This is a genomic window from Paenibacillus sp. FSL H7-0357 (assembly GCF_000758525.1).
Taxonomy (GTDB): Bacteria; Bacillota; Bacilli; order Paenibacillales; family Paenibacillaceae; genus Paenibacillus_AQ.
The window spans coordinates 5,765,942-5,823,612 of the sequence record NZ_CP009241.1; the positions used below are offsets into that span (position 1 = coordinate 5,765,942).

The following is a 57,671-nucleotide window of genomic DNA, read 5'->3' on the forward strand; positions in this document are numbered from 1 at the left end:
CTTTACGCTCCGGCACCTTCAAATAACGCAGGGAGTCCTCAAGAATGTTCTGTACGATCGGAGCCGCCACCACGCCCCCAAACTGTATGCCCTGTGGATTATCCACCGCAGTGTACACAACAATCTGCGGGTCATCCGCAGGCGCAAAGCCTACAAAAGATACGATATGCTCTGTAGGAGAATATCGGCCATTGATTACTTTCTGTGCCGTCCCTGTCTTGCCCCCCACACGGTAGCCGTCAATAAATGCCGGCCGGCCGGTGCCTTTGGCAACTACGCTCTCAAGGGCAGCCCGCACCTTCTTCGAGGTTTCCTCGGAAATAACCTGCCGCACTTCCTGCGGCTTCACTTCCGATACCGTCTCACCGGTATCCGGATTAATCCATGCCTTGGCAACATGAGGCGTGTACAGCTTACCGCCGTTTATTGCCGCAGACACTGCCGCAATCTGCTGAATCGGTGTAACCGACACCCCTTGGCCAAAGGCTGTTGTAGCGAGTTCCACCGGCCCCACCTGCGAAGGCTTGAACAGGATGCCGCTTGCCTCCCCGTTCAAATCGATCCCCGTCTTCGTGCCAAAGCCGAAATCACGGATATATTTGAACAAGGTATCTTTGCCAAGACGCTGGCCCATCACGACAAAACCCGGGTTGCAGGAATTCTCCACCACTTCCAGAAAGGTTTGGCTGCCATGGCCGCCTTTTTTCCAGCAGCGCAGCTTCGCCCCGCCGACCTCAATAAAACCGGGGTCAAAAAAATGCTCATGCTGCAAATCCACCTTCCCCTCCTGCAGCGCCGCAGCCAGGGTAATAATCTTGAATGTCGAACCCGGTTCATACGTCATCCATATCGGCAGATTACGGTTATACACTGCCGCATCGTATTCCTTGTAAGCGCCCGGCTCATAACCCGGCCGGCTCGCCATTGCCAGAATCTCGCCATTCTTCGGATTCATGGCAATAGCCCAGCTGCCCTGAGCCTGATATTTCACCATTGCCTGATCCAGCTCACGTTCCATAATGGACTGGATCTGCTTATCAATGGTCAACTGCAGACTCAGTCCCTCCTGGGGTTCGAAATACTTCTCAGAGGAGCCAGGCATTAACCGGCCGCCTGCATCAGACAAATAGGATATTTTCCCGTCAATTCCCCGCAGCAGTTTATCGTAAATATTCTCAACGCCAGTGATGCCCTGATTATCAATTCCCGTGAACCCAAGAATATGGGCCGCCAAATCCCCGTAAGGATAATAACGTTTGTTGTCCTCAGCGACAACGATGCCCGGCAGCTGCAAATCACGGATGCTTGCGGCAAGCTCCATCGTAATTTTGCGGCCGCCGGGCTGTAACTTCACCGAAGACTTCCCTTTAGACAGCAGCGTCACTAGCTTCACCTCAGTCATGCCGAGTAGTGGAGCCAGCTGTTGTGCTGTTCCTTGCTTATCCTTCACCTGCACAGGAACCGCATAAATCGTAGGCGAGCTGACATTATAGGCCAGTGACGTCCCTTCACGGTCCAATATTTCACCGCGTTTTGCAGTAAAAGGTATGTCACGGCGCAGCAAATTTTCCGCCTTGGCGCTGAGTTCTTCACCTTTGGACAACTGCACATAGGCAAGACGCACGGCCAGAGAGCCGAACAATACGGCCAATCCCAGCAGCGTCCACAGCATTCTCTGCCGAGTTACGACTTTCGAAACCTTCATTCCGTTCTCCCCGCTTTCGCTCGTATAGACATGATCTCTTATCTCATGACTATTCGGGACAAACAGGGCTTAGAACAGCCTGTACGATTGCCGCTCATACGCTAATCAGGCTAACACGGTTTTACCGCTGCCGGAACGGCTTTGGTTCACTTCTTTAAATAGCCTGAGATCCCCGGCTACTCTTCCGCTGCATCCTCCACCGGCTCCGTAACCGGAATATCCTCACCGTATTCATTGATCGGATTGAGCTTCAGAGTAACCAGTGGCTTGCCATTTTTGATGCCTTCCGTTTGCTCGGAGACATACCCTTCGCCATCCACTGCAATGCCGATCTTCAGAAGATTGAGAATTTCCAGTGCATCCCGCAGGGATTGACCGCGCAAATCCGGAATGGTCTGTTTCTCCCCCTGCTGAGTTAACAGGTAAATGCGCTGTCCTGTTGCAAGCACAGTTCCTTTCTCTGGGTACTGGCTGACCACAGTAGCTCCTTGACCCACCGTTTCAAAATCATATCCCCCATTGATGAGCAGCTCTCTGGCTGCCTTCACGGTTTTGCTGGTCAGATCAGGTGCCTTGCGCTGTACAGAGGCTTGCGCCTTGACCGTTTTCTTGCCGCTGTCGGTATCGCTCGTGTCACCCATTTTGGGCACGCCCATATAGGGCAGCGCCTGGGATACGATCTCCTGGAACACCGGGCCCGCTGCGATACCGCCGCCGGCAGCGTCGGCAGGCTCGTCAATAATGACATAGACAGCGATCTTCGGATCATTGACCGGTGCGTATCCGAGAAAGGAAGAGCGCACCTTGTCCCGGTCATAACCACCCTTGCCGTCAGGCTTGATCGCCGTCCCGGTCTTGCCCGCCACACGATAGCCCTCAATGTAGGCGTGTCTCCCGGTCCCATGCTGCAAATCCGCAACAACCTGCTCCAGATAGCTTCCGGTCTCGCGTGCGCTTTCCTTCGAGATAACCTGACGCACAACCTCAGGCTGGGTGACCGTTGTCTTCCCGGTATTCGGATCGGTAATTTCCTTGACGACATGAGGTACCATCAGCTTGCCGCCGTTCGCAATCGCTGCCACCGCCGTAAGCTGTTGGATCGGAGTAACGAGCAATTTCCCGTGACCGTAAGAAAGTGTAGCATTTTCCGACACATTGTTCGGGTCTGGGTTAACGAGCCCGATGATTTCTCCCGGAAGGTCGATGCCTGTTTTATCTTTGAAACCAAAATCAGTGATATATTGCAACAGCCTTTCCTTTCCAAGCATTTCATAGCCTAGCTTGACAAAAGCTACGTTGCTGGAACGTTTAACCCCTTCAAGGTAAGTGATTTCACCCCATCCTACTCTGTTGATATCAGGAATAGGCTTGCGCAAACCCTTGAGTTTGATTTGGCCGGACTTAAAATAGGCATTCGGATCAAAGAGGTTTTCCTCCACCGCACCGGCCAGCGTTACAACCTTGAACGTCGAGCCCGGCTCAAATCTCGACATGATGGCGTGGTTATAGAAGTCCCCCGGTTTCGTTTCCGAATTCCAGAATTCATTGGGATTGAAGGTAGGCAAATTGGCCAGGCCCAGAATCTCCATCGTGTTCGGGTCGGCGGCAATCACACTTATGGACTTTGGTTTGTACAGCTCATAAGCCTTTTTCATCGCTTCTTCGATGTAATACTGAATTGTGCTGTCGATGGTCAGCTTGAAATCACTGCCGTTCACGACAGGCTGAAAAGTATCCTGTGAGTCAGGCAGCTTGAATCCTTTGCCGTCACTCTGGTAATAGAGCTTGCCGTCGACGCCTTTAAGCTGCTTGTCGAAATATTTCTCCAGCCCCGCTATGGCAATACCGTCTCTGTCGGTATAACCCAAAATATGCGCGGCAAGTGTTTTCTTGGGATAATAACGTCTCTGCTCCCTGACCGTGCCGACGCCGGTTTCGAGAATATCATGCTCCTTGCGGAGCTTTTCGATAAAAGCGTCCACCTTGTCCTTCATTTCCTGGTCGATTTTCCAGCCTTCGGTACGGACCTCGCGATTCTTGAGAAAATTGCCTTTATCATCCTTGGCCTCAACCAGTATCTTCAACTGATCCACCGGCTTGTTCAGCAGGTCATGCAGACCCTGAATAACTTCTTCCCCGATTTTCAGTTCAGCAATGACCGCGGGGTCCACCACAACGGTATACGCCGGGACATCACTAGCCAGAACAATGCCGTTACGGTCTTCAATCGTTCCCCGCACCGCTTTAATAACCGATTTATGGGCCCACTGCTCGGCCGCCTTTTCCTGCCAGGACTCGCTTTGCAGAACCTGTATCCAGAAGACCCGGGCGACTAAAACAAGAAAAAAGAGGGTAATACACCCTCCTATAAACAGCGTGCGAAGTTTTATTCTTTTTACCATAAGGAAACCTCACAAACTCTATTATTGCGACTTCTGCCAATCGCTATTGGTTGTCTCCGTCAGTTGAAGTACTACCCACCGGCACATAAATAGTGGTATCCTCAGGCGGCTGCACGTATCCCAGCTTTTTTGCCTTCTCGATTACCAGCTGCTCTAAATTCTGCTTCTCCATCTGATATGTGGCAATCTGCTTTTTGTTGTTTGCAATTTCGCTGTCCAGCTTCTGAGCCTGCAAGTTCAAATCATAAATGTGGACGTAACGCCAAATCAGGGCGACAGCCACCAGCACGAATGCTCCCAGTGTCAGCATATACATCAGCTTCTCCTGCAGTGGAATCACCATCCGCCTAGTGACAACTTTTGTCTTCTCGCGGTAAAGCGGGTTTACCTCTTCTTTTCTCTTGGGTTGAACTGCTAAATTGCCGCGGGTATAGGCCATCTCTGACTCTCCTTTATCGTCTTTTTACAATTTCTCTGCAATACGCAGTTTCGCTGAACGGGCGCGCGGGTTAAGCTCCAGCTCTTCCCCGGAAGGAACGAGCGGCTTGCGGTTAATTAACTTGAGAGTACCTTCAGCGCCGCATACGCAAAAAGGAAAGTCAGGCGGGCAAGTGCATCTGCTTAAATAGCTGCTGAAGATTTGCTTGCAAATCCGGTCCTCCAGAGAATGGAAGGTAATTACTGATACCCTTCCTCCGGGTGCCAGGCAGCGTACCGCTCCATGAAGTCCTTCCTCGAAAGCGCCAAGCTCGTCGTTCACGGCGATTCTCAGACCCTGAAAACTGCGTTTGGCGGGATGTCCACCCGTCCTGCGCGCAGCTGCAGGGATGCCTTCCTTAATCAGCTCAGCCAATTCGCCTGTACTTTCTACCGGCTGTTCCTCTCTTCGCTCCACAATTTTGCGGGCGATCCGCCGCGAGAACTTCTCTTCTCCGTATTGGAAAAGCACGCGGGCGATTTCCTGTTCGGTCCATGTATTGACGATTTCGGCTGCAGTCAGCTCTGCGGACTGGTCCATCCGCATATCAAGCGGAGCATCGTGATTATAGCTGAACCCCCGTTCCCCTTCATCGAACTGGGGTGAGGATACGCCAAGATCAAACAGGATTCCGTCGACCTGGGGAACGCCATCTTTTTGCGGCACAAAAGGAAGCTCCTTCAGCACCTGCTCAAGATCGCGAAAGTTGGTCTTAACCAGAACAACCTTCTCCCCGTATTCAGCCATCTTCTCCCTCGCATTGTTCAAAGCCCACTCATCCTGATCCAGACAGATCAGCCGGCCATCGCCGCTAAGCTTGGATGCGATAAGAGAACTGTGTCCGGCTCCTCCGAGCGTGCAGTCAACGTAAATCCCATCCTTCTTGATGTGCAGCCCTTCTGTCGCTTCTTCCTTAAGCACCGTGATGTGGTGAAACAAGCTGCATCCCTCCAGGGCAGTATTCGAATTGTGTTTGTGTATGTTATAGATCAAAATTGAAATCCACCAATTTTTCGGCAATCTCGTTGAACGATTCCTCTGACTGTTCGAAGTACTGCTCCCATAGCTCCTTGTTCCAGATCTCCACCCGGTTCGAAACGCCCAGAATAACACAGTCCTTGTCCAGCTTGGCATATTGCCGCAAATTCCCCGGCAGATTCACCCTGCCTTGCTTGTCCCATACACATTCTGTCGCTCCTGAGAAAAAAAAGCGGCTGAAGGCACGGGCATCCGATTTCATCAGTGAAAGGCTTTTGAGCTTTTGCTCCATGATTCCCCATTCTTCCATGGGATAAACAAACAGGCAGGAGTCGAGGCCGCGGGTCGCTACGAAAGAGGTTCCGAGCAATTCACGGAACTTGGCCGGAATAATGATGCGGCCCTTGTCGTCAATGCTATGCTGGAATTCCCCCATAAACATAGTTTTACCCACCCCTTGCTACCGATTCCCCACTTTACCCCACTTTACACCACCTAAGCATAATAGATTCGCCATTAAAAATCAAAAACCTTTTTCCGCAGCAAGGTAATTTTTTCTTGTTTGTCAAGTCATCTCCTCCACAGGCACCTGACTCTATGCATTCACCCATCCGGATCAAAAAAAGAAGCCCGCACCATATACATGGCAACGGGCCTATCGATAAGGATAAAATACCGCTTAGTCGTTCAAATTCCAGCTGTCCAGATATTCCACCTGCGCTGGAGTCAGGCTGTCGATAGCAATTCCCAGACTTTCGAGCTTGTAGCGTGCCACCTGCTCATCCAGATCATAAGGAACATTCTCCACTTTAGCACCGATGCTCTTGTAATTATCATTCACATATTTAAGCGACAACGCCTGCAAAGCGAAAGTCGTATCCATTATTTCCGCCGGATGCCCATCGGCCGCACCCAGATTGACCAGCCGGCCTTCAGCCAGCAGATACAGCTTGCGTCCGTCCTTCAACTGGTATTCCTCGATATTTTTACGCACAGTGCGCTGAGATACCGATCGTTCCGCAAGTTCCGGTTTATTCACTTCCACATCAAAATGTCCGGCATTGCACATAATTGCGCCGTCTTTCATAACATCATAATGCTCGCCGCGGATGACATACCGGTTGCCGGTAACCGTAACGAAGAAATCACCGCGTTTGGCCGCTTCCAGCATCGGCATCACATGGAATCCGTCCATATGCGCTTCCACTGCCTTGATTGCATCCACTTCAGTGACGATTACGTTAGCGCCCAAGCCTTTAGCCCTCATGGCTACCCCTTTGCCGCACCAGCCGTAACCGACTACAACCACGGTTTTGCCTGCTACAATCAGGTTGGTTGTACGGACGATCCCGTCCCATGCCGACTGGCCCGTACCATAACGGTTATCAAACAAATATTTGCAATACGCATCGTTGACGGCAACCATCGGGAACTTCAGGATGCCCTGCTTCTGCAGTGCCTTCAGCCGAATGATCCCTGTAGTGGTTTCTTCGGCACCGCCGCGGATATTCTCCATCAGGTCGGGACGTTCCGAATGCAGCAGGGTCGCAAAATCCCCCCCGTCATCGATGATCAGATCCGGCTTACTCTCCAAAGCCTTGATATTCAGTGCCTTAAACTCCTCCGGTGAGGGATTATATTTGGCGAACACTGTAATGCCGTCTTCGACAAGCGCCGCGCAGACATCGTCCTGGGTCGACAGCGGATTTGATCCGGTTATTGTAACTTCAGCACCGCCCGCCTTGACTACCTTCGCAAGATAAGCCGTCTTTGCTTCCAGATGCAGCGTAATCGACACCTTCAGCCCTTTGAAAGGCTGCTCAGCTTCGAACTGCTCGCGGATACGGTTCAGCACCGGCATATGCTGGCGGACCCAGTCGATTTTCAGATGCCCTTCATGAGCAAGCGACATGTCTGCGACAATACTATTTTCTTTCGACATTGAACTCATTTATGAAACCTCCTAAAAGTTTTGTAAACATAGACTTCCTTGAACTATATAAGTTGAACTTTAGATTTACTGATCCGGCATTAGAACGCAACTGCGGTGAATGTTTGGACTTCCGGCCGCTGTTGTCTACAGATTTCTTGATTAATACCGCTCTTAGCGGTAGAAATCCGTAGACAAAGGCGGTCGCTATCGCTCCTACAGTTCCAAACTTCCCCTCCGCTGTTTAGCCTCTAGCTAGTTCTTTAGTTCAACTTATATAGCTTCGAACAAAAATTCCTTCGTAAGCTTACTTCTTTTTCCCTACATATAAATAATACGGTGCGTTCCGCTGAAGTCAGCGGGTATGGTCATCAGTTCGTCCAGCCAAGCCGGGCCGTAGCGGTTCAAGTAATACATCATATTGTATACTCTTTCCTGCGGCTTTCCCAGCGGCATGAGTGACAGCTCAATCCGTTCCCATTGGCGGAGCGCAGCTTCATTTTGTTTCTCCATGGCATCCTGGGCTTTTCCCTGTAAAAATGCAATCTGATCCAGGATCTTCTCTTTATTGTTACTGCCTAATTTAAGCAGACCGGCCTGAATCGTTCCGAGCTGTTCGATCAGCGGCTCATACATGGCGGAGAAGGCTTCCTTCGTTTCCTCGAACCGGCGGCCAAGCTCCAGTTCATCCTGGGCGGTGATCCATTCTTTCCGTTTCTGTTCAAGCCCTTGTCTTACATCCTCGAAGGTGAGGCTGTATTTATTCATATGCTTATGCAGTGTTCCTTCTATGACTGTAAAAGACATGCGCGGAAGGATCAGCGGCATCTGTCCGCCGACAACTTCGAAGGCATCGCGTGGAATGGCCCAATAGGCCAGTTCCCCTTGTCCCAGTACTGTGGCCAGAACCGGCAGGACATAATCCTGCATAAGCGGGCGTGTCAGCACATTGTTGCTGAAGCGTTCAGGATGATCTTCAAGCACTGCCAGCAATTCCTCCGGTGAGAAGGAGACGACACCCTTGCGATCAGTATATCGCCCATCCGCCTTATGCAGCAGCAGCCGCGCACCTTCATGTATATAGAAAAGATTCGCATTGCCGGAGGTCACATCTGCCTGCAGCTCATATCCTCCGTCAACTATACGCATTGCCGATTGTTTGTAGGCTGCTTCCAGCTCATCATTGCGTTCAATCAGTTTGGCAAAAAACGGCTTCTCCAGCTTGCGCAGTTCCGGATCGGCAGAATCCAGCAGAATCAGGCCGAATTTGCCGAATAACGAACCGATCAGCTTGGCAAAAGCATCGCTCATGCTGCCCGCCATTCGTGACGATTCACGGATAAACTCCATGATTTGCGGTTTGAATTCACTTTCTTGAAGCAAGCCATCCAGCTCGGCAATGACCTGCTCCCATCCCGATTCTTCCACCTTAATATTACTGACAGAAGAACGGGGGCCTTCAGCTTTGTCCAGCTTGATTCTGGTGATCTCCCCGGTGCGGTTTAAGACAAATGTATGATTAACCTCGTCCCAGTCATGATCTTCACCGGCAATCCAGAAGAGCGGCACAACCGGCCGTCCAAGCTGGGCTGCAGCTTCTTTTGCCGCCTGAATGGTGGTGATTGCCTTATATACGACAAACAGCGGGCCTGTAAACAGGCCGCTTTGCTGCCCACCGGTCACCACCAGCGTCCCTGGCTGTTCCAGCAGCGCCAGAGCATTCCTTACCGCAGAATGGGGATTATGCTGTTCGTTATAAAGCCGTAAGGCTGAAGCAATCTTAGTACGGTCAGCACGCTGATGTTCATTTGCATCCAGCCACGCTGCCCGTTTCTCCCGGCTGTCTTCATTTCTGAAATCCCCGCCGTACAAATGCTCTACCGTTTCATAACGGTCTATATAGTCGCGTGCGAGCGCAGATCCGCCCGGGATCGGTTCCGGTACTACTTCCATGTACAAATGCCTCCTGTTCAGCTATGCCTGCTATATGTAATCACAAGTTCGTAAACTCTTTATGATTGTATCCAATGTAAGTGTTGGCGTCAAAAAATAACTTAAGATTCTTATTACAAACAAAATTCCCTATACAAAAGGGGGCCGTGCCATAAGCCATTGTATGACTTGTGCCACAACCCCCTCTGTTTCAGTTATAAAAGAGAGCTTTGCTTGCCTTAAGCGAATGCTTTAGCAACAAAATGCCCCTTGGATACTTCTACAAGCTCAAAATCGGCGTCATTGCTCTTCTCGTTAGCCGAGTAAATCGGGCTGCCAAGCTCATCATGCAGATGAATACGTTTCTTATTGACTTCAATTTCCGGATCGGGAACTGGAATCGCCGATAACAGCGATTTCGTGTACGGGTGAAGCGGGTTCGCATAAAGCTCTTCGCTTTCTGCAAGCTCAACCATTTTACCCAGGTACATTACCGCCACACGGTCACTGATGTGCTTAACCATGGACAAATCATGTGCGATAAAGAGATAAGTAAGTCCAAGACGCTCCTGCAGTTCTTTGAGCAGGTTAACAACCTGCGCCTGAATGGACACATCAAGTGCGGAAATCGGCTCATCGCAGACGATGAACTTAGGGTTTACCGCAAGCGACCGGGCAATCCCGATACGCTGGCGTTGGCCGCCGGAGAATTCATGCGGATAGCGTGTAGCATGGTCATGGTTAAGTCCAACCATATCCAGCAGCTCTTCAATCCGTTTCTTGCGTTCTGCACGGCTTCCGGCCATCCCATGGATGTCCAGTGCTTCCCCGATAATATCAGACACCGTTAGACGCGGGTTAAGTGAAGCATACGGATCCTGAAAAATCATCTGCATGTCACGGCGCAGCGCCTTCATTTTGCCCGCGGATAATTTATAAATATCAGTGCCGTTGTACTTTACGCTTCCTGCAGTCGGTTCATACAAACGAAGAACCGTACGGCCGGCAGTAGTCTTTCCGCATCCGGATTCCCCAACCATACCCAGGGTTTCACCTTCGCGGATTGAGAAATTAATATTATCAACAGCCTTAAGAACTTTACCTTTGCCTACATTAAAATATTTCTTAAGACCTTCAACTTCAATCAGGTTCTTACTCAAACGAACTGCACCTCCTTGGCCATCGAATGCAGATTCCAGCAACGCGCCATATGCGTTTCGCTGAACTCTGTTGCACCGGGATCGATTTGTTCGCAGACATGCATTGCTTCACTGCAACGCGCTGTGAACGGACAGCCGATCGGCGGCTTAATCAGATCCGGGGGAGTCCCGATGATCGGAATCAAAGGCTCACCCTTCTTTTGGTCCAGACGCGGCATCGACCGCAGCAACCCCCTGGTATACGGATGCTGCGGATTCTTAAAGATTTCCCATCTGGTACCTGTTTCCACCACTTCACCAGCATACATAACGATGACCCGGTCACACATGCCTGCAACTACGCCGAGATCATGAGTGATCAGGATGATGGAGGTCCCCAGTTTTTGCTGCATCTCTTTCATAACATCCATGATTTGCGCTTGAATCGTAACGTCAAGCGCCGTTGTCGGCTCATCTGCAATCAGCAGAGCCGGGCGGCAGGCCAGTGCAATGGCGATCATTACACGTTGGCGCATCCCGCCGGAGAATTCGTGGGGATATTGGTTAAAGCGAGCCTCCGCATTTTTGATGCCAACTAATTTCAGCATCTCAATACCTTGCTTTTTCGCTTCGGCCGCTGACATATTCTGATGTTTGATCAAAACTTCGGTTATCTGTTTGCCCACTTTGATAGTTGGGTTCAAAGAAGTCATCGGGTCTTGAAATATCATGCCAATATCTTTGCCGCGAATACTTTCCATTTGTTTCATGCTTTTGTTCAGCAGATTCTGTCCTTGAAAAATAATCTCGCCCTGTTTCACTTTGGAGGGCGGTGTAGGGATGAGCCGCATAATCGACTGCGCCGTAACGCTCTTACCACTGCCGGACTCACCGACAATGGCTACCGTTTCACCTTTGCCTACTTCAAAATTCATACCGCGGACAGCCTGTACTTCTCCACCTTTTACAAAAAAGGAAACATGCAGATCTTTGACTTGCAGAATGGGTTCCATCAATGTTCACCTCCTATTTCTTCAGCTTAGGATCCAGTGCATCACGGAGTCCGTCACCAAAAATATTAAAGGACAGCATGGTCAAGCTGATAACAAGCGCAGGGAAGATCATCCGCCAAGGATAGTACATCCAGCCTGTAAGGGAGTCATTGATCATGGAACCGAGTGAAGCTACCGGTGCCTGTACGCCAAGTCCGAGGAAGCTGAGGAACGCTTCGGAGAAGATTGCGCTTGGTACGGACAACGTTACGGTAACAATAATAGGCCCCATTGCATTTGGAAGCAAATGCTTGAACAGCAGGCGTTTCCAGTCAGCACCCATAGAGCGGGAGGCCAAGATGAATTCACGGTTTTTGAGCTGCATAATCTCGCCGCGCACAATCCAGGACATATTGATCCAGCCTGTGATGGTCAAGGCAAGTATAATCGTCCACAGACTCGGTTCAAATACTACAAGCAGCATGATTACTACGAGCAGATAAGGAATCGAATATAAAATTTCGGAGAACTTGTTCATTACTGTATCGATGCGTCCACCGAAGAATCCCATGATCCCACCGTAAATAACACCAAAGATTAAGTCGATCATCGCAGCGGCAAGGCCGACAATCAGCGAGATCCGGGCACCCATCCAGGTGCGGACAAATACATCGCGTCCAAAATCATCCGTTCCAAACAAGTGATCCAAGGATGGTTTCTTGTTCGTACTCATCAAATCATTCGAATCATAAGTATAAGGAACCAAATGCGGAGCAACAATGGCCATAATGACAATCAAGATCATAATAACCAGCGCAACCATAGCTAATTTGTTCTGGCGCAGACGCTGCCATGCATCCTGCCAAGCGGAAAGGCTTTCGCGCTGAATCACTTCCGCTTCCTTCTCATCAATGCCGATTTTACGGAAATCTTCTGGCTTCAGGTCCACATGTGGAGCAACAGTATTATTATTTGCAGCCAACGTTAATCCTCCTTTCCTCCAGCAAGTTTAATACGTGGGTCAACAGCAACATAAGCGACATCCGTAAGGAAACGTGCGACCATCAAAATTACACCATAGAATATGGTGATACCCATAATAATCGGATAGTCACGTGTGTTAATCGCTTGAACGAACTGTTTACCGATACCGCCGATACCGAAGATTTGTTCAATGACAACAGAACCGGTAATAATGTTCGCGGTCATCGGTCCCACATAAGTAATTACCGGCATAATACCGTTGCGCAACACGTGGCGGGATAAAATCGACATCCAGCTGAGGCCCTTCGCCTTTGCTGTCTTGATGTAATCGGCATGAAGCACTTCAAGCATGCTGGAACGGGTAAGACGTGCAATGACTGCAATCGGCGACGCCGTCAGTGCCATAACCGGGAGGAAATAATTCATCGGTCCTTTAAAGCCCATGACAGGGAAAATTTTCCAGTGATAGGCCAGCAAATATTGCAGCAATGAAGCCACAACAAAGCTCGGTACAGCAATACCGAGAACAGCCAATATCATTGCGACATTATCGATCAATTTCCGGTGATGCAGAGCTGCAAGCATCCCTAGCCCTACACCTATAATAATCGCTACAATAATAGCCACAACCCCAAGCTTCAGCGATGAAGAGAAGGTTTGTGAAATAATATCTGTTACTTCCTGGTTAAGCATTTTCATTGAGATGCCCAGGTCACCTTTAATAATATTCTTCAAATAAATTACGTACTGCTCAAAGACGGGCTTGTCCAAATTATACTGCGCGTATAGACGCTGCAAAATTTGTTCAGGAATTTTCTTTTCTGCTGTGAATGGATCTCCGGGAATCGCCTTCATTAGAAAAAAGGTCGCAGATATCAATACAAACAGGGAAATAATCATGTGGAGAAATCTGTTGAAAATATAACGAACCATGCCCGCCATCACCTCCTTCGACAATATTTTTACTTACCTATTCTAAGGAAAAAATACTCATTTGTCCATTTAATCAAATTGTTATTTTTTCCAAATAATCTCATTTAATATCCCATACAAAAAAAAGGGATATATATGGAGTTCCACATATATATCCCGAAGTAATATAAAAACCTTCAGATATTATATTACTGTATTTTGTTGCAAGCTTTACTCTTAGTGTTCGAGCAAGTAAGCGCGGCTCAGGTCGATTGCACCGCTGAAGTCAAGAGTTACACCTTTAAGGTACTCTTTAGTCAACGAGTTGTTTGTGTAGTAATAGATTGGAATCAAAATCATATCATCCATAATCATTTTTTCTGCAGCAGTAAACTTCTCTTGACGAACAGCATTGTCTGAAGATTTTTTAGCTTCGTCGATCAGTTTGTCATACGCTGGGTTGGAGTAACCAGTATCATTGTTACCGCCGCCAGTTACCCACATATCAAGGTAAGTCATTGGATCATTGAAGTCCGCGGACCAGCCGGCACGTGCTACTTGATAGTTCTTGTTCTGTTTGTCTTCGATGAAGACGCCCCACTCTTTGTTCTCGAGCTTAACTTCAACGCCGAGGTTCTTTTTCCACATATCAGCAATGGCTACAGCGATCTTTTGGTGGCCTTCACTTGTGTTATAAGTCAGAGAGAAGCTCAGTTTATCCAAGCCTTCTTCTTTCAGACCTTCGGCAAGCAATTTTTTAGCGCCTTCCACATCTTCACTGAAGTATTGGGAATCAGCTACTTGAGCACGGTATTCTTTTTCATTGCTTTGGATGCCCGGAGGAACAAAACCGAATGCCGGCAGTTGTCCGCCCAAAGTGATATTATCGATGATTGGCTGACGTTGGATAGCCATAGCCAAGGCTTTACGGATTTTAGCATTTGTAAAAGGTTTTTCAGTTACATTGAACTGGTAGTAGTAAACGCTGGAAATACCTTTTCTTGAAAATTCTTTAGGGAATTCTTTCTCAACGATTGGCAGTTGCTCGGTTGGAATTTCACCAATCGGACCGCCTGCACGGTCAAGTTCGCCGTTTTTGTAACTCAGCAGTTCAGTTGCACCACTGTTTACGATGGAGAAGTTGATGCCTGCTGCTTTAATTTGATCTGCAGCATAGTACGATGGGTTCTTAACTACGGCCAGAGATTGGCCAGTTGTCCACTCAGACAAAGTGAAAGGTCCGTTAGTAATTTGGGTTTCAACCTTAGTTGCCCATTTTGGATCATTTGCAACGGAACTATGCACTGGGTAGTACGTATAGAAAGACAGCAGACCCAAGAAATATGGTGTAGGGTTGGTCAGTGTCACTTCAAGTGTTTTATCGTCAACTACTTTAACGCCAACTTGGCTGAAATCAGTGATTTTGCCTTCGTTGAAGTCTTTAGCACCTTTGATGTAGAACAATTGGTAAGCGTAAGGAGCGGCTTGTTCCGCATTCGGATCAAGGACACGTTGCCAAGCAAAGGCGAAGTCTTTAGCTGTTACAGCGTCGCCGTTGCTCCATTTTGCATCACGAAGTTTGAAAGTATACACCAGGCCGTCAGGGGAGATTTCCCAGGACTCAGCAATACCTTCTTCAGCTTGCCCAGTTTCTGCATTTTGACGAGTAAGTCCTTCATACAACAATTTCAGGATAGCATTGGATGTGCTGTCTTGAGCTTGTTGCGGGTCAAATGTAGGAGGCTCGGAGCTCAGGTTGATCTTAAGCGTTTGGTCAGCAGCTAACTTCTCATCGCCAGTTGCGTTTCCTGTGTTCTTGTTACCTGCGTTGTCAGCCGGCGCATTGGTCGGGCTGGCATTTTTGCCATTGTTTGCATTGTTTCCGCCGCAGCCAGCAAGCACTGTGCCGATGACTAAAACTAATGCAATCATGAGCAATAGACTTTTACTCTTCTTCATCTAGCAGTTCCCCCTAAATAGAATGTGGTATATGGTTTATGATTATACAACCAGTGGTCAAAAAAATCTAGAGCAATATTTTCTGAAAACCGTTTTTTTTTTAAACTTAAAAGATTTGTGACATTGACGCTTCACCGAAGCAGTGGAACGTTACATCGCTTGTGATATGTATCGAATGAGGCCTACGAATAAAAACAGAATGTAACTAACGGTCATAAAAAAGAAAGTAAGCCGCCATACTGCCCGAAGTAACCGTTTTCCATCCACCTTTCCTTTCAAGCGATTTTGAGCCCCTCCAATCAATCCGGTGGATATTAATACAATAAGTAGTATAAGATAGAAGCCCCAACCCGAATCAAATATGATATTAAATAAGGCCGATACGGAAAGCAATAAAAATAATGTAGTCACGTCCATTGCCAGCAAAAAAGTGCTTTTCTTTTCTTTTTTGAGGCCTATTCCCGCAAAATAGACGATTAAAAAAGGAACAATCGGAATAACGCTTATAGTAATGAACGAATTCCGCAGAAATTCCAAACAGCCTCACCTCTCTCTCACAAGCATGCCTTCTACCATCCGGCAAATCCAGCGGTGTTGTGGAGCATCGATGCCGCTCCGCTCCGCCATATCCACAATGCTCCCATTAATCCAGCGTATTTCCGTTGCTCTTGAGGATAACACATCGGCAAGCATCGATGAAATATTGCCGGCTGTTACCCGGCAAACCTCCATTATGCCTTCCCAGGCGTTACTTTCAAGAGCAATACCGCAGGCTTCATAAACGGCAATCGCTTCCTCATACAGCTCCTTCATCAAATGTATGCGCTGCTCGGCAGCGAGCAATTCACCGTTCGGTACGCGCCAGATCGCTGTAAGAGGATTGATCACAGCATTGATTAAAAGCTTCCGGTAAATCATGGTATCCACTTCTTTCGACATAGAGGCGGAGAATCCTGCTGCTGTGAGCGTTTCAATGAAACTAATTAGCGAGGATGGACCATGAGTAGTATTGCTGTCGCCAACCTTCCCTATACATATTTCTCCTCTCCCTGCATGAACAACCTCGGTTAATGTTTTTCTTTTGGCTGCCTCAGTGGTTACCGCTGCCCAAACTGCTGCTTGTGGCAGCAGCTCCTGCAGCAGCTCCAAATGGCCATAGCCATTCTGAAAACACACCGCCTGAATCTTGCTCTGCTTAAGTGGAAGCAGTATCTGCGGGAATTCATTATGGAGTGCATTCTGTTTGACCATGATTGCCATCCAATCCCCCGGATCGTGCAGATAAACTTCGGCAAATGTGTTCACAGATGCTGACTTAAACTTGTCGGGCGGAAGAAAAACCGGGGGTTGGCCATCCTCATAGCTTATTGTAATACCGTTCTCCTCCAGCGCCCTGCTCTGTTCATCACTTCGGCACCAGAGTCTGACCTCGGCTCCGGCGCCGATAAGTTTTCCTGCCAGCAGCAAACCAAGTGATCCCGCGCCAATGATATCAATTTTCACGCCGCGCCTCCGCACCCTTCCAATAATTTCCCTCATTATATCCGCAGGCTCCCGCAAATGCAAAAAACAAAAAAACCGCAAACACTGTGCCCGAAGGCAGCTTTGTTTGCGGGTCATACCGTTGCTTAACCTTTATTCCATACGTTCGAGATTGCCGTTGGCATCCATTTTGAACCGAGTCTTCATTTCCTCTTCTTCTTCATTAAGGAAGGCAAGTCTGCGGGCACGGTCCATAATCTGAATCAGTGCCTTGTAATCATCGTTTACCACACGGTAATCACTTTGGGCGAGGTTAACTTCCTTCGATAACCGCTCATTTTCCACCCTGAGCTCGGATAATTCATCTTCCTTCTCCCGCAGATCTCTTTCCAGCATCTTCAGCTGGCGTCCCGCCTCCTGAAAGGTTCCTTTCCACTGTCTGAGGAAACGGATAACCGCATCAATGGATAACGAATTTTCGTTCAAACCTTCGCTTCGTCCATATTCTTCTTCAATGTCCCCGAGAATCAGTCCTGCTACCTGTGCTCCCCTGTTCATCGGCTGTTTTTTCAAATAGCTCCGCTTCTGGCGCTGGCCTTTAGCGATGCCAATTGCATCCTCATAGCTTTTGCGGACACAACTGTTCCAGCGAAATCCGCATGCCGCCGAGGTCCTGCCGATTTTTTCTCCCACCTCTTCAAAAGCAGCGAGTTGCGTACTGCCTTCCCGGATATGACGCAGCGTTATTTCTGCCAAAATCAAATCATCTTCAGCACTCCAAGCATCTTGTCTAACGGCTGTCATAAAGCCTAACCCTCCTAACAACATCATGAAATAGCCATCTTCATAACCGGCAGCTCCGCCGGGTAGTGAATAGGATAAAAGCTGCTTACTCCATTTCTATGCCTCTGATAGAGTTCATAGAATCTATTTGATACTAAATTGTATTTCCATTTTGCTTAAACATCATACGCACATTGCTATAATTTCTAATTTCTTTCGCTAAACACATATGTCAATGTCAAAAATCATATTAATTTAAAAAACAAAGGTTTTTTTCAATGAATTCGTTTACAGTCTTTTGTCCAGGAGGTATAATTAATCCAAAGAAGTCATATTCGGGAATCATTCTAAGAAGGGGGACACTCTCTTGGACCGCATGTTTCGCGTATTGGGGTTTTTCACGCTCGTAATCGGGCTGATGGCTTTTGCCGGGGATTTAACCGAGATGGCCTTACTCTTCTTCTTGCAAACCGCCTTTTTTGTAATACTTGGCTATCTGAAGTTTACAGAAAAGACCTACATCATGTTGTTCTGGGGATATATGATTGTTACATTTACCGGCTTCAGCTACTGGACGATCTTTCAGATGGGGTTGCCGCTATAATGGCTATTGGCCAATCAAACGGAAGTCAAATCCTTAGAAATAAGGACGACTTCCGTTTTTTGTTTGTCTTTTTGTAGGCCGGGAGGCGGAAAACAGGGTATGATATTTTAGCAGGACAAAACATATTAATAGTACATACCTATTCTATTTTGCCAAAGGTGGTGGTGTAGTGCTTTCCCGCAATATTTTAAGCCGAAGGTTCGCCTTCCTGCTCATTCTGCTTCTCTGCACGATGCTGCCGCTGACCTCTGCGGCCTCGCTTTCCATGGGCTCTAGTGCTGCCGCCGTCTCCTCTCCTCCTGATTTTCCCGATAACGAAGAGACCCGCAAGCTGCTGGAGCAGACGTTGTCCTCTGCTGAAATCGAACGTGAGATCCTTAGAATTACTGCGGAGCAAAAGGTTCTCGAGAAGAAGGTTTCACTCCTCAGCAAACAAGCAGCAGATAAAGAAGCAGCTATCACAGATCAACAAAAGCGTGCCGGGGCTGTCATTCGTTCTTATTATATGGGGGACAGAGATAGTCTGCTGGCTGCTCTGCTCTCCGCTAAAAGTATCAGCCGGATGCTTGCCCTGTACGATTATTACGAGATTATTATTGGGCAGGACCGCGACATCCTCAATCAGTATGAAGAGCAGTACAAAGATATGAAATCCACGATAAAGGCTTCGCTGCGCAGCAGCAAGGAGCTAGAGGAGCTTAAAACGGCTCTTACCGAACAAAAAACGCGGGTAGCCGCGTTAAATGAGGAGATTGAAGGAGGAATCAGTGCCAGCAGCGATCCGGAGAGCATGAGCGCGCTGCTGAACGAATTTACGAGGTATTGGGAGAACATTGGTATCCATGAAGTAAAAACCTATTTCAAGGCTTTGTCATCGGCTATGAATCATCTGCCGCAATTTGTCCAGAGCAAAAGCGGGATGCTGACCCGTAAAGGAATGACCTATACCCTTGCGCTGAAAGAAGAGGATCTTAATACCTTTCTGGTTTCACAAAATGAGCTGTTTAAGGATTTCGCTTTTCATTTCAACAAGGGTCAGGTGACTGCTTCGGGAACCAGCGGCGGTTTGACGCTTACCCTGACCGGTCATTACACGATTGAAAACGAGCCGGTTAACGGGCTCATGTTCCATGTCGACAATGTAGTATTTAACGGCCTGGAGCTGCCTGATTCCACCCGTCAGTCACTGGAGGAAGAATTCGATCTAGGGTTTTATCCGGAGAAAATCGTCTCACTTCTGCATGCGACTGAAGTAGAAAGCAAAGAAGGCGTGCTTTATGTAAAGCTCTCCATCTCATTTTGAGGGTGCTGCCAGCGCTTCCCGGTATCCTGCGGCATCCAGCTTACCGGTAAGCAGCATTGCCACCGCCGTGGAGAGCTCACTCCAGCCGCCAACCGGTCTTTCCCCGGTGATGGCTTCGTCTGTCAGCAGCACCCCGGAGTCAAAAGGAAGCCTGTCCATCTCTGGAAGTCCCGAACGGTAAAGCTCATCCAGCGCAGGCAGACGCCCCGTGTTCACCAGCCATTCGAGCTGCGCGGAGCTGGAGGTAATATAGGCGAGCCATTTCACCGCTGCCTCCGGGTTGCTCGACTCTGCGGGAAGAGCGAAGAAACGGCTGTACATTGCCTCATAGCCTTTACTGCTCCCGCCAGGCAGCGGCACTTCCACAGCCAGCGATGAATTCCCGTGCTTCTGGAATTCAGAGAGCGGAAGCGCAGCTACGGCGACCTTTCCCTCCTGTAGCATATTCCAGATTTCTTTATCGTACCGGCTGGTCAGATAGAAGGAGCTACGGGCGTTCTGGGTCCACTCCAGCATTGCCGCATTCTCTGAAGTCAGGCTGGCCCCCATACTTTCCAGGACCGCAGAGTAACCATAGGGATTGCGGGTATCCATAGCCAGGATATATTGTTCCTGATCCTGTTTTTCTTGAAGATGCTTCAGCAGACCGCTCCACTGCTCCAGACTTTTCGGCGCTTCCGAAAGGCCCAATTCGGCGAGGCGCGCCGGAGAATACACCAGTACGTAAGGATCAATATCGAGCGGAACTCCCCAATCATAACCATTCCACTGCATTTGCGGAATGAGCAGGGTCAGCGGGGCACTGCCGGGAACGCTCTGATAGACATCCACCGGAAGCAAATATCCCCGGGTGGCCAGATCGGAAATATTACGGCCATCGGTCATCACAATATCCGGACTGTCGCCTGTAGTCAGGTCCTGCTTCAGCGCTTCAGCCGATTCCTCGCTGTCCACATTGCTCAGCACAACTTCAATCCCGCTCGATAACGTATAGTTCCTGCTGATCCGTTCCAGCTCACGCAGCTCTTCGCTGCTCAGCGAAACGCGAATCCGCAGGCTTTGCACATTTCCCGTCTCTCCCGAATCCGGGCGCTCTGATTGATCGAGCGGCAACTTCTGCGGACGGGTGCGTTCGCTGGTGTCCAGCTCCATGCTGGGTGACAAGCTTGTCAGCGCAAGCAGCAGTATTGCAAACAGCAGCCAATAGTTTTTGCGTCTCAGCATTTCTTTTTCCCCTCCGGCCTAAACACTTGTCCCCCTATTTTACCAGATGATTCTTTGATTGTCTGTGTTAGCTGAAAACGTTCTCTTTCTATTATATAGGTGTGAACCGCGGAGGCCTCGAGACATTTGCGATATAATGTTGCATTACAAGAAAGATTTAGACTTCCGATCGCTGTTATCCTCAGATTTCCTGATTCTATATAAGTTGAACTTAAGATTTACCAATCCGGCATCGAACACAACTGCGGTGAATGTTTGGACTTCCGGCCGCTGTTGTCTACAGATTTCTTGATTTAACCCGCTATTTGCGGTTGAAATCCGTAGACAAAGGCGGTCGCTATCGCTCCTACAGTTCCAAACTTCCCCTCCGCTGCTTTTGCCTCTAGGTAGTTCTTTTGTTCAACTTATATAATTCCGCCTGCAGCGGAAGAAATCCGGGGATAAAGGCGAACGCTAGCGCTTCTCCAGTTCCAAAATTTCTCTCCATTCCATTATCGCGTGCGTATAAGCTCTGAAACCTCCGCCGTTCCGGGGAGGGGCAGACAAAAAGCCGGGAGACATTGATCTCCCGGCTTTTGCTGTGGTACTGATAATGAATCACTTCGCTGTGATTAGGTATGTTACGAACCCACTATATTGTGTGCAATACAACGAATCAAAGACCTCTGGCGATTACAGTAAATCGGCGGCCAGCTGGGCCAGGCGGGAACGCTCACCTTTTTCCAGTGTGATATGACCGCTGATCCCTTCCTGCTTAAACTTCTCGACAATATAACTGAGCCCGTTGCTCGCTGCGTCGAGATACGGATGGTCGATCTGCTCCGGGTCGCCCATAAGAATAACTTTGCTGCCTTCCCCGGCTCTGGAGACGATGGTCTTCACCTCGTGGCGGGAAAGGTTCTGGGCTTCATCAATAATGATGAACTGTGAAGGAATAGAACGTCCGCGGATGTAGGTTAGTGCCTCCACCTGGATGCTGCCGAGGCCCATGAGTATTTTATCAATATCCCCGGACTTCTTCGTATCAAACAGAAATTCCAAATTATCATAAATCGGCTGCATCCACGGACGCAGCTTCTCATCCTTCTCCCCGGGCAAATATCCGATATCTTTACCCATCGGCACAACCGGCCGGGCGATGAGCAGCTTCTTGTAGCGGTGCTCATCCTCCACCTTGAACAATCCGGCAGCAAGCGCCAGCAGCGTTTTGCCCGTTCCTGCCTTGCCGGTAATAGTTACCAGCGGGACGTCATCGTTCAACAGAAGCTCCAGCGCCATCCGCTGCTGGGCATTGCGGGCACTGATACCCCACACCGCATCATTGCCCAAATAGAGCGGTTCAAGGCGTGTGGCGTCGCTGTTCACTTTGAGCAGAGCAGATTTGCCGCTGCCGATCTCATCCTTCAGAATTACAAATTCATGCGGGTAGAGCGCATAGGACAGGGGCAGTTGTTTGACGGACAGGAAACGGTGGCTGTAATATTCATCAATCAGCGAAGGATGGACCATCAGTGACTGGTAGCCGGTATACAGCTCGTTCAGATCACCTGTACGGTCAGATAAATAATCCTCCGGTGTAATGCCAAGCACATCCGCTTTGATGCGGACAAGTACATCTTTACTTACGAGTACCACAGGACGTGGTTCAGCTTTCTCGTTCTCCTCATGAAGATAATTGAGCGCTACAGCCAATATCCGGTTGTCGTTGGATACCTCACCGAACATTTCCTGTACCTTTACGAAGCTGCGGTGGTTAAGCTCCACCTTCAGCATGCCTCCATGTTCCAGAACCACACCGCTATGCAGGTGGCCCAGTTCCCGGAGTCCGTCTAACAATCGTGACACGGTGCGGGCGTTGCGGCCGATTTCATCGGCATTACGCTTCTTGGAGTCGATCTCTTCCAGAACCACGGCCGGAATGACTACTTCATGCTCCTTGAAAGCAAAGATCGAATTGGGGTCGTGCAAAAGCACGTTGGTGTCTAGTACAAATATCTTTTTCATGCTATCCCCTCCACAGCGCCTGGTTTGATTGATCATACATAACTCTTTTCAGCAAGGGCAAGATAAAGTAAAGAACTGATTTCTGACTGAAAGGAGTAAGCACATATGAGAAAATCAATGTGTCTGTTGCTGGTACTGCTGCTGCTGACAAGCTGCGGTATCGCTAATAAAGAGACATCACCCTCTCCTCAGGATAAACAATCGGCCAAGGCTTTAAGCAGCCAGGGAAACCGCGAGGTGCGGTCATTGTCTAATGATGGTAATATGGCCCCTTACGCTGAAGCCGGACAAGCTTCTGACGGCAAGGGGGAAAGCGATGTTGCACTCAAGGATCATTTTGAACAGCTGGCCCAAAGAGTTCCAGGCGTCAACGGTGCCCACTGTGTCGTAATGAACAATGTCGCCGTGGTTGGCATTGATGTTGACGGGAAGCTGGAACGTTCGCGTGTCGGAAGCATCAAATATTCGGTGGCTGAAGCCATCCGTAAAGATCCGCGTGGCGTCAAGGCCTTCGTCACTGCCGATATGGATATCTCCAACAGACTGAACGAAATGGGCCGTCATATCTCTAAGGGAAATCCGGTGTCCGGCTTCGCTGCAGAAATGGCGGATATCATCGGCCGCATCATACCGCAGCTGCCAGAGGATACCAAGCCGAAAGGCAACAATCAATAACCTGATTCTTTGGACAAAAAAAGCCTAGTGAGATCCTCACTGGGCTTTTTGCATGGCGGCAAATACTTGGCCGTCCAGCTTCTCAGCCGCACGCGCATCGTATACCTTAGCATATTTTGGAGCGGACTCCAGCTGCGCGCCATAGAACAGCGCGTTGCGTACCGCTTCAATTTCAACATCAAAACAGCACATCTTGAAGGGAACATCCGGCAGCGGATCCTGCCTCACAACAGCACGCCCATTAATGGCATGAACGGTGCCCTCGCCAAAAACTGTTACGGTTACCATTGGATTCACCTTCATGTTGTTCACAAGTCTGGAGCGGTGGTCTACCGCCAGACGCACGATAGAAGGGCTCACTGCATAAATCCACGAAATTGCCGTAGACGTAGGGCCTCCGGATTCCGCATCAACAGTGTTAAGCAGGACAAACGTTTCCGACTGCAGCATCGATAGCAAGGTTTCATTGAGCTGAGCAACGGCTTCGGACATAAGTACAGGCCCCCTATGCGGCAAATGTGCGTTCACTTTATTATATTATAGCACACGCCCAAACTTGCATTCAATTTAGAGTTGCTTCCAGACCTTCTTTAAGGAGCAGTAGACTCTGAGGCAGCGGAGGAAACCCCGGCAATCCGGTCCTGCAGGCTTTTCTTTGCCGCTTCAAGCTCTTTATCGTTAATATATACATACGGGCTGCGCCAGGTTCCGGTCACCGGCACAAATTCAATATTCTCTTTAGATATTTTCCAATAAGTAGAAATCAAGCTTTTGATCTGTGCATTCTCAATATCACTTTGCATGTTGTCGCCCACGGCGTCAAAAACCTTGCCTATTTTGAGCACTCCTCCAAGGGACTGCATTTGTCCAACCAGTCCGTTCAATACCTCGTTCTGGCGTTTATTGCGGTCAAAGTCATCGGAAGCCTGGGTCCTTGGACTACAGTTGGACTTGCGGTAACGCACATAATCGAGCGCCTCATCCCCCTCCAGCTTGGCCGGGCCCTTCTTCAGATTAATATCTGTTCCGTCCACACTGTCCGTATAGCACATGTCGGCGCTGATGTTGACATCTACTCCATCAAATTCGTCCACAATATCACGGAAGCCTTGAAAATCGAGCACGGTGACATAATCGACATCGATGTCCAGATATTTGCTCATCATCGTCTTCATCTCATCCTCAGCTAGAATGCCTGAGGTTTTCTCCTTGCTCTTGAAGCGGGGGTAAAACGCATTGATCTTGGTCTTCTTATAACCGCTCAGCTCGACGTAAGTATCCCGCGGAAGCGAGACAATCGTCGCCGAATGCGTCTTAGGATTCAGTGCAGCAACCATAATAACATCCGTGAGATTGGACGGATGCTTCGGGCGGTTGTCGGTTCCCAGCAGCAGCATAGTCAGCGGCTTAGACGAAGCAAGCTGGCTGTCCTGGACGGGCTGGTCCACTCCAAATCCTCCCTGCTCGAACTTATAGTACAGAAACCCTACGTAACCCAGCACAGCCAGGATCGCAACCAGAAGGATAATTAATAGCATTTTTCCCAAACGGGCTGCAAATCCCCGTTTCTTTGCTTTTTTCTTGCCCTGTTTTCCAGGAGCAGCCTTAACCTGCTGCCCTCTGCCCGTTTGTTGGGGTCCAGCGGGTCTTCTTGGAGGTAAACTTCCCTTGCTTGTACTCATAATAGAATAAGGTCCTTTTCATTTCGCATAGATTAGGTTGATTTATACTTACTATAGACGATTTCAAACGGTAAAAGTTGCGGTTATTGTCTTTTGGCTGCTGCAGCAGCCTTGCGCTTCTGCCGGGCCTCTACAAAATAACGGACCCGCACCAGCAGCATAAGTCCTACAGCCACCAGCAGGCACTGAATGATCGGCAGTTTGTCATGCTGAAAAATCAGCAGCATGCCTGAGCCAAGTGCCATCATCAGATAGAGCACGATTTCTTTACCAATGGGGAGCTTCTGATTCACGCGGAATACACGGTTATACACATAAGTCAGCAATATAAAAATGACAATATAGGCCACAATAGGATGCTCCGCAAACCATCTCTGCACAGCTCACCACTCCTCCCAAGGTATGTATCGCTTACATTATATCATCCCCGGGAGCTTTAATCCGCAAATAATCCCTGCAATTTAAAAGATCGCCTCACAAGTGGAAACGGCTTCGCCGTCCTCAAAAGGACGGTATCCGTTTCAGCGAGAAATAGAAGGATAATTTATAGCGTGAAGCATATAAATTTTTATATTTAAACAAATACAAGCCGCCGGATTCAACATCCGGCGGCTTGTTCTATATCAGCTTAGGCCTGGCTGGCTTGTGCTGACTTACGCTGCTTTTCTACACGTTCACGCTCGCCCTTGTTCAGGATCTTCTTACGAAGACGAACGGATTTCGGGGTGATTTCACAATATTCGTCATCGTTCAGATACTCAAGCGCACCTTCCAGAGAGAACATCCGTGGGGTCTTCATTTTTACCGTTTCATCCTTTGTAGCGGAACGCACGTTGGTCAGTGCTTTTTCCTTACAGATGTTAACGATAATATCGTTATCACGGGTATGCTCACCGACGATCATACCTTCGTAGATTTCTGTTCCTGGCTCAAGGAATAGAATACCGCGGTCTTCTACGCCCATCATACCGTAGAACGTTGTACTTCCGGTCTCACTGGACACCAGCACGCCCTGATGACGTCCGCCAACCTGGCCGCCGATCAGTGGAGCATAGCTGTCAAAGGCATGGTTCATTACACCATAGCCGCGTGTCAGCGTCAGGAAGTGTGTATTGTAGCCAATCAGGCCGCGTGCAGGAATCAGGAATTCCAGACGAACTTGACCAGTGCCGTGGTTAATCATGTTGACCATTTCGGCTTTGCGGCTGCCCAGGCTCTCCATTACGGCGCCCATGCTTTCTTCAGGAACGTCAATCATCAGACGTTCAAGCGGCTCCATCTTGGCTCCGTCGATTTCTTTGACGATAACCTCAGGCTTGGAAACCTGCATTTCATAACCTTCACGGCGCATATTCTCGATCAGGATACCGAGGTGAAGCTCACCGCGTCCGGATACGATAAAGGCGTCAGGGGAATCTGTTTCATCCACACGCAAGCTGACATCTGTTTCGAGCTCTTTGAACAGACGCTCGCGCAGCTTACGGGAAGTTACCCATTTGCCTTCTTTACCGGCAAACGGACTGTTGTTCACGAGGAACGTCATTTGCATCGTAGGCTCATCGATCTTCAGGACCGGAAGGGCTTCAGGATGCTGCGGATCAGCAATCGTCTCACCGATGTTGATATCCTTGATGCCGGCGATAGCAACGATGTCGCCTGCGCCCGCTTCTTCGGTTTCTACGCGCTTGAGGCCTTGGAAGCCGAACAGCTTCTCGATCCGTGCCGTCTTGCTCTTACCGTCACGCATAATAACAGTTACGGATTGGCCTTGCTTGATAACACCGCGGTTTACACGTCCGATGGCAATACGGCCAAGGTATTCATTGTAATCCATCAGCGTAACAAGGAACTGCAGAGGTTCTTCAACTTTTTCAGTCGGAGCCGGGATATGCTCAACAATGGTTTCATACAAAGCAAGCATGTTGTCATCCTGTTTCTCAGTATCCATGCTCGATGTGCCGTTTAGTGCGGATGCATAAACTACCGGGAATTCCAGCTGATCGTCACTGGCTTCAAGCTCAATGAACAGATCCAGCACTTCATCAATAACTTCCTTCGGACGTGCAGCCGGACGGTCAATCTTGTTCACTACAACGATTGGTGTCAGGTGCTGTTCCAGCGCTTTGCGCAGAACGAACTTCGTTTGCGGCATGCAGCCTTCATAGGCGTCAACAACAAGCAGTACACCATCAACCATCTTCATGATCCGTTCCACTTCGCCGCCGAAGTCAGCATGGCCCGGGGTATCTACAATGTTGATCAAGAACTCTTTATAGGTAATTGCTGTATTTTTGGCTAGGATGGTGATTCCGCGTTCCCGCTCCAGGTCGTTCGAGTCCATGGCACGTTCTTGCAGGTGCTCATGCGCGCTAAAAATTCCTGATTGCTGCAAAAGCTGATCGACAAGTGTTGTTTTACCATGGTCAACGTGGGCAATGATCGCAATGTTGCGAATATCTTTTCTTGAATGCATGATTTGTATCCAAATCCTCTCATTTATCAAATTAAAAATGTTTAAATTTATAGCATGTCACGGCAGTCTCACAAAAGAAGCGCCTGGCAGAAAGCCGACGCTCCAACATTCCTTAATATTATAGTGAAAGCACTATGAAAAGCAAGTCTTTTTCTGAAAAAACGATTTCCAACTTCGTTTAATTTTTCTAATTTCGAGTCAGACCCTTTTTTCCTTGAGAAGATCCGCAAATTTCACAGCTGCCGGTTCACTCACCAGCCCCCGTTCCACTTCTTGCGGCTTCCCGGTTTTCCGCGCCCGGCCATCAGCCAAATCCCGGCAGCAATCAGTACCGCACCTAACAAATACAACGCTCCTGTGCCCAGCAGACTGAAGATAAACAGCACCAGACTCAGTGCTCCCAGTATGACAGACGTAGTCATCAGACCGCCGGTCCGCGCCGGAGAATACAGCGAATATTCATAAAGCCCGACAGCGATGCCGAACAGCAGCAGCGGCCACAGATGAGTCATAAGCCCCCAGCCCCAGGTATTGCATAACCCGAGGAGCAATCCATATACAGTCAATATTCCGGCCGGAATCAACACGGTTGCCGAAGCGCGGCGGCTGAAGAAAAGCACATGCAGGAACAGGCCTGGAACCAGTATCACGAGTGGCCATAAGGCCCGCCCGAGAAACCCGAACACCCCCAGCTTTCCGAATAGAATCACAATGCCGGCGGCGGCAATAAAAATACCCAGTTTCATGTCGTTTTTGGAAGACATCAATCACCCATCCCTTCAAATTCACGTCTATTCCTTACCTCGTCACTTCGAAAGTACATTCCTGCGACAGGATTCCCTTTATATTTTATCTGAAAAATAAATAAAACACCATCATTCTTCATATTTTAGAAGATGATGAAAAAGCTGCTCAGTCTAAAGAGGCTGCGCCCCAGCTTATCCAGCTTTTGGCACAGCCTCTAGTATTGCCGCTTCTTAACCTGCGGATACGGTCCTCCGCTTAATCATGCCGGACAGGACAACGATAACACCAAGTGCAAGCGGCAAAATGGAGTGTAAAGACGGCAGCATAAAGGAGAGCACCGCGCCAAACTTGGCATCCTGCAGCAGCATTTCTCCAGCTGTATGGGCGAGTATGTAGGCGCCGATGAAGACAAGTACAGGAAACCGGTGCAGCCAGCCAACGATAATACCGCTTCCCCAGACGACGATCGGAATACTTAAAGCGATCCCGATGACGATCAGGGCCAAATCACCCTTGGCTACTCCCGCAATCGCCAGCACATTGTCGAGACTCATGATGAAGTCAGCCAACAGAATGGTGCGGATGGACCTCCACACGGTAGAGCTTTCCTCCACCCTAACCTCCTCTTCTTCCTCCAGCAGCAGCTTGAAGGCAATCCATAGCAGCAGAATGCCTCCGCCTGCTTCAATATAAGGGATTTTCAGCAGCAGCACTGCCGCAAACGTCAGCACACACCGCAGAATGACAGCGCCCGCAGCCCCCCACCAGACAGCAGTTTTGCGGTTCTTCTCCGGGAGACTTTTGCTGGCCATCGCTATGACCATCGCGTTATCTCCGCTCAGCACAAGATTGATCATCAATATTTCCCCAAGCAGCAACAAGGAATCCATTAGCTTTTACCTCCCCGGACTACATGTAATTACATGTATGTGGAATGGCGACAAGCTATGCTTCCTGTCCAACTTTTTTCCCGGCTGATGCATGTCCGGCCCCTTTTTTGCGTATACAAAACTATACCTGTCTAATGCTCTGACCAACAAACTATGGGAGTGACCCGGCTTGAATACAACCGTTACCGATTTTATATTGCCCTTGCTGAATATCGTTTTTCTCGATTTGATTCTGGCGGGGGACAACGCTATTGTCATCGGGCTTGCTGCACGAAATTTACCGGCAGACACCCAGAAAAAGGCTATTCTGCTTGGAACGGGCGGAGCCGTTGTGCTGCGGATCATCGCTACCATACTGGTTGTCTGGCTGCTGAAAGTCCCTTGGCTGCTGCTGTTCGGTGGTCTGCTGCTGATTCTGATTGCATACAAGCTGCTCAGCGGGGAAAATAACGATGCGGATATCAAGGCCGGAGGCACACTGTGGGCGGCTGTGCGGACAATTATTGTTGCCGACGCGGCCATGGGTCTGGACAATGTCATCGCCATTGCCGGAGCAGCCAATCACAATATCACGCTGGTTGTGGTAGGACTGCTTATCAGTGTCCCCATTGTGGTCTGGGGCAGTACGCTTTTTATTAAGCTGATTAACCGGTATCCCTGGATTATTTACATCGGTTCCGCAGTGCTGGGGTACACCGCCTCCACCATGATTACCGGTGAACAGAAGCTCCAGCCTTTTTTTGAGCAGCACCCGCTGCTCCATGTTCTCTTCATCATCCTTGTGATTGCAGGCATACTCGCTACAGGGCACTGGAAACGGCGGCTGGAGCACAAAAAGATCCCGCATAGCGGGACCTCGGGCTAAGACATAACATTTCATCAACAAAAAAAAGGGGGGCCGAAATCCGTCAACGGTTTCGGGCCACCTGCTATTGCGTTAGAACCACTCTTCCTGCAGCCCGGCTTGCGCCGGAACTACATCGCTTGGTTTCTCATCCCCGTAAGGCGTAATGGAAATCGTCTCTGTCCCCGCGACAGCAGCATCCAGCCGTGCGGCATATCCGGGCAACGTCGCTTCAATCTTGTCTACGATCCGCTGATTCGGGTTGGTCGTAGGCGATTTTGGCACAAATAACGTGCAGCAATCCTCGTAAGGCAAGATAGATAAATCATAAGTGCCGATCATTTGGGAAAGCTCGACAATCTCGCTTTTGTCCATCATGACCAGCGGCCGCAGCAGCGGCAGCGTTGTAGCGCGTCCGATGACATTCATGCTGGACAACGTCTGGCTGGCCACCTGCCCCAGACTCTCCCCGGTAACAAGCGCAAGCGCCCCTTCCCGTTCAGCCAGCCGGGTGGTAATCTTCAGCATCGCCCGCCTCATCAGCGTAATAATCAGGTTATCCTGGCCAATCCCCGTAAAAGCGGTCTGCACCTCCGTAAACGGAACGAGATGCAGTTTAATCACCCCGGCATAACGCGACAGCACCCGGGCAAGATCCACGACCTTCTGGCGGGCAAGCTCGCTCGTATAAGGATAACTGTAGAAGTGGACACACTCCACTTCCAAACCGCGGCGCATCGAAGACCAGCCTGCCACAGGACTATCAATACCGCCGGACAGGAGGAGCATAGCCTTTCCGTTGGTTCCCAGCGGAAACCCTCCGACCCCGGGGATATTCTCACAGAAAATATAAGTATGCCCCTCGCGGATTTCGATCTTGAGCTCCATCTGCGGTGATTTCACATCCACGATCAGGCCGGGATAGCCTTGCAGCAGCGGAGTCGAGATCAGCTTATTCATCTCGATGGAGCCATGCGGGAACTCTTTCCATACCCGGCGCGCGTTGACCTTAAAGGTAGTACCCGGGGCTGGAACGATAATCTCCAGGAATGTCCGGCTGGCGGACAGGATATCGTCAAACTCCGATAAAGAGACCTTGACCGGACTAATAGAGGCGATGCCGAAGACATTCTTCAGCGACGCCGCCAACTCGCCGGCCGGCTCACCGTTCAACTGCACATAAATCCGTCCGAATTCCTTGCTCAGCACCACTTGGGGATATGGCTTGACCATCTCCTTCACATGGCGCAGCACCGTCTTCTCGAACCGGGCCCGGTTCTTGCCCTTCAGTGTAAATTCCCCGAACCTCAGTATAAGCATATCTGCATATTCAATACTGCTTCCGCCGCTTATGGCAGTTCCAGTTTCCTGCTCTTTCATCGGTTATCTCATGCCTCCTTCAACAATCTTCAAAGCCTGTACAGCCTTAAGCAGCGCCTGCTCCAGCAGGGCAATATCAGCTTCCGTATGGCTGTCGCCAAGGCTAATGCGGATTCCGCCAAGTGCCGTAGAAACATCCCTGCCCATGGACAGCAGAATCCGGCTCGGCTCGGCCAGCCGCGAAGAGCAGGCCGAACGGGTGGACACGACCATCCCCAGTTCCTCCAGCTTGCGGGCCAGCACCTCCCCCTTCATGCCGGGATAAGAGAAATGGACAATATGCGGAGCTCCGTCCTCCCTGCTGTTGACCTTCAATTCCGGGATGCCTGCCACAAACTTCAACAGCCGGTTGCGCAGCGGAATCATCACATGGTTAAACTGTTCCCTCCGCTCGCCGCTCATGCGGATGGCTTTGGCGGAAGCCACAACCGCCGGCACATTTTCCGTACCGGCGCGGAGTCCGTTCTCCTGGGAGCCGCCAGTCAGCAACGGAAATAGTGTAACCCCTTCTCTTACATACAGCAGCCCTACTCCGCGCGGGCCGCGGATTTTGTGGGGGGACAAGCTGTACAGGTCAGCCTGCCACTCACCCAGTCTTGGCTCAAACCCGCTGTAGCCCTGCACTCCGTCCACATGAAACAGCGTCCGGTGGTTGGCAGCCTTCACCAGCCGTCCGATCTCCAGCAGCGGCTGCACTGTTCCAACCTCATTATTGACATGCATCACGCTGACAAGTACAGTATCCCGGCGCACCGCAGCGGCAATACGGGAGGGCTCAACCATTCCTGAGCTATCCGGTGCTACAAAGGTGACCTCCCAGCCCATGTTTTGCAGCTGCAGGCAGCTCTCATAGACCGAAGGATGCTCTATTTCCGTAGTCACGATATGGCGTCCCCTGCTCTGATACTGCAGAGCTGCGCCTTTTACCGCGAGGTTGTTGCTTTCGGTAGCGCCAGAGGTGAACAGAATTTCCTGCGGCTTCACTCCGAGCGCGGCTGCGCAGACTTCCCTTGAACGTTTGATAAGCCGGTCCGCTTCCGTACCTGCACGGTGCAGCGACGAGGGATTGGCATAATGCTGCTTCATAATCTGCTCCATCGTCTGCACTACTTCTTCATAAGGGGGTGCGGCAGCGGCATAATCCCAGTACAGCATATATCGGATCTCTCCTTTGCTTCTGTGCTGATAAGCTCATGCGCGAGAATATAGAATAACTGATCCGGCTGAACTTATAAAGTCTAGGTGCCTGTACTTTCTTATATCCGGAAAAAAGGATCAAACGGGTCCCGCCACCAGAGTGGTCCAGACGACACCATTTGATCCTTTTTATTATACCCCGTACTCAGCTCGGGCGCGTTCTATTTTGAGAATATAGGCCTGGGTTTCCTCCGGAAGCTGGGTAAGCTTCTCCATCAGCTCCTGGTCACTGTTGACTCCGAGCTTATTAACCCGTCCCGGACCGGCATTATAAGCGGCCAGTGCCATCTTCTCCTGCCCGTCAAAACGCTTCAGCTGATACGATAAATAACGCACTCCGCCGTCAATGCTCTGAGCCGGATCGAAGGGATCGGAAACACCTAGGCCATTCGCCGTGCCATCCATCAGCTGCATCAATCCCTTCGCTCCCGCCGAAGAAACGACATTTGGGTTGAACGAGGATTCCGTATCGATTACTGCCTTGATCAAGTCGACCGGCACACCGTACTTCGTACTGGCCGTCTGAATCAGCTCTTCATAATCGGTAGGCCTGGTTTCCGTTATTTCCCCGGAAATTGCGTTATAAGAATCGCTTGTCCCTCCAAGCTGCTGCCACAGCAGACCGCTTAGAGAGGAGCTGTCGCCAAGGGAATTCAGTGCAGTTGCGCTGTCCTTATCCTCCGGCTGCAACGTCCGCTCCTGCAGCAAAGCGGAAAACTCCGCTGACGTTGAACCCGATACTTCACTGGAATTTTTCCCTGTTTCACTTTTGAGGCTTGAACTTCTTAAGTTCACCCATCTTAGTTGCCCAACTCCGCTCCCTGAAGCCGGATTGATCGCCATATTGCACTTTCCTTTCCTTCTGCTGATCCTCTATATAAAATTCCTAACCTTAAAGAAACTCAATTTAAATTTAAAATACGACTTTATTTTACAGTCGAATCATAATAATTGCTATATGCTGACATGAAAAAACAGACTTCAGACCCTCATAGTTAGGTCTAAAAGCCTGTTTTGAATCCATTGCTTCTGGTTTCTTCTTACGCTAGCGGGCAAATGGTATCATGACAAAATAGCTGAGTGTGGATACAATCCCCAGTCCCATTGCCCATGCGCCGGTAGTTTTTTGCCCTTTGGCGTAAGCATAGTACCCAAGTATGGCAGCTACGGGACCAAGAATGACCGACCAGATGAACAAGGAGGCAATCCCGAAGCCCAGCCCGACCCTCCCCATACTTTTACTGCCGGTCTCTGTTTCACTGTGCTCCTTGGTCTCGGCTGTTTTGCCGCCTGTGCTGTGAATATGTGCCGGAAGCGGGCTTACCTCCGCGGCATATTCTTCATTGTGAGTCCGGTCCCGCCGGGGAAAATCCACTCTACGCGGACGCAGGATGATTTTTTTCCTTTCGGACGGGTCAAGTTTGGATTTATCACTGTGTTTGTCCATTTTCAGGCCTCCTAGTTGTTAGGCTTGAAGGTCAGACAGCAGGTCGCGGACGAAGTTCCGGCATGATCATGATGATTGTTAGCCATCATCTCTTCGGCATATTCTTCCTTGAACCCGCTGCCTGCATGCTTGTCGATTTCAATAACGATCTCCTCGGCCCGGCATAAGTTCTGTTCACCCCAATAATGACAGTTGCTCACACTGCATCTTACAAGCGGTTTTGCGGTTGTCATGTGATCACCTCAGGAATCATTATGTCCGTGGAATTTCATCTCTATGCGGTAGACGAGGTGCCAGTCCCCTCCACAAAACCCACAAAAAACACTGTGTCCCAATGCTTTGCAGAAAGCTTAATCAATACAAAAAAGACCGTTCCGCCATGTGTATATGACAGAAACGATCCTTTGAATTTCGCGAAATATGACATAAGATGTTAAACCTGGTTTTGCATACGCTTTTCAGTTAAATAATCATTCTCATAATAATTGAGGTCATCGCGCAGCTCTTCATAGACTTTGGTAATCTCCATAATAATATCACGGGCCGGGCGAACAGGCTTTTTGCGGAAACGAATGGCATCCTGGCCTGTGTAAGCGTAACGGCCGTCCTCGGAGTAACTCTCATTCTTTGGATAAAAGAAATTGTTGACTCCATAATGATATACATTATATAGCGCTTTTTGCGCGAATGCTTCGTCAAATGTGGCGCGGCGCAGGGCAACTCCCAGCTTCTCATAAGACATTTCCGAGAATACCAGCAGGTGGCGGAGATCGGACAGGAAACCTTGATAAAAAGCTACCGTTTCTTCATCTTCTTCGGTTACTAGCTGAGGCAGGGCATGGTTGTTGAGGAATAATTCCATTTTACCGATCACGGATTTAAGTTTTTCTCTCGTCGTTTCACACAATTTCTGCACATTGGCTGCTGACATGGCGAGTGCTCCCCCTTATTAGTCCTTGCTTCTTGTAGTCATTTTCAACTTCTTGTAGTCATTCTACAATAGGTATTGCTTATTTCCCTGTAACTTAATTATTCCTATTACTCTTTTTGATATTAACATAAAACCTTGGGACGCGGTATCCTTTTCTGTGATGCATAAAACGGGCGCTCTCTTCTAAACCTATAGCTATTACGATGCCATGAAGGAGCGGAAAATATGTCCCGTAAAAATTTAACCGTCGCCGGTTTAGTCACCGCTGCGTTCACGGTAGTTCTACTGACGTTTGCGTTGCGGCCTGAAGGAGACGGGAAGCTGAAACAAGCAGCCGTGCCTAATCCCTCACAGGAAAAAACATTCAAGAAAACTTCCCTGGTTCAGGATGTTAAGGCTACAGACCGGCTGAACCGGACCGACGTCGGTAAACACCTAAGAACAATGCTTGCTGATACGCATGGTGCAGCACCCCGAGATATTTCAGCATATGCCAAACGTCTGCAGCAAGGACACGGGCATATCACCATGCTCATCTGGATCGATTTCGTTACCCAGCAAACACACACCTTCAAATCCTCACTGCCGGAGGGCAGCGATCAGGAGAACAAACAGCTGCTGAAGTACCTGAATACGGCAAAATCAGCGATCAGAGGTCATCAATCCTATGAATCCCCTTCCTTCATCATCGGTCAGAAGAAATATTATTTCATGGCTCAGCGTGATCAGGATAGAAAAATTGGTGTCATTGCCCTGATTAATCAGAAGATCCTTGACCGTGTCGCCGATCATCAGCTCAAAAATTTGCGGCTGATCCCTTATCCTAAGGAAGGTAAGTACCGGGTGGAATCGGTTCATGCTGATACGCTGAAGGATATCACAGTCAAGACCGGCCATGATAATGAGAACGCCAGCCATTTCTACGAGAATGAAATCGTCGTACGCTTTAAGAGCGGTCATCTCACTGCAGGACAGATCCAGACTATAACTGCGGACATCCGCTGCAAGGAGCCGCGCAAATTGGGATATGCCTATATTTTCCGTTCGGATAAAATGAACTATGCCGAGCTTAAAACCTACTTCACCTCTAAATGGCAGCCTGAATATACAGAGCCTCACTATATGTATTTAACCAATGAGACTGCAGTCGAAAATACAGGAGCCAGTGTAATTACACCTAATGATCTGCTGTTCTCTACCTACCAATGGAATTTGCCGGCTATTCAAACAGAGCAAGGCTGGAATTTGTCCAAGGGCAGCAAGGAAGTGGTTGTGGCTGTGGTCGATACCGGCGTACAGGCAAGCCATCCGGATCTGCAGGGCCAGCTTCTGGCGGGATATAACGCGGTCGCAAAAGGTTCGACACCGGATGACGATGTGGGGCATGGAACCCATGTAGCCGGCATTATCGGCGCAGTGATCAACAACGAGGAGGGAGTGGCCGGCATCAGCTGGTACAACAAAATCCTTCCAGTCAAAGCGCTGGACAACTCCGGCGCAGGCACCACGTATTCCGTCGCTGAGGGTATTATTTGGGCAGCCGACAACGGAGCCAAGGTGATCAATCTCAGCCTCGGCAACTATGCCGATTCGCAGTTTCTGCATGATGCGATTAAGTATGCCTATGACCGCGATGTCGTTATCGTTTCCGCAGCGGGCAACGATAACACTGAACGTCCGGGATTTCCCGCTGCTTATGAGGAGGTTCTGGCGGTTGCCGCGACTAACGCTAATGGAGAAAAAGCCTCTTTCTCCAATTATGGGGATTACATCGATGTCACCGCACCCGGGGAAAGCATCGCCAGCACCTACCCCGACAACCAGTATGCAGCATTGTCCGGCACCTCTATGGCCAGCCCCCATGTAGCTGCACTCGCGGGACTTGTACGTTCGCTCAACCCGGCGCTGACCAATAAGGAGGTCATGGAGCTGATGATCTCGAACGCCGTCGACCTCGGCGATACCGGCCATGATAAATATTATGGCTGGGGTCAGGTCGACATCTATAGAACACTCCGGGCAGCCGGAGGAAGTGTAGTTCCGCTGCAGCTATTCCCGCAGCATGTTGATCGTCAATTGAAATCCATGCAGCACAGTCTGGAGAACAGCAATTAACGGACAGAGCTGAGATGCTTGTCCAAGAGCTTCAGGAACAGCCGCAGCCCGCGTTCCATATCCGCTTCCTTCATCTGCGAATAACATAGCCGGATATGCCGGGAAGGGACCTCTCCGGAGTAGCAGACATCGCCCGGAAGGAAAGAGATGCCCTCCTGCTCTGCCAGCTCATGCAGCCTGCCGATGCCGCTGGCCGTAGGCAGCTGCAGCCACAGATTCAGCCCGCCCTCAGGCAGATTCCAGGACACTCCCTGAGGGGCATGCTGTTTCAGCAGCTTTGCCGCCTTCTCCATGCGTCCCCGTAACGCGGTTCGCAGTTGCTCTGCGTAAGTCTCATATTTGCGCGCGATGAACGGAAGCACCGCCTTCTGGGTCAGCAGGGGGCTCCCGAGATCACTCGCCGATTTGGCGGCAATCAGCCGGGAGAGAATGTTGCCTCCGGCGGCAACGCAGGCAATTCTGCAGCCTGGGGCAATGACTTTGCTGAAGCTTTTCATGTACACAACATGCCCTTCTGCATCCATCGATTTGATCGAAGGCGGAGGCGGCTTGCGGAAATACAGATCACTGAACGGATCATCCTCCACAATGAGACAGCGGTAGCTTCTGGCGAGTTCCAGCAGCCGCTGTCTTCTTGTGATACTCATCGTGACGCCGCTCGGATTCTGGAACGTAGGATTGGTATAGATTAGCTTCGGCGGTCTCCGGTCGCATAGTTTAGTGAGCACATCCACTTTCATTCCTTCGTTGTCCATGGGCACAAAGATCATCTCCGCCCCCCGGCCGGCAAAAACATCTATAGCCCCCGTATAGCTGGGCGCTTCCAGGTACACGGTATCCCCAGGGCCGACAAACGTCCGGGCCACCAGATCAATCCCCTGCTGGGTTCCGCTCGTGATCATTAAATCAGATGAGCGCAGATGAATTCCATGACCTTGCAGATGTCTGCACATCACTTCCCGCAGCTCCAGATCCCCCTGGAAATTGCCGTACGAAGCCATTAGCTCCGGCTGTTCGGTCACAAGCGTTGACATGGTCGCACCGATAGAATCCAGCGGAAGCAGATCACCATGAATCGCCGCCATATGAAAAGGATATTCCACCTTGGAATAATCAAAATTACGCCATAGCTGAGCCCGCGGCAAAAAGTCGTCATACCCGTCCTGCCACCCCGCTCCAGCATCCAGGGACATTCGCGCTTTCTCGGCTACAAAACAGCCCTTTCCCTGGCTGCAGCTGATATGCCCGTGACTTTCCAGTTCAGCATAAGCTTTGCTTACCGTTACCTGGCTTACCTTCAGGGAAGATGCCAGATTTCTCACGGAAGGCAGGCGGGCTCCCGGCTGCAGCAATCCCGAAGTGATCCGCTGGGCCATCGTTTCGCTGATTTGCTGCGGCAGAGATTTACTGCCGCTGCGGAGTAAATCAATATGCATCTGCACTTCCCCCCACTGTTATATTCAACGCTTTACTGTTATACCGCTATGCCGTTATGATACAACAAAATTGTAAAACGGGGAGCATTTTTATGAAGATCAATTACTCTACGATGACGGAACATCTGGGATCCTCGGCAGTTCGTGAGATTCTGAAGATTACCCAAGGCAAAGACATCATTTCGCTGGCAGGCGGGCTGCCCGCCGAAGACTTCTTCCCGGTGGAAGCTGTTCGTGAGGCTTACAGCCGCGCCCTTGCCGGCGAGACATCGGCACTGCAATATGGTCTGACCGAAGGCTATATTCCGCTGCGTGAGCAGGTTGTGGCCAGGCTGACCCGTCAGGGTATCCCCACCGATATCTCGGAAATGCTCCTCACCACAGGCTCCCAGCAAGCCATCGACCTGCTGTGCAAAATACTGCTTGATCCCGGAGACGCTGTCCTCGTGGAAGCTCCAACATATATGGCGGCCTTGCAGGTGATGAACTCCTACCGGGCTGACATTCACATTGTTCAGAGCGATGAATCCGGCATGCTGCCGGACCATCTGGAGGAGCAGCTTCGCACACACCGCCCCAAGCTGCTCTATGCCGTCCCTACCTTCAACAACCCCTCCGGGGCCACATGGAGCAAGGAACGCCGCGAACAAGTTGTTTCCCTGTGCCGACGATATGGCGTGCTGATTCTTGAAGACAACCCTTACGGTGAAATTAAGTTCGACGACTCCGCTGATGCTTATCCTCCATCACTGGCAGCGATCGACAGAAGCTGCGGAGAGGATTCCTGTGTCGTCTACACGGGAACATTCTCCAAGATAGTCGCACCTGCCCTGCGTACCGGCTGGATTATCGGCCCGGCTGAGCTGATCCGGGTAGTTGCCAAAGCGAAGCAGGCAGCCGACCTGCATTCCAGCACCATAGACCAGCGTGCCCTCTATGAACTGCTTCGGGTCTTTGACCTTGAGGGACATATCCGTCTTATCTCCCGCGAATACCACTCACGGATGAAACAGCTCTCAGCCGAGCTGTCGTCGCGCGGCTGGGAAGACGCAAAGTTCGAAGAACCACGAGGCGGGATGTTCCTATGGCTGAAGCTGTCCACCACTATTAACACTGCCAGGCTGCTTCCATTCGCCGTGGAGCAAGGTGTAGCCTTTGTACCCGGTGAAGTATTCTATTCCGCCAAGCCGGTGAGAAATGCAATGCGGCTTAACTTCACCCATACTCCGCCGGAGCTGGTTCCGCTCGCTGTAGGGCGGCTGGAACAGGCCATCAGCCAGTACTCCCAGAGCCTGGAGACAACGCTCATGCCGACGCTGGAATAACAGAGACCCCGCTGCGTTGCCTGTCAGATATTGTTGCTTCTGCTTGACCAGCCAGGAATACTCCGACACGTTCATGCTTAGTCTGAAGGTAGAATTTCGCAAAAAACACTGCTCTTGCCCTAAGACTCTACATGGTCTGCTTTTGGCACGGACTCCAGAGACCTAATTTGTCAAAAATCAGCTCAATAATGCCTGGTGCGGACTCCAGTGCAGTTATTTAGCAATAGAACCGCTATTAACCTCACTATTTTAGTAAATAACGCCGCCTGAGTCCGCTTCTACGACAAAAAGAGTATTATCACGTAAATAACGTCACTGAGATCCGCCAGAGTGATCATCTAAAACAACAAAAAAGATCGTACCGTCCTCGTGCAAACAGGGAGCGATGCGGTCTTTTTCATCTTTGAACTAAGGCGTTAAAAAAGCGGCCTTCCAAAGGAAGGCCGCTGTCTGTCGTATATAAGCTTCACAGTATAACAGTTCATAAGAGTTGTCAGTTAGGAAAGTTTGCCGTAAGCCGGGTTCTGTGCTCGTCGTGGTTCAAACGGGAACTACCCTCCCACCATAAGCGACAATCATCTATCTAGGCCATACATTACTGCACAGCTCCAGCGACCAACCTAGACACGCCTCAGGCGAAGGCTGCTCTTCCGGTTAAGGAAGCGCTGCGTCTCATTAGGTCTTGCTCCAGATGGGGTTTACCAGGAACGAAGTCACCAGCGTTCCTCGGGGTCTCTTACACCTCGGTTCCATCCTTGCCTGTGCCGCCCGAAAGCGGCCATCGGCGGTCCATTTCTGTGGCACTATCCTTCGGCTCGCGCCGACTGGATGTTATCCAGCACCCTGCCTTGTGGAGCCCGGACTTTCCTCCCGCGGCGTCTTCACGCACACCGGCGATTGTCTGTCAAACTTCCCGATCAACATTGTATATTATACAGATTTGCCGCAACCTGCACAAGTGTAAATAAAGGGAATCTACAGGAATTTGAAAGGCTCTGTATCAATCTGCGAAGCATACACCGCTGTGCCGTACTTATGCTCAGCCAGCTTGCCCTGAATCCAATCGGCCACTTTCTCCTTCATAATCTTCTCCGCATTATGTCCCGGATCAATTAATGAGATGCCGGCCAAGTAAGCATCTTGAGCCGTATGATAATCGACATCGCCAGTCACCAGTACATCGGCTCCTTTGAAGATGGCGCTGTTATAATACTTCGCCCCCGAGCCGCCCATTACAGCCGCTTTGCGGATGGGGCGGTTCAAATCGCCCACAACACGAACGTGATCGACCTTCAGGCCCGTTTTGACCGTCTCGATAAATTCGCCAAGCGTTGTTGGCTCCTTAAGCTTGCCTACTCTGCCGAGTCCAAGGCTGCGGCCTTTAAGGTCCATGGAATAAAGATCATACGCCACCTCTTCGTAAGGATGAGCTTTAAGCATCGCCTGAACTACTTTATTGCGGATAGACAGCGGCACGATCGTTTCGATGCGGACTTCCTCGGCGCGTTCCATTTTACCCGCTTCTCCAATATAAGGTTGCGAGCCTTCACGCGGAATGAAGGTGCCGTAGCCTTCGATGTTGAAGCTGCAATGGCTGTAGTTGCCAATCCAGCCTGCACCGGCATTCAGGATGGCGTCCAGCACCTTCTGGTGATGATCCTTCGGCACGAATACAACCAGCTTGGACAACTGCTCGGTATGAATGTCCTTGATCGGCGCACCGTTCTCGATGCCAAGCGCTTCCGCCATCCAATCGTTCATCCCGCCTTCAGCGACATCCAGGTTGGTATGGCTGATGTATACGGCAATATCATTTTTGATCAGCTTCTCATAGAGCTTGCCCATCGGTGTTTCGGTCTGTATCCCCTTAAGCGGACGAAAGATAATCGCGTGATGGGCGATGATCAGGTTGCAGCCCTGAGCAATCGCTTCGTCCACAATGTCGTCGTTGACGTCCAGTGCAACCAGCACGCCGGTAATTTCTTTCTGCAGGCTGCCCAGCTGAAGGCCGATGTTGTCCCATTCCTCAGCCAGATGTTTCGGGGCAAGCTGCTCCATATACCCGATTACAGTTTGTCCTTTGGCGTACATTTCAGCACCTCCGAGATTGTTGTGATCTGTGCCGTGATCCTGCTGCGCTTTTCTTCCGCAGATTCAAGCTCCGAGCGGGACAAGGAAGCCAGAATCCCTTCCAATTTTGCAATCTCACTCTGCCATTTGGCAGTAAATACGGAGTTTGGCGCTTGCAGCAGCCAAGGCCCCATTTGCAGAAGCAGCTCCTTGCTGCATACCATGTTGCCACCGGCAAGCTGCCGTTCATGATAAAGCTGCTCATTTGTGATCCCTGCAGCTTCACCCTCAGGGACCGCCGTCAGTATTTCATATATTTTCCCGTCTTCTTCCAGGATATGCTCTGCCGTAAGCACCCAGTGGTTGTTCAGCAGCCAGCGGCGCAGAATATCCTCGCCCACATTTGGCTGCAGCGCAAGCAGCTTCACACCTGCAAGCTTGCCGAGGCTTTTGCCGCGGTCCAGGATAGCGGCAATCAATGCGCCGCCCATTCCGGCGATGGAGATGCTGTCAGCTTCACCCGGCTCCAGCACTTCGAGACCGTCTCCGCGCCGCACCTCAATCTGTTTGCCCAGACCCGCCTCCGCCACACCTCTACGTGCTGCTTCATAAGGTCCTGGATTGACTTCACCTGCTATTGCAGAGACCGCTTTCCCGCTTCTCAAGGCTGCTACCGGAAGCAGGGCATGATCCGAGCCGATATCGGCAAGTTTGCTGCCTGTTGGAATCTGCTCCAGCACAAGCTGGAGCCGGTTTGATAATTTTACGTTGTTCATGAGGCCACCCACGTTATCCATTTTTTTCGGAAAATAAACAGCAGCGCAAGGCCGGCTGCAATCTTGAATATTAACACCAGCGACACCCATTCCGGATAATCCGGTCTGAGCCACAGCGCATCAATCTCCGGCATCAGCCACAGCGACACTCCGACGCCCAAATATACCCCTGAAACCCCTTTGATCCTGTGGTACAACAACCAGCTCAGCCAGACCATCAGTATGCAGAGCGGCAGCCAGAGCAGCTCAAGCTCCAGGACCGAAGCATCAGGGCGCATTTGGCCGGAGAACCCGGCATAGAGCAGGGCCCAGAAGGCAAACCCGCAATAGTGCAGCAAGCCTATACGCAATGTGAATCCGAGTATCACCCACAATAGGCCGCATCCTGCGATCAGCAGCGGCCGCCAAAAGTCCGCGTTCAGATCATGCAGAGCAATGAGCCAGAGGCCAAATCCTATCGTCAGTACACTGCCAACTCCTGCCAAAACAAGACTGATCATGTGGTTTCGGTCCCGGTAAATAGCCGAGTAACCGTAACAAACAATTAGTACACATAGAGCTGTGGCAAGTTGCAAAGGCCAAGGAAAAACGCTAAAATAAAGACTAATCAAGAAAATCAAGGAAATAATTCCAAAACCAAACAACCATATTTTGATGCTGCCCTGCTGAAGATTTTTCAGCGAGATCGGATTGCTGTCTTTGATCTCCTTCTCATCATCGTAAAGGTTGGTCAAGAAGTCGCAATACTGCTCAGGCAGTAGCTTGCTCCTTCTCCAGTAATGAATTTCTCTTAATATAATTTCTCGTTTTTCCAAATTCAACGGCTAATCCCTCTCTTTTCACACCTTTACTTAGGTGTATCTCAAGATAAAAGGACCTCCTGCCACCGTGCAGCAGAAGGTCCGGTTTATGAAACCTATTCGAGGAAATCTTTAAGCCGTTTGCTGCGGCTTGGGTGGCGCAGCTTACGCAGCGCTTTTGCTTCAATCTGGCGGATCCGCTCACGGGTTACGCCGAATACTTTACCCACTTCCTCAAGCGTTCTCGTCCGGCCGTCATCCAGACCGAAACGAAGACGAAGCACGTTCTCTTCACGCTCGGTGAGCGTGTCCAGCACATCCTCCAGCTGTTCCTTCAGCAGTTCATAGGCTGCTGCATCCGCAGGAGCAAGCGCCTCCTGATCCTCAATGAAATCGCCCAGATGCGAATCATCCTCTTCACCGATTGGTGTTTCCAGGGAAACCGGCTCTTGGGCAATCTTCATGATTTCTCTGACTTTCTCAACCGTCAATTCCATTTCAGCCGCAATTTCTTCCGGCGAAGGCTCGCGTCCAAGCTCTTGCAGCAGCTGACGGGAGACACGAATCAGCTTATTGATGGTCTCCACCATATGCACTGGAATACGGATTGTCCGCGCCTGGTCAGCGATAGCCCGCGTAATAGCCTGGCGAATCCACCAAGTAGCATAGGTACTGAATTTGAACCCTTTATTGTGGTCAAATTTCTCAACCGCTTTGATCAGACCCATATTGCCCTCCTGGATCAAATCCAGGAACAGCATGCCGCGTCCAACATAACGCTTGGCGATACTGACAACGAGCCGCAGATTCGCTTCGGCCAGCCGGCGTTTCGCTTCCTCATCACCATTTTTGATTCTCATGGCCAGTTCGACTTCATCGTCAGCCGAGAGCAACGGCACACGTCCGATTTCCTTCAGATACATCCGGACGGGGTCGTTAATTTTGATTCCCGGCGGCAGCGACAAATCGTCGTCAAAGCTGAAGTCGTCAGAGTCGCTATTCTCGTTGTCCTCGCTCTGGCGGAGCGGTGAACCTTCCTCGTCATTCTCATTTACAACCTCGATACCGAGGTCGCTGAGCTGCTCGTAGAATTCCTCCATCTGCTCAGGGTCTTGATCAAACGGCGACAATTTCTCCATAATATCTTTGTAGTTCAATGATGATCTTTTCTTGCCGTGCTCAATAAGCTGGTCCTTAACCTGATCCAGAGTAAATTCTGCTTCCAGTTCAGTGTGCTGATCGTTCGCCATAATTCGACTCCCTCCTCCCTAGGTACATCCTGTCAATTCCTTATTGTCTCTCTAGGGTTATAATCTCACTTGCAATTTGTGCCGCACGCAAAAAGTCACCGGATTTCTCCGCTTGAATCATTTCTTCGCGTTTTTGCTCCATCCTGCGCTGCAGGGGGTACTTCCTCACTTCACGGATACAATCGTCCAAAACCTGCGTATTCCAATCCGGCGGTGTGTCCATCATGGATATCGCTGTTGCAGTCTTCTCCAGACGATCATCCTGTAGTGATGATAAAAAACGGCTGATGCCGGGTGGTTTGCCTTGCGCATAATAGGCATATAGATAAGCGGCGATTGCCGCATGATCATCGATGTTGAACTCTTCTCCGAGGCGTTCGCCTACATAAGTAGCAGCTTCCGGGTCCTGAATCATAAAGGATAGCAGGCGCCGTTCCGCAACATGATAAGCGGGCAGTAAAGTAGGTGTCTGCACTTGCCCTTTTTTATGCCTACCATTATTCCACCTTTTATCGTTATTATCCCCTTCGGGGATGTTTTTTTGCATCGACGCCCGCAGCAAGTTGCAATCCTGCTTTAAGCTATCATATGACAGCTCCAGCTCTGAGGATATTTCCCGCAGATAAACTTCACGCTCGGTCGAAGATTGCAGTGATGCAATAATCTCCAATGCCTCCTTGACATAGGCGATTTTGCCGTCTTCCTCTAGGAGTATATGGTTTTTTTTCAGATATATAAGCTTAAATTTTATGGATGATACCACCGAATCCATCACCTGTTCCTTGAATCTGTCCCCGCCGTGACGGGAGATAAATTCATCCGGATCCAGACCGCTCGGCAGCACGGCAACCTTCACCCGCAGATCATTGCTTTCCAGCATCGGGATTGCCTTCATCGCTGCAGCTTGTCCCGCCCGGTCGCCATCGTAGGCAAGAACAATCTCGTCAGCCAGACTTTTCATCAGGGCTACATGTCCCTCAGTCAGCGAGGTTCCCATGGTAGCCACGCCGTTATGCACACCTGCTTCCCAGGCCGAAATGACATCGCCGTATCCTTCGAAGAGGACGATTTGCCGCGTTTTGCGGATGGATGCTTTGGACTGGTGCAAATTGTACAGAATCCGGCTTTTGTTAAATAGTCTGCTCTCCGGGGAATTCAAATATTTCGGCTGACCTTCCCCAAGAATTCTTCCGGCAAAAGCGATGGTCTTGCCTGTGCGGTTCGCAATCGGAAAAATAACGCGCCCGCGAAAACGGTCGAGATACCCTTTGCCCTCGCCCCTGGCAGACAACAGCCCGCCCTTTTCCATTTCAGCAAGATCAAAATTCCGTTTCTCCAGAAACTGCAGCAGGGTGTCCCATCGGTCTGGAGCATAGCCGATTTGAAACTGGTCGATCATTTTATCACTGAAGTTCCGGGATCTTAAATAATTCATTGCGGCAGTGCCGTATTCCGTGTTCTTCAGCAAAAAATGATAAAATTTGGCCGACAACTCATAAGCCTGTATCAGCCGGTCCCGCTCAGGATCGGGAGGAGATAATGTGCCTCCTTTGCCTTCGGGAATAGCAATATCGCTTTCTTCCGCCATTATTCTGACTGCTTCGGGGAAGGATAACCCTTCGATTTCCATCCTGAATTTGATGGCATTTCCGCCCATACCACAGCCAAAGCAATGAAAAACTCCCCGGTCCGGGGTTACGGTGAAGGAAGGGGATTTCTCCGAATGGAACGGGCAGAGGCCCCATAAATATTTCCCCTGCTTGGACAAATGGACAACCTTACCGACGGTATCGACAATGTCATGCCGCGCCAGCACGCTCTCGATAACTTCTTCTGGAATATTACCGTGTCCGCTAGCCACTTCAACCACCTTCATCTCTTAACAAATAAATATAATTCGCTATAGCTCCACATTCTCCTGCAAAATTGTTAAAAGTTTTGTCAGTTTATGTTGAAAATTCATTTTTTCCTCTGCGGTGATGGCTTTTGGACCCTTGGAATAGTGCCCCCGCCTGCGTTCCACCGCACTGGCATGCCTGCTCTCCAGCATAAAATCCATGTTGGAATTGTCATATTCCTGTCCCCGGTTAGAGAGCACCTTGCAACGTTTGCCGAGCGCAAGTGCCGCCAGGCCGTAATCCTGTGTAATGACTACATCTCCAGCAGAAACATGATTGGCAATATACAGGTCTGCACTGTCTGCGCCGCGGTCCACCTGCACCACAGTAACACCTTCTTCAGCTTGCAGCACATGGTCAAAAGAAGAAACCATCAATACCGGAATGCCGAAAGAACGGGCTACAGCAACGATTTCCTTCTTGACCGGGCACGCGTCCCCGTCGACTACAATTGTTCTTTCTTGGGATCTCAACATGACATCACCAAATTCCCGTGTAATATATATACGCTTTGCCAAACGAAAAATCCTTCTTTGATAAAGCATAAATACGGAACGAATGTCAACTTACGCATTGGCACCGTTCCGTATATTTATACCCTAAACCATCGATCTATACCATAAAAATCACAAACATTACTTGAATGCTGCCGGGTTTTACCAAACCAGCTTACCGAAATCGGCAAAAGATTTGGAGTCGGCATCAATGCCGGCCAGCAGCGCAAGACGGTTCGCACGTATTCCCTCATCTTCAGCCATAACCATTACGGAATCGAAGAACCCGGTAACGGCATCCTTAAGGCCGGAAAGAATCCGCAGCGCTTCAGCTGCATTTCGGGCAGTGAGCGCTTCATGATACGGCGTGTGAATACCCTGCCATGTTTCGTACAGCTTAAGCTCAGCCTCTTCTTTCAGCAATGAAGGCTCAACCACAATGCCTTCCGGCGCCTTCGCTGCCAGATTGCTGATACGAGTCAGCGAATCCACAGTGATCTTGAAATCAGCGACTTCATTCACAGCATCGGTAAGCGCACGGCTTCTGCCTACAACAGCGACAATGTCATCAAAACCAGCGGCAGTCACTGCATCCACCACATCGTAGCGGATATTGTCGTCGGACAAGAGTCGTTTTACGCGCAGACCGAAGAACTCGTAAAGGTTTATACGCAGTTCAGGGGCAAAATGTTTCTCTGTGCGCAAATTTTCATGAATTTCCAAAGCCGCAGCGAAAATTTCCTGCAAAGAGATTGGCAATTGATGCTCCAGCACCATCTGCACGATGCCTGCCGCCTGGCGGCGAAGCGCGTAAGGGTCTTGTGAACCGGTCGGAATAATACCGATGGAGAAGCAGCCCACGATCGTATCGATTTTATCGGCCAGGCTGACTATAAGACCAGCTTGCGTAGAAGGAACTGCATCTCCGGCAAAACGCGGCTGATAATGCTCAAAAATACCTTTTGCCACATTTTCCGCTTCTCCCGCTTTGCGGGCATAATCTTCACCCATTGTGCCCTGAAGCTCAGGGAACTCATAGACCATCTGCGTCACCAGATCGAATTTGCAAATATCGGCCGTACGGCTGACTTCAGCCGCGGTATCTGCGGACAGCCCCAGCTTCGCAGCGAGCTTGTCAGAAATGGCCCGGATGCGGCGGACCTTATCGCCAACGCTGCCCAGCTCTTCGTGATACACGATTGATTCCAGCTTAGCCAGCGCATCGCTGATCTGCATTTTCTGATCTTCCCCATAGAAGAACTTCGCATCCGATAGGCGGGCACGCAACACCTTTTCGTTCCCCTTGGCAATGACGTCCAGCGATTCTGCATTTCCGTTACGCACGGTAACGAAGAACGGCAGGAGTGTGCCTGCGCTATCTAAGACCGGGAAGTAACGCTGATGCTCGCGCATTGAAGTGATCAGCACATCCTGCGGAATGTTCAAGAAGGAAGGATCGAATGTGCCAAACAGCACAGTCGGTGTTTCTACCAGGAACAGCACTTCCTCCAGCAGATCTTCTTTGATGGCAATTGTCCAGCTTTTCTCTGCTGCCAGCTTGTTGATCTGGTTCAGAATCAGCTCTTCGCGTTCCTTCACATCAACCAGCACGTGCTGCGCACGCATAGCTTCCACATAATCTGCAGGTTCAGCAATAACAACATTCGTTCCAAGGAAACGGTGGCCACGGCTGGTATTGCCTGCTTTAACCCCTGTAATTTCCAGATCAATGATCTCTTGCCCAAACAAGGCAACCAGCCAGCGGATCGGACGGACAAATTTAAAATCATACGCTCCCCAGCGCATATTTTTCGGAAAGGTCATCGAGCTGACAATGCCGCTGAGTCCTTCGGACAATAGCGAGGAAGTATTTACACCTTCACTGTTTTTGGTGGCGTAGATATACTCCACTCCGGCCAATTCTTTAAATGTAAACTGCTCCGTCGACACCCCTTGGCTGCGGGCAAAGCCGAGTGCGGCCTTGCTCCACTCGCCGCTCGCGTCCAACGCGATTTTACGAGAAGGGCCCTTCACCTCTTCGCTGATATCCTCTTGCCTTTCGGCAGCATCCTTCACCAGAACCGTAAGGCGGCGCGGTGTTGCATATGCGTTGACTCCGCCATGGGAAATACGCGAAGCTTCCAGCCATTTAGTTGTTCTGTCTTTCAACTGCTCCATCGCAGCGCGGATGAAGCGTGCAGGTACCTCTTCCAAACCGATCTCGAACAATATATCTTTAGACAAGGTCAGCACCTTCTTTCTTCAGCAGCGGGAAGCCAAGCTTCTCGCGTTCCTCAAGATATGTCGCCGCAACGGTACGGGCCAGATTCCGCACCCGCGTAATAAAGCCCGTGCGTTCGGTAACGCTGATCGCTCCGCGTGCATCCAGAAGATTGAAGGTATGCGAGCATTTCAGCACATAATCGTAAGCCGGAAACACCAGATGGTGCTCCATAGCTCTGCGTGCTTCCTCTTCGTAGGTATTAAAGAGTGTGAACAGCATTTTGACATCGGAGACTTCAAATGTATAGGTCGAGTGCTCAACCTCAGGTTGATGGAATACATCACCATAGGTCATGCCGTCCACCCATTCCAGATCAAACACATTTTCTTTCTTCATGATGTTGGAAGCCAACCGTTCCAATCCGTATGTGATCTCAACAGCAACCGGTTTGGTCTCAATTCCTCCGACTTGCTGGAAGTAAGTAAACTGAGTAACCTCTTCGCCGTTCAGCCATACTTCCCAGCCAAGGCCTGCACAACCCAGCGACGGATTCTCCCAGTTATCTTCGACAAACCGGATATCATTCAGCAGCGGATCTACGCCAAGCGCCTTCAGGCTTTCCAGATAAAGCTCCTGGATGTTGTCCGGTGAAGGCTTGATGATCACCTGGAACTGGTGATGCTGGTACAGGCGGTTCGGGTTCTCGCCATAACGTCCATCCGATGGACGGCGGGAAGGCTCAACGTAAGCTACTTTCCACGGCTCCGGTCCAAGCGAACGCAAAAACGTCATGGGGTTCATCGTGCCCGCCCCTTTTTCCGTATCATACGGCTGGACGAGAATACAATTCTCTGCTGCCCAGAACTGCTGCAGTGTCAAAATCATCTGCTGAAAATTCATACTACCGACTCCTTCGCTTACAAGTTTTTGGCACGCTGTGCCTTGAAGCTCTTGCTCCTGCGCGATGGAGGCGGCACTCTTTTATACTTGCGGCGATACAGGATTCTTGGCTAATATCCTCACCACAAGGCAAAAAAGCTCCCGCCCCCATGCCTGATATACAGACATAGGGACGAGAGCTTAACTTATTCTCCCGCGGTTCCACCCTACTTGATTACGCATCCGGTAACCGGCCAATAAAGCAGGCCACATCCGATGAGCGCAATCCACTTTTCATTCTGCCGTTACCGTACTCCCGGGTGCCGTGTTCATGAACCTTGTCCCGCCAGGCTTCCACTATCCCCGGCTCGCTTAAGCGACAAATTTGCCCATTACTTTCCCGATCACTGTACGTCTCCAAATGTCAGAGCAACAACGGCTGTATACAACAAGAAGAAACTGTCACCATAGTAACGGAAAATTTGGATTTCGTCAAATATCATATTTGTCGAGCTGATCAAGAAACCCTTGCGACTTCAGCTTCAGCCCAAGCTGCATGTCCATAAAGGCACGCATAATCTTTTTAAGTTCTGCGCGGGTGCCTTCCTTCACGTCGACATTTCCAAGCCGGGTTAAATCAAGTGCAGCGAATAAACGCAGCAGCTTCAGCGCCCGCGGAGAAATCTCCATGGCTGGAGGATCATTATGCCTGCAGCTGCGGCAGAGCACCCCGCCGAGACGGGGGCTTATTCTGAGTTCTTCATCAGGTTTGTCCAACCCGCATACGACACAGGCATCCAGCTCCGGACCATATCCGGCCGCCTGCAGTATTTTCATCTCAAAAACATTTATAATGACGCCGGGTTCCTTGCCGTCCTCAAGTGCATTCAAGCAGGCTGAAAGCTGGCGGAACCAAAAGCTTCCCGTCTCCTCATCATGCAGCACACGGTCAAGCAGCTCGCAGGCATATGAAGCATATGCCGCTTTGAACAAATCCCCGCGCAGCGGATGGTGAGACTGTGTAATTTCCCCGGCATTTAATGTACCCAGTCCCCCGTTGTTGCGGAAAAACACAAATTCCCCTACAGTGAACAGCTGGATCAGGGCAGCATGGCGGCTTTTGACCTTCTTGGCGCCGCGCACCAGAACGCCTACTTTGCCGGCGTTCTCGGTGCAAAGCGTAATAATCGCGTTCCCCTCGCCGTAGTCCATGCTGCGGATGACGATCCCTTCCACCCTGTGTAGCATGCCTCTTCCCCCAACCATTCGGCAAGCAACCAGTCCTTATTGTGCTTCTTCATCAAGGGCCTTCTCTTCCTCTGCAAGCAGCAGTCCGCCTTCATCCAGCGGATCTACGGCTTCCCTGTACAGCAGATAAGCATCGACATCTCCAGTCATTGCAAAATACTTCCACGAAAAGTCTCGCATTCGTATTCATCCTTTCTTCGGAAACACGATGTCTCTTCAGAAATAGGATGTGCGATGTGCCAGGTTCTATCCTTGCAATTCCTGCCAAGAAGCTGCGGAGCCCAAGATTAAAGGTCTTTATGGAAGCCCAAATCCCGCAGTACGCGGTCCTGATTGCGCCAGTCTTTTTTCACTTTTACCCATAGCTCCAGAAAAATCTTCGATCCCAGCAGGTTCTCGATATCCGTACGGGCGCGCCGGCCCACTTCTTTCAGCAGCGCACCCTGCTTGCCGATAATGATCCCCTTCTGGGAATCGCGCTCCACAAAAATAACGGCGGAAATATGCACAACTCCATTGGGTTCTACACTCATATCCTCGATGGCCACCGCAATGGAATGCGGCACCTCTTCGCGGGTCATATGGAGAATCTTCTCACGGATCAGCTCCGCGCAGACGAACTGCTCCGGATGATCGGTAATCTGATCGTCGGGATAATACTGCGGACCTTCCGGCAAATATTTCGCCACCTGATCCAGCAGGGTATTCACATTGTTGCCCAGCTTGGCGGAGATCGGCACGATTTCGGCAAACTCATGCAGCTTGTTGTACTGTGTAATCAGCGGCAGCAGCGCTTCCGGCTCGATCTTGTCAATTTTGTTCATCACCAGAATAACCGGTGTCTTGATACTGTGTAATTGCTCGGCGATAAAGCGGTCGCCGCCGCCGAGTCCTTCGGATGCGTCCACCAGAAACAGCACAGCCTCCACTTCATGCAGCGTGCTCATCGCCGTCTGGTTCATGTAGTCGCCCAGCTTGGATTGTCTTTTATGGATACCCGGCGTGTCCAAAAATACGATCTGCGAGTTGTTGGCAGTGTAAACCCCGTGGATTTTGTTTCTGGTTGTCTGCGGCTTGTCCGACATGATTGCTATTTTTTGGCCAATCACTTGGTTCATGAGTGTCGATTTGCCTACGTTCGGTCTGCCGATAATGGCGACAAACCCTGATTTGAATTTCAATATAATCTTCCTTCCTTTTTCAAAAACGTTAAAAACTGTTTCAAAAGCTTTTTTCGATCCCCCTAAATCCCCCTTAGCCAAGGGGGACCCCAAGGGCTCCAGCCCTCTGGACCCCCGGAATGGGATGGCACAGTTAGGATCGGCGCTTGGAATAGGCGGCGTGCTTGGAGCGCTTTCGTTCCCTGCGGGAACACGCTTGGACGGCTGAGCGGGAAAGCTAGTCAACTGTTTGTTCGACGCCGGTGCGGATAAATTAGTTAGCTGCATATGCGGCAGTGCAGCGGTAAAGCTGCTTGTTCGGCGATGGAACAGATAACTCATACTTCTACGGCTTTTTGGACAATCCTTCGGTTTAATCAGTTTAATTGTATTTTGTACAGTTAAATCCCCTTGAATCGTTACCTCTATGATTTTAGCTGCATTAAGTACAATTAAAATTGGCAAAAACCGCTGTTTGGAGCCATTATGCTGATTTTAGTTGCAGGTTATACAACTAAACACATATCTTGCAAAAAACAGGTTAGTTTAGCTGTACAAAATACAACTAAACTAGGCAAGCGTAACGGGAAAGGCAAAATGAGCTTCCGCCACACATTTGTTCTGCAATTGCCGCAAACGTCAACCCTCCCGCTCTGCCACCATTCCAAGTTAATAACGCTGTAAACAGGGTTACCTATCAAATATCTACTCAGGAGCCTGGCCCTGCTCCAGATCGTCCGGACCGAAAGCGCCCGGGAGCAGGTCACGCACGGTAGTCTCCACGATATCGCCTTTCATGTTCCCGAGGATGACCTTCATGTCGGGACCGCATAGTTCCACCATCACCTGCCGGCAGACACCGCAGGGTGATACGGGGCCATCGGTATCCGCAACAACCGCGATCGCCTGGAAGCTGCGGGCTTTATGGCCGTCCGCGATGGCGCGGAACATCGCAGTCCGCTCCGCACAGTTGGTCGGCCCGTAAGCAGCATTCTCAATATTGCAGCCATGGTGGACATGGCCGTCCTGATCCAGCAGCGCAGCACCGACGCCAAAGCGGGAATAAGGTATATAGGCACTAGTTCGTGCCTTTATCGCTTCTTGAAGAAGTAGCGCAGAATCCATAGTGATCCTCCTAAAAGTTTTGTAAGCATAGACTTCATTGAGCAACTTCGGACAAAACTTGCTTCGGAAGCAAATAACCCTAAGTTTTGTAAGCATAAATTTCATTGAGTTGATTCGGGCAAAACCGTTTCCCCTACACACCATTAAATTTGTTCAACATACAGGATTCTTACTGCGAGAAGTATGGATCTAACCAAAGATGGCGGAGCGCAAAACGCCGATCCGCCTCTCCCCGAGCTGAAGTTGTAAACTGATTATGACATAAGTCCAGTGATCCAGTCCATCACCGGATGATAAAAAACATAGATTCCCGTAATCACAGCAAACACCGCCGTAAGCAGCACAGCACCTGCGGCGGTATCTTTGGCAGTCTTGGCCAGGGGATGAATCTCCGGTGAGACCAGATCAACCGTCGCTTCAATAGCCGTATTCAGCAGCTCAGCGGTCAAAACGAGCGTAATTGCCAGCAGCAACAGCATCCAGCTTGCCGCAGGAAGTCTGAATACGGCGGCAGCGGCAAGCACAAGAACAGCCAAGCCGCTATGTACCTTCATATTCAGCTCGGATTTGAACGCTCCGGCAATGCCCTGCGCTGCAAATCGAAACGAATGCCAGAACTTTTTGTGGCCTACCGCCGTATTTTTGACCATTAGCGTGTTAACCCGACCTGAGCCAGCACATGCTCCTGCTTGGACATCATTTCGGCCTCAGAAGCAGCATCCTGATGATCGTAGCCCAGCAGATGCAAAAATCCGTGCACAAACAGGAAACCCAGCTCACGCTCCAGGGAATGGCCATATTCCAAAGCCTGCTCCTGCGCGCGGGTGACAGAGATAATGATATCTCCGAGCACATTCGGCACATCTTCAAACTCTTCATTCTCATCTTGTCGGTATATAATTTCCAGCTCATCTTCGCCGGTTTCGTTCAAGGCAAAGGAAAGAACGTCCGTCGGACGGTCAATTCCCCGGTATTCCCGATTGAGCTCATGGATCCGTTCATTATTGACGAAGGTAAGATCCACCTCGCCGCCCTCAATACCTTCGGCTTCACCTGCTTTTTGCAGAATGCGCTCCAGCAGGGATATTAGCTCGTCATTAATCTCGTGTTCTTCCTGTTCATTGCTCCAAGCGATTGCAAGACTCATGTATTTACGGCTCCTTCCTCTTTTTTAGGTTTCTTCACTTCCTCCGGATATTCGATCCGGGAATGAAAAATCCCCATAACCGTTTCTTTAAGCGTCCGCGCGATAATATCCAATTCCTTAATCGTCAGATCACATTCATCGAATTGATGGTCATCCAGCCGGCTTTTGATAATCTTCTCGATCATCGTCTCCACCTGCACAACTGTCGGCTTGCGAAGTGAACGGACAGCAGCCTCCACACTGTCGGCGATTCCGACAACTGCAGATTCCTTCGACTGCGCCTTCGGCCCCGGATAACGGAAATCCTCTTCCGTGAAATCAGGCTCCACACCCTTCTCTTCGGCCAGCTTCAATGCTTTATGATAAAAATAGTGCAGAAATGTCGTGCCGTGATGCTGTTCGGCAATGTCGCGGATCGGTTTGGGCAGCTTGTACTCCTTCTGCATTTCCACCCCGTCGCGGGCATGGGCCACGATGATTGATTTACTCAGCTTCGGTTCAATCGAATCATGCGGATTCTCCATGTTGTTCTGGTTCTCGATAAAATAAAACGGCCGCTTCGTCTTGCCGATATCATGATAATAGGAGCCTACGCGGCAGAGCAGCCCGTCCGCCCCGATCGCCTCCGCCGCAGCTTCTGACAGATTGCCGACCATTACACTGTGATGATAGGTTCCGGGCGTTTCTGTAAGCAGCTTACGCAGCAAAGGATGATTCGGATTCGACAGCTCTACCAGCTTGAGTGCCGATAGAATGCCAAAGGTAGCCTCAAAGAAAGGCATCAGGCCGATTACCAGCACCGCGGTCAGCAGACCGCTGGCAAAGGCAAAGCCGATAGCGTACAGTGTCTGCGTCTGATTCCAGTCTCCGCCGCTCAGCAGCGTCAGCATAAACACAGCCACACAACCGAACAGGGACACCATGATCCCGCCTTTCAGCAGCGTGGAGCGCTGCCCGGCGCGGTGGGTGGCGAAAATTGCCACATAGGAAACAATAAGCGCAAAAAAGCCGAAGTTGAAGTCAAATACCGTATTCTGCTGCACATTCAATATAATACTGGAAAGAATACTGAACAGGATGGAACAGAAATAAGCCAGCGTCATATCCAGCAGCATTGCGATCAGCATAGCGCCAATGGCTACCGGAGCCAGGAACCCGACATAAGACCGGACATCGGTCTGTAAAAATGCGGCAAGCCGCATCGAGATGATCGTAATAATAAACACAAGCACCAGCATAAGCAGCTGGGAATTATTGTACTTGAAGCCGGAGGTCCCCCCGGTATAACGGATGAACATCAGCAGGCCGGCGGAGAGCATAGCTGACAGCAGGAACAGGCCCAACTGCGGCCAATAATTGACCTCATTGCTCAGCAGGCCGCTCTCATCCAGCAGTGCGTACAGCTCGGGTGTAATATAATCCCCTTTAGCAACAAGCACATCCCCCTGCTCAATGAACACATCCGGCGTGTTCTCGCGGGCCTGCACCTTAGCTTCCTTGGTAGCTTCCTCATCGTAAAACTTATTGCTCGTGATCACCAGCCGCACCAGCTCCTGCACCACCTCACGGGCTGTGCGCTGGCTTAGTGAGCTGACGCTGACCTGCTCCGCTACCTTCGCGCGCGCAGTCTGGGCATCCACAATCTGGTCGTTCATCAGCTTGGTGACAATATCCCGGGCAACCGGCTTCATCTCGATGATATCCTGGGAGGTCAGCCGCGGAATTTTGATATAAGTCTCTTCCGGGATGACGTAGGTCTGCTCTTTGATGACGGACTGCATCTCATCAAGCAGTGTAGTGGAATACGTGCCGGAGTTACGGCTCGAATTCACAAAGTTCACGATAAAATCATTGGCCCGCTGCGGAATGACATCCTTGTAAATGCCGGCCTTGTCACTTTGTGAAATCAGATCATCCTGATTGAGCCGGTCAATCCGGTCTAGCAGTAAGGTTACCAGATTATCGAGCCTCATCGGAATAATCTCATACCTGTTCTGCACAGTCTCAGCAGCTGCTTCCTGAGCCTTCAGCGTAGCCTTGCTGTCGAGTATTTGCTTCGGCGCAGTAATTTCTTTGGCGCTTTTGGTGTTTTCTTTAATGTCATAGCGTTTAGGCAGCAAATCAGACGAGAGACTGAAGTAGAAAACAATCCCCAATAACAGGAAAAGAGCATAGCGCGTCGCCGCGCTATACTTCCAGCCGTTGTTGCTATATACAAATCCGCTTAATTTCGATGGTTGCTTTGAGGCCATGGAGACAGTCCCCTTTGTTATTCCTGGTTTTCGGCAGAGCGGTCATAGGCGACGATAATTTTTTGCACCAGGGAATGCCGTACGACATCCTGTTCCGCAAAATAAACAAACCCAAGCTCCTCGATGCCTGACAGAATCGCCTTCGCTTCGATCAACCCGGATTTTTTGCCGCGCGGCAGGTCAATCTGGGTAACGTCACCCGTAATAACCATCTTGGAGCCAAAGCCAAGCCGGGTAAGGAACATTTTCATCTGTTCAGGAGTCGTATTCTGCGCTTCATCCAGGATGATAAAAGAATCATCCAGCGTACGTCCGCGCATATAAGCGAGCGGTGCAATTTCGATCAATCCCCGTTCCAGTGCCTTGGCAACCTGATCGGGGCCCATAACGTCGTA

Annotated in this window: 52 protein-coding genes and 1 other RNA gene (2 of these 53 running past the window's edge); 6 read left to right on the top strand and 47 right to left on the bottom strand. The window is 50.2% G+C overall.

What is annotated here, in order from left to right; translation table 11 throughout:
* From H70357_RS25585 to H70357_RS25655, 15 genes are all read right to left on the bottom strand, one after another.
* Positions 1–1,705, bottom strand: the 5' portion of a protein-coding gene (locus tag H70357_RS25585) for a stage V sporulation protein D (RefSeq protein ID WP_038595370.1). Its footprint begins 242 nt before the window's first position; 1,705 of the gene's 1,947 nt are visible here — the first part of the coding sequence; it begins with the start codon at positions 1,703–1,705; its stop codon lies off the left edge, out of view.
* A gap of 176 nt (positions 1,706–1,881) precedes the next feature.
* Entirely contained in the window at positions 1,882–4,107 is a 2,226-nt protein-coding gene (locus H70357_RS25590) for a penicillin-binding transpeptidase domain-containing protein (RefSeq protein ID WP_038595371.1), read from the bottom strand.
* A 43-nt stretch (positions 4,108–4,150) separates the two neighbouring features.
* Positions 4,151–4,546 (bottom strand): hypothetical protein, encoded by a 396-nt coding sequence (locus H70357_RS25595; RefSeq protein WP_038595373.1) that lies wholly within the window; start codon positions 4,544–4,546, stop codon positions 4,151–4,153.
* Between the two features lie 24 nt (positions 4,547–4,570).
* Positions 4,571–5,524: a 16S rRNA (cytosine(1402)-N(4))-methyltransferase RsmH gene (gene rsmH / locus H70357_RS25600; RefSeq protein ID WP_038595374.1), complete on the bottom strand. Its 954-nt coding sequence runs from the start codon at positions 5,522–5,524 to the stop codon at positions 4,571–4,573.
* Between the two features lie 43 nt (positions 5,525–5,567).
* The gene (gene mraZ / locus H70357_RS25605; RefSeq protein WP_038595376.1) at positions 5,568–6,005 is read right to left on the bottom strand and encodes a division/cell wall cluster transcriptional repressor MraZ; all 438 of its coding nucleotides are present in this window, start codon (positions 6,003–6,005) and stop codon (positions 5,568–5,570) included.
* Between the two features lie 237 nt (positions 6,006–6,242).
* Positions 6,243–7,514, bottom strand: a complete 1,272-nt coding sequence (locus H70357_RS25610) for an adenosylhomocysteinase (RefSeq protein WP_038595378.1) — start codon at positions 7,512–7,514, stop codon at positions 6,243–6,245.
* Positions 7,515–7,814: 300 nt separating this feature from the next.
* A complete protein-coding gene (gene bshC, locus H70357_RS25615) occupies positions 7,815–9,446 on the bottom strand; it encodes a bacillithiol biosynthesis cysteine-adding enzyme BshC (protein ID WP_038595379.1) in 1,632 nt (543 codons plus the stop codon).
* A gap of 218 nt (positions 9,447–9,664) precedes the next feature.
* Entirely contained in the window at positions 9,665–10,585 is a 921-nt protein-coding gene (locus H70357_RS25620; RefSeq protein WP_038595380.1) for an ABC transporter ATP-binding protein, read from the bottom strand.
* Positions 10,582–11,577, bottom strand: coding sequence for an ABC transporter ATP-binding protein (locus H70357_RS25625; RefSeq protein WP_038595381.1), 996 nt, complete (start codon positions 11,575–11,577; stop codon positions 10,582–10,584). The genes H70357_RS25620 and H70357_RS25625 overlap by 4 nt, the downstream gene beginning before the upstream one ends.
* A 13-nt stretch (positions 11,578–11,590) precedes the next feature.
* Positions 11,591–12,538 (bottom strand): ABC transporter permease, encoded by a 948-nt coding sequence (locus tag H70357_RS25630; protein ID WP_038595382.1) that lies wholly within the window; start codon positions 12,536–12,538, stop codon positions 11,591–11,593.
* 2 nt (positions 12,539–12,540) lie between these two features.
* Positions 12,541–13,473 carry an ABC transporter permease gene (locus H70357_RS25635; protein ID WP_038595383.1) on the bottom strand — a complete coding sequence of 311 codons (933 nt, stop codon included), beginning with the start codon at positions 13,471–13,473 and terminating at the stop codon, positions 12,541–12,543.
* Between the two features lie 216 nt (positions 13,474–13,689).
* Positions 13,690–15,411, bottom strand: coding sequence for a peptide ABC transporter substrate-binding protein (locus tag H70357_RS25640; protein ID WP_038595384.1), 1,722 nt, complete (start codon positions 15,409–15,411; stop codon positions 13,690–13,692).
* 150 nt (positions 15,412–15,561) lie between these two features.
* On the bottom strand, positions 15,562–15,948 hold the full coding sequence (locus H70357_RS25645; protein ID WP_038595385.1) for a DUF3397 domain-containing protein: 387 nt from the start codon (positions 15,946–15,948) through the stop codon (positions 15,562–15,564).
* A gap of 6 nt (positions 15,949–15,954) precedes the next feature.
* Positions 15,955–16,914: a ketopantoate reductase family protein gene (locus H70357_RS25650; RefSeq protein ID WP_052092253.1), complete on the bottom strand. Its 960-nt coding sequence runs from the start codon at positions 16,912–16,914 to the stop codon at positions 15,955–15,957.
* A gap of 132 nt (positions 16,915–17,046) precedes the next feature.
* Positions 17,047–17,697 carry an RsfA family transcriptional regulator gene (locus H70357_RS25655; RefSeq protein ID WP_038595388.1) on the bottom strand — a complete coding sequence of 217 codons (651 nt, stop codon included), beginning with the start codon at positions 17,695–17,697 and terminating at the stop codon, positions 17,047–17,049.
* A gap of 346 nt (positions 17,698–18,043) precedes the next feature.
* Between H70357_RS25655 and H70357_RS25660 the strand changes: the two genes are divergently transcribed.
* Both H70357_RS25660 and H70357_RS25665 read left to right on the top strand, forming a co-directional pair.
* Complete coding sequence (locus H70357_RS25660; protein WP_038595390.1) at positions 18,044–18,280, top strand: DUF2626 domain-containing protein; 237 nt, start codon at positions 18,044–18,046, stop codon at positions 18,278–18,280.
* A gap of 169 nt (positions 18,281–18,449) precedes the next feature.
* Positions 18,450–19,583, top strand: coding sequence for a coiled-coil domain-containing protein (locus H70357_RS25665; RefSeq protein WP_231578315.1), 1,134 nt, complete (start codon positions 18,450–18,452; stop codon positions 19,581–19,583).
* Here the strand turns inward: H70357_RS25665 and H70357_RS25670 are convergent.
* Both H70357_RS25670 and H70357_RS25675 read right to left on the bottom strand, forming a co-directional pair.
* Complete coding sequence (locus tag H70357_RS25670) at positions 19,575–20,807, bottom strand: sugar ABC transporter substrate-binding protein (RefSeq protein ID WP_038595391.1); 1,233 nt, start codon at positions 20,805–20,807, stop codon at positions 19,575–19,577. The genes H70357_RS25665 and H70357_RS25670 overlap by 9 nt on opposite strands.
* A gap of 672 nt (positions 20,808–21,479) precedes the next feature.
* Positions 21,480–22,811 carry a PhoH family protein gene (locus tag H70357_RS25675; protein WP_038595393.1) on the bottom strand — a complete coding sequence of 444 codons (1,332 nt, stop codon included), beginning with the start codon at positions 22,809–22,811 and terminating at the stop codon, positions 21,480–21,482.
* A gap of 105 nt (positions 22,812–22,916) precedes the next feature.
* Between H70357_RS25675 and H70357_RS25680 the strand changes: the two genes are divergently transcribed.
* Positions 22,917–23,486, top strand: coding sequence for a YhcN/YlaJ family sporulation lipoprotein (locus tag H70357_RS25680; RefSeq protein ID WP_038595394.1), 570 nt, complete (start codon positions 22,917–22,919; stop codon positions 23,484–23,486).
* A 36-nt stretch (positions 23,487–23,522) separates the two neighbouring features.
* Here the strand turns inward: H70357_RS25680 and H70357_RS25685 are convergent, their stop codons facing one another.
* The 6 genes from H70357_RS25685 to H70357_RS25710 form a co-directional block, all read right to left on the bottom strand.
* A complete protein-coding gene (locus tag H70357_RS25685) occupies positions 23,523–23,978 on the bottom strand; it encodes a PNPOx family protein (RefSeq protein WP_038595395.1) in 456 nt (151 codons plus the stop codon).
* Between the two features lie 98 nt (positions 23,979–24,076).
* Entirely contained in the window at positions 24,077–25,168 is a 1,092-nt protein-coding gene (locus H70357_RS25690) for an LCP family protein (protein WP_038595397.1), read from the bottom strand.
* A gap of 83 nt (positions 25,169–25,251) precedes the next feature.
* The gene (locus tag H70357_RS25695; protein ID WP_038595398.1) at positions 25,252–25,548 is read right to left on the bottom strand and encodes a YlaH-like family protein; all 297 of its coding nucleotides are present in this window, start codon (positions 25,546–25,548) and stop codon (positions 25,252–25,254) included.
* 248 nt (positions 25,549–25,796) lie between these two features.
* Positions 25,797–27,641 (bottom strand): translational GTPase TypA, encoded by a 1,845-nt coding sequence (gene typA / locus H70357_RS25700; RefSeq protein ID WP_038595399.1) that lies wholly within the window; start codon positions 27,639–27,641, stop codon positions 25,797–25,799.
* Between the two features lie 251 nt (positions 27,642–27,892).
* On the bottom strand, positions 27,893–28,405 hold the full coding sequence (locus tag H70357_RS25705) for a hypothetical protein (protein WP_038595400.1): 513 nt from the start codon (positions 28,403–28,405) through the stop codon (positions 27,893–27,895).
* A gap of 213 nt (positions 28,406–28,618) precedes the next feature.
* On the bottom strand, positions 28,619–29,278 hold the full coding sequence (locus tag H70357_RS25710) for a TerC family protein (RefSeq protein ID WP_038595402.1): 660 nt from the start codon (positions 29,276–29,278) through the stop codon (positions 28,619–28,621).
* Positions 29,279–29,447: 169 nt separating this feature from the next.
* On the opposite strand from H70357_RS25710, the gene H70357_RS25715 reads away from it, so the two are divergent.
* Positions 29,448–30,143 (top strand): TerC family protein, encoded by a 696-nt coding sequence (locus H70357_RS25715; protein WP_038595403.1) that lies wholly within the window; start codon positions 29,448–29,450, stop codon positions 30,141–30,143.
* Between the two features lie 72 nt (positions 30,144–30,215).
* On the opposite strand, the gene thiI is transcribed toward H70357_RS25715, so the two are convergent.
* The 6 genes from thiI to H70357_RS25745 form a co-directional block, all read right to left on the bottom strand.
* Entirely contained in the window at positions 30,216–31,502 is a 1,287-nt protein-coding gene (gene thiI, locus H70357_RS25720; RefSeq protein WP_052092254.1) for a tRNA uracil 4-sulfurtransferase ThiI, read from the bottom strand.
* A 3-nt stretch (positions 31,503–31,505) separates the two neighbouring features.
* Complete coding sequence (locus H70357_RS25725) at positions 31,506–32,657, bottom strand: cysteine desulfurase family protein (protein ID WP_038595404.1); 1,152 nt, start codon at positions 32,655–32,657, stop codon at positions 31,506–31,508.
* A 174-nt stretch (positions 32,658–32,831) separates the two neighbouring features.
* Complete coding sequence (locus tag H70357_RS25730; RefSeq protein WP_038595405.1) at positions 32,832–33,542, bottom strand: lytic transglycosylase domain-containing protein; 711 nt, start codon at positions 33,540–33,542, stop codon at positions 32,832–32,834.
* Between the two features lie 202 nt (positions 33,543–33,744).
* Complete coding sequence (locus H70357_RS25735; RefSeq protein WP_038595406.1) at positions 33,745–34,146, bottom strand: hypothetical protein; 402 nt, start codon at positions 34,144–34,146, stop codon at positions 33,745–33,747.
* Between the two features lie 11 nt (positions 34,147–34,157).
* Positions 34,158–34,379 carry a DUF1540 domain-containing protein gene (locus H70357_RS25740; protein WP_038595407.1) on the bottom strand — a complete coding sequence of 74 codons (222 nt, stop codon included), beginning with the start codon at positions 34,377–34,379 and terminating at the stop codon, positions 34,158–34,160.
* A gap of 200 nt (positions 34,380–34,579) precedes the next feature.
* On the bottom strand, positions 34,580–35,077 hold the full coding sequence (locus H70357_RS25745; RefSeq protein ID WP_038595408.1) for a YpuI family protein: 498 nt from the start codon (positions 35,075–35,077) through the stop codon (positions 34,580–34,582).
* A gap of 225 nt (positions 35,078–35,302) precedes the next feature.
* Between H70357_RS25745 and H70357_RS25750 the strand changes: the two genes are divergently transcribed.
* On the top strand, positions 35,303–37,192 hold the full coding sequence (locus H70357_RS25750) for a S8 family peptidase (RefSeq protein WP_038595409.1): 1,890 nt from the start codon (positions 35,303–35,305) through the stop codon (positions 37,190–37,192).
* Here H70357_RS25750 and pdxR read toward each other — a convergent pair.
* Positions 37,189–38,628, bottom strand: a complete 1,440-nt coding sequence (gene pdxR / locus H70357_RS25755) for a MocR-like pyridoxine biosynthesis transcription factor PdxR (RefSeq protein WP_038595410.1) — start codon at positions 38,626–38,628, stop codon at positions 37,189–37,191. The two genes, H70357_RS25750 and pdxR, sit on opposite strands and share 4 nt — an antisense overlap.
* A gap of 92 nt (positions 38,629–38,720) precedes the next feature.
* On the opposite strand from pdxR, the gene H70357_RS25760 reads away from it, so the two are divergent.
* Entirely contained in the window at positions 38,721–39,953 is a 1,233-nt protein-coding gene (locus H70357_RS25760; protein WP_038595411.1) for an aminotransferase-like domain-containing protein, read from the top strand.
* A 498-nt stretch (positions 39,954–40,451) separates the two neighbouring features.
* Here the strand turns inward: H70357_RS25760 and rnpB are convergent.
* The 17 genes from rnpB to H70357_RS25835 all read right to left on the bottom strand — a co-directional run.
* An RNA gene (gene rnpB, locus H70357_RS34730) (RNase P RNA component class A) lies at positions 40,452–40,866 on the bottom strand.
* Positions 40,867–40,928: 62 nt separating this feature from the next.
* Positions 40,929–42,044: a Nif3-like dinuclear metal center hexameric protein gene (locus H70357_RS25765; protein ID WP_038595412.1), complete on the bottom strand. Its 1,116-nt coding sequence runs from the start codon at positions 42,042–42,044 to the stop codon at positions 40,929–40,931.
* Positions 42,020–42,799, bottom strand: a complete 780-nt coding sequence (locus H70357_RS25770; RefSeq protein WP_038595413.1) for a tRNA (adenine(22)-N(1))-methyltransferase — start codon at positions 42,797–42,799, stop codon at positions 42,020–42,022. Before H70357_RS25770 ends, H70357_RS25765 begins: the two co-directional genes overlap by 25 nt.
* On the bottom strand, positions 42,796–43,620 hold the full coding sequence (locus H70357_RS25775) for a hypothetical protein (protein WP_038595414.1): 825 nt from the start codon (positions 43,618–43,620) through the stop codon (positions 42,796–42,798). The genes H70357_RS25770 and H70357_RS25775 overlap by 4 nt, the downstream gene beginning before the upstream one ends.
* Before the next feature lie 95 nt (positions 43,621–43,715).
* Positions 43,716–44,849 (bottom strand): RNA polymerase sigma factor RpoD, encoded by a 1,134-nt coding sequence (rpoD, locus tag H70357_RS25780; RefSeq protein ID WP_038595416.1) that lies wholly within the window; start codon positions 44,847–44,849, stop codon positions 43,716–43,718.
* Between the two features lie 40 nt (positions 44,850–44,889).
* Positions 44,890–46,710, bottom strand: a complete 1,821-nt coding sequence (gene dnaG, locus H70357_RS25785) for a DNA primase (RefSeq protein WP_038600472.1) — start codon at positions 46,708–46,710, stop codon at positions 44,890–44,892.
* A 39-nt stretch (positions 46,711–46,749) separates the two neighbouring features.
* Positions 46,750–47,223 carry a YaiI/YqxD family protein gene (locus tag H70357_RS25790; protein WP_038600475.1) on the bottom strand — a complete coding sequence of 158 codons (474 nt, stop codon included), beginning with the start codon at positions 47,221–47,223 and terminating at the stop codon, positions 46,750–46,752.
* A 180-nt stretch (positions 47,224–47,403) separates the two neighbouring features.
* The gene (glyS, locus tag H70357_RS25795) at positions 47,404–49,485 is read right to left on the bottom strand and encodes a glycine--tRNA ligase subunit beta (RefSeq protein ID WP_038595417.1); all 2,082 of its coding nucleotides are present in this window, start codon (positions 49,483–49,485) and stop codon (positions 47,404–47,406) included.
* A complete protein-coding gene (glyQ, locus tag H70357_RS25800) occupies positions 49,478–50,365 on the bottom strand; it encodes a glycine--tRNA ligase subunit alpha (RefSeq protein WP_038595418.1) in 888 nt (295 codons plus the stop codon). Before glyQ ends, glyS begins: the two co-directional genes overlap by 8 nt.
* A gap of 471 nt (positions 50,366–50,836) precedes the next feature.
* A complete protein-coding gene (recO, locus tag H70357_RS25805) occupies positions 50,837–51,592 on the bottom strand; it encodes a DNA repair protein RecO (protein WP_038595420.1) in 756 nt (251 codons plus the stop codon).
* Between the two features lie 36 nt (positions 51,593–51,628).
* The gene (locus tag H70357_RS35480) at positions 51,629–51,772 is read right to left on the bottom strand and encodes a YqzL family protein (RefSeq protein ID WP_076109086.1); all 144 of its coding nucleotides are present in this window, start codon (positions 51,770–51,772) and stop codon (positions 51,629–51,631) included.
* 107 nt (positions 51,773–51,879) lie between these two features.
* Positions 51,880–52,710, bottom strand: coding sequence for a GTPase Era (era, locus tag H70357_RS25810; protein ID WP_231578510.1), 831 nt, complete (start codon positions 52,708–52,710; stop codon positions 51,880–51,882).
* A 747-nt stretch (positions 52,711–53,457) separates the two neighbouring features.
* On the bottom strand, positions 53,458–53,877 hold the full coding sequence (locus H70357_RS25815; RefSeq protein WP_038595422.1) for a cytidine deaminase: 420 nt from the start codon (positions 53,875–53,877) through the stop codon (positions 53,458–53,460).
* Positions 53,878–54,131: 254 nt separating this feature from the next.
* Positions 54,132–54,527, bottom strand: a complete 396-nt coding sequence (locus tag H70357_RS25820; RefSeq protein ID WP_038595423.1) for a diacylglycerol kinase family protein — start codon at positions 54,525–54,527, stop codon at positions 54,132–54,134.
* Complete coding sequence (gene ybeY / locus H70357_RS25825; RefSeq protein WP_038595424.1) at positions 54,527–55,024, bottom strand: rRNA maturation RNase YbeY; 498 nt, start codon at positions 55,022–55,024, stop codon at positions 54,527–54,529. The genes H70357_RS25820 and ybeY overlap by 1 nt, the downstream gene beginning before the upstream one ends.
* Positions 55,021–57,276 carry an HD family phosphohydrolase gene (locus tag H70357_RS25830; RefSeq protein WP_038595426.1) on the bottom strand — a complete coding sequence of 752 codons (2,256 nt, stop codon included), beginning with the start codon at positions 57,274–57,276 and terminating at the stop codon, positions 55,021–55,023. The genes ybeY and H70357_RS25830 overlap by 4 nt, the downstream gene beginning before the upstream one ends.
* A 17-nt stretch (positions 57,277–57,293) precedes the next feature.
* Positions 57,294–57,671 carry the 3' portion of a PhoH family protein gene (locus tag H70357_RS25835; RefSeq protein WP_038595428.1) on the bottom strand. 594 nt of this gene lie beyond the right edge of the window, so 378 of the gene's 972 nt are visible here — the last part of the coding sequence; its start codon lies beyond the right edge, outside the window; it ends in the stop codon at positions 57,294–57,296.

What these genes read in the sequence shown, in the direction of transcription:
- H70357_RS25740 (WP_038595407.1), bottom strand. Translation starts at nt 34,379, where the DNA reads ATGACAACCGCAAAACCGCTTGTAAGATGCAGTGTGAGCAACTGTCAT.
- H70357_RS35480 (WP_076109086.1), bottom strand. Translation starts at nt 51,772, where the DNA reads ATGCGAGACTTTTCGTGGAAGTATTTTGCAATGACTGGAGATGTCGAT.
- recO (WP_038595420.1), bottom strand. Translation starts at nt 51,592, where the DNA reads ATGCTACACAGGGTGGAAGGGATCGTCATCCGCAGCATGGACTACGGC.
- ybeY (WP_038595424.1), bottom strand. Translation starts at nt 55,024, where the DNA reads ATGAGTCTTGCAATCGCTTGGAGCAATGAACAGGAAGAACACGAGATT.
- H70357_RS25635 (WP_038595383.1), bottom strand. Translation starts at nt 13,473, where the DNA reads ATGGTTCGTTATATTTTCAACAGATTTCTCCACATGATTATTTCCCTG.
- H70357_RS25590 (WP_038595371.1), bottom strand. Translation starts at nt 4,107, where the DNA reads ATGGTAAAAAGAATAAAACTTCGCACGCTGTTTATAGGAGGGTGTATT.
- typA (WP_038595399.1), bottom strand. Translation starts at nt 27,641, where the DNA reads ATGCATTCAAGAAAAGATATTCGCAACATTGCGATCATTGCCCACGTT.
- H70357_RS25765 (WP_038595412.1), bottom strand. Translation starts at nt 42,044, where the DNA reads ATGTACGCCAAAGGACAAACTGTAATCGGGTATATGGAGCAGCTTGCC.
- glyQ (WP_038595418.1), bottom strand. Translation starts at nt 50,365, where the DNA reads ATGAATTTTCAGCAGATGATTTTGACACTGCAGCAGTTCTGGGCAGCA.
- H70357_RS25675 (WP_038595393.1), bottom strand. Translation starts at nt 22,811, where the DNA reads ATGAAAAAGATATTTGTACTAGACACCAACGTGCTTTTGCACGACCCC.
- H70357_RS25595 (WP_038595373.1), bottom strand. Translation starts at nt 4,546, where the DNA reads ATGGCCTATACCCGCGGCAATTTAGCAGTTCAACCCAAGAGAAAAGAA.
- H70357_RS25745 (WP_038595408.1), bottom strand. Translation starts at nt 35,077, where the DNA reads ATGTCAGCAGCCAATGTGCAGAAATTGTGTGAAACGACGAGAGAAAAA.
- H70357_RS25735 (WP_038595406.1), bottom strand. Translation starts at nt 34,146, where the DNA reads ATGGACAAACACAGTGATAAATCCAAACTTGACCCGTCCGAAAGGAAA.
- H70357_RS25640 (WP_038595384.1), bottom strand. Translation starts at nt 15,411, where the DNA reads ATGAAGAAGAGTAAAAGTCTATTGCTCATGATTGCATTAGTTTTAGTC.
- era (WP_231578510.1), bottom strand. Translation starts at nt 52,710, where the DNA reads ATGAACCAAGTGATTGGCCAAAAAATAGCAATCATGTCGGACAAGCCG.
- thiI (WP_052092254.1), bottom strand. Translation starts at nt 31,502, where the DNA reads ATGAAAGAGCAGGAAACTGGAACTGCCATAAGCGGCGGAAGCAGTATT.
- H70357_RS25815 (WP_038595422.1), bottom strand. Translation starts at nt 53,877, where the DNA reads ATGGATTCTGCGCTACTTCTTCAAGAAGCGATAAAGGCACGAACTAGT.
- rpoD (WP_038595416.1), bottom strand. Translation starts at nt 44,849, where the DNA reads ATGGCGAACGATCAGCACACTGAACTGGAAGCAGAATTTACTCTGGAT.
- H70357_RS25625 (WP_038595381.1), bottom strand. Translation starts at nt 11,577, where the DNA reads ATGGAACCCATTCTGCAAGTCAAAGATCTGCATGTTTCCTTTTTTGTA.
- H70357_RS25760 (WP_038595411.1), top strand. Translation starts at nt 38,721, where the DNA reads ATGAAGATCAATTACTCTACGATGACGGAACATCTGGGATCCTCGGCA.
- pdxR (WP_038595410.1), bottom strand. Translation starts at nt 38,628, where the DNA reads ATGCATATTGATTTACTCCGCAGCGGCAGTAAATCTCTGCCGCAGCAA.
- bshC (WP_038595379.1), bottom strand. Translation starts at nt 9,446, where the DNA reads ATGGAAGTAGTACCGGAACCGATCCCGGGCGGATCTGCGCTCGCACGC.
- H70357_RS25710 (WP_038595402.1), bottom strand. Translation starts at nt 29,278, where the DNA reads ATGGATTCCTTGTTGCTGCTTGGGGAAATATTGATGATCAATCTTGTG.
- H70357_RS25820 (WP_038595423.1), bottom strand. Translation starts at nt 54,527, where the DNA reads ATGGTCAAAAATACGGCGGTAGGCCACAAAAAGTTCTGGCATTCGTTT.
- H70357_RS25680 (WP_038595394.1), top strand. Translation starts at nt 22,917, where the DNA reads ATGAGAAAATCAATGTGTCTGTTGCTGGTACTGCTGCTGCTGACAAGC.
- H70357_RS25725 (WP_038595404.1), bottom strand. Translation starts at nt 32,657, where the DNA reads ATGCTGTACTGGGATTATGCCGCTGCCGCACCCCCTTATGAAGAAGTA.
- H70357_RS25690 (WP_038595397.1), bottom strand. Translation starts at nt 25,168, where the DNA reads ATGAGTACAAGCAAGGGAAGTTTACCTCCAAGAAGACCCGCTGGACCC.
- H70357_RS25670 (WP_038595391.1), bottom strand. Translation starts at nt 20,807, where the DNA reads ATGCTGAGACGCAAAAACTATTGGCTGCTGTTTGCAATACTGCTGCTT.
- H70357_RS25610 (WP_038595378.1), bottom strand. Translation starts at nt 7,514, where the DNA reads ATGAGTTCAATGTCGAAAGAAAATAGTATTGTCGCAGACATGTCGCTT.
- H70357_RS25685 (WP_038595395.1), bottom strand. Translation starts at nt 23,978, where the DNA reads ATGTCCGAAGCCGTTGCTCAGCTCAATGAAACCTTGCTATCGATGCTG.
- H70357_RS25705 (WP_038595400.1), bottom strand. Translation starts at nt 28,405, where the DNA reads ATGTCTTCCAAAAACGACATGAAACTGGGTATTTTTATTGCCGCCGCC.
- H70357_RS25790 (WP_038600475.1), bottom strand. Translation starts at nt 47,223, where the DNA reads ATGTTGAGATCCCAAGAAAGAACAATTGTAGTCGACGGGGACGCGTGC.
- H70357_RS25750 (WP_038595409.1), top strand. Translation starts at nt 35,303, where the DNA reads ATGTCCCGTAAAAATTTAACCGTCGCCGGTTTAGTCACCGCTGCGTTC.
- H70357_RS25770 (WP_038595413.1), bottom strand. Translation starts at nt 42,799, where the DNA reads ATGAACAACGTAAAATTATCAAACCGGCTCCAGCTTGTGCTGGAGCAG.
- H70357_RS25830 (WP_038595426.1), bottom strand. Translation starts at nt 57,276, where the DNA reads ATGGCCTCAAAGCAACCATCGAAATTAAGCGGATTTGTATATAGCAAC.
- mraZ (WP_038595376.1), bottom strand. Translation starts at nt 6,005, where the DNA reads ATGTTTATGGGGGAATTCCAGCATAGCATTGACGACAAGGGCCGCATC.
- H70357_RS25655 (WP_038595388.1), bottom strand. Translation starts at nt 17,697, where the DNA reads ATGACAGCCGTTAGACAAGATGCTTGGAGTGCTGAAGATGATTTGATT.
- H70357_RS25730 (WP_038595405.1), bottom strand. Translation starts at nt 33,542, where the DNA reads ATGGCGATCAATCCGGCTTCAGGGAGCGGAGTTGGGCAACTAAGATGG.